The organism is Streptomyces sp. CA-243310 (assembly GCF_050936775.1).
GTDB lineage: Bacteria > Actinomycetota > Actinomycetes > Streptomycetales > Streptomycetaceae > Streptomyces.
The window spans coordinates 2,555,952-2,612,551 of the sequence record NZ_JBNJMF010000002.1 but is presented as its reverse complement, the minus strand read 5'-3'; the positions used below and the strand labels follow the sequence as shown (position 1 = coordinate 2,612,551).

Genomic DNA, 56,600 nt, shown 5'->3' with positions numbered 1-56,600 from the left:
TGTTCGAGGTGGCGAACGGTGGCCGGCTCACCCTGTCGGGGCTGACCCTGAACGGCGGAAGCACCAGCGGCAACGGCGGGGGCATCGCCGTGCGCGCCGGAGGCGAACTGAGGGCCTCTGACGTCACGGTGCGGCAGAACCGCAGCGACAGCAACGGCGGCGGGATCGAAGTCGAGTCGGGCGCCACGGCAACCCTGAAGGACAGTCGGGTGCGCAACAATGTGGCGCGCCTGCAGGCCGGTGGCATCAACGCCAACGGCACCGTCTCGCTCCTGCGCAGCAGCGTCGCCGAGAACGAATCGACCGCGAGCTACGGCGGCGGCATCAACATCGACGCCCCGAACGCCCGACTCACCGTCCGCAAGAGCAGCGTCAGCCACAACCGGGCAGCCCTGGGATCCGGAGGCTTCGACCTGGACAACGGAATCGTGGAGATTCGGGACAGCGAGGTCACCGGCAACGAGGCGGCCACCAGCGCCGGCGGCATCTACCACGAAGCCCAGAGCCTGATCATCGACTCCTCACGGATCACGAGGAACTCCGCGGTGCTGGGATCGGGCGGCATCGAGGCCTTCCAGGGGTTGACCGTCACCAACTCCAAGATCACCCACAACCGGGTCACCGAAGTGCAGCCCGGCGACGGGTTCGGAGGCGGCGGCGTCACCCTCTACGTCGGCAACGCCACCTTCATCAAGACCGAGATCACCGACAACACCGTCACGGCTCGGGACGGCCGGGGCGGCGGCGTCTACATCCTCGGATCGAACACCTTGAACGTGAAGTTCGAACGCTCCTTGATCGCGCGCAACGCCGCCATCGGGGACTCCGCCTTCGCCGGCGGCATCTCCCAGGAGGGTGGCGCCCAGGTCACGCTCAGGAACACCCCGGTCACGGCCAACCGCTCCACCAACACCCCCGGCGGCGTGTGGACCGACACGCAGTTCGTCACCGTCGAGAACTCTCCCATCAGGAACAACGTCCCGGCCAACTGCACGGGCAGCCCCGTCATCGTCACCGGCTGCACCGCGACCGCGCTCACGACCCCCGCGCCGTCGTTCACCTACCCCGGACCCCGGCCGCGCCCGACCAAGCCCTGACCCCGCACGACCGCGTCACACCCCCGTGAACCGCGAGGCCCGCCGCCCCACGCAGCGGGCCTCGCGTGGAGCCGTAGCGCAGCCGGTCATGGAACGACCGGTCGCTGCACAGCGAAAGGAAGCTCAGCATGAGCAGCACCACCCGGCGCCTCCGCGCCGCCGTCGTCCTGGCGGCCGCAGCCGGTCTGGCCGGTCAGATCCTCGCCGTCGCGCCCGTCGCGGAGGCCGCGGCCGAGCCGCGGCCCCACTACCCCGCATCGAATCCGAAGCCGGTCAAGCCGGTCCAGTTCCCCCACGGGCTGGCGGAGTTCACCAAAGACAGCACTTTCACCGTGCCCCGCGGGGTGCGTTCCATCTTCGTCCAGGCATGGGGCGCGGGCGGCGGCGCGGGCGGCGGTGGCGGCGGCGCGTCGAGGGAGCTGACCGCGACCGGTGGCGGCGCGGGCGGCGGTGGCGGCGGCGGCTTCGTCTGGTGCGCGGTGTCCGTGAAGCCCGGGCAGACCTACACCGTCGACCTCGGCACCGGTGGCACCAGTGGCACCGGCGGCGCAGGCGGCATTGGCCGCGAGGGACCGGGTCGCACCGGCGTGTCGGGAACCGCGGGCACCAGGACGACCTTCAGCAACAGCAACGGCAACGTGCGGGTCAACGCTGGTGGTGGTGGCGGCGGCGTGGGCGGCGGTGGCGGCGACGAGGTTGGTGGCGCCGGTGGCGCCGGTGGCGCCGGTGGCAGCGCAGAGTGCGCGGGCGCCAGCGTGATCCGGGTCGGAGACGACGGCGGGGCGGGTACCAAGGGTGCCGATGGCGGCCCCCAGGCCCCCGGCGGAGCCGGGGGCCCGGGCGGAGACACGGCGGACGGCATCGTCGATCCGCCGCTGAACGCGGGTGAGGGCGGGGACGGTGGCGCCGGCGGCGGCGCGGGCCTGGCCGGCGACCCCGGGATCACGGGTGGCGTCGGCGGGTCCGGCTACCTCGTCGTCTGGTGGTAACACCCGTTCGCGCTCAATCGTGCGGCGATGCCCGCGCAACTCCCGCACAGCAGTCCCTCACCCTCGGCCCGGTGATGCTTCACTAGCTCAAGCAGCGGCATCGGGTAGCTGCATGGACGAGGCCACCCGCCCGCGCCGGGGTGGCCTCTTCGTCGCTCGGCTGTCCCGAGTGGGCGCACAGCATCCGCAGAGCCTCGGCCGAGGGACTGCTTTGACCTGCGGTGATGCTCTCCATTGGGGGTGCCCGTTTCTACTGGGGACTCCACCACCCAGTAGCCGTCCAGGTGCGGGGTGTCGTGTTCGTCGGGCACTTGCCTGGGTGCCGCCAGGGGGGGCGGCCTTCCCGCCCCTGTCTTGTCGCTTGCCTTGTCGCTTGTCGCCTCAAGGCCCAGAAGGCTGTATTTCCCCTACTGCGGAGACGTGAATCGGGGCGGAGCACCTGGAGGGCCGTGCTCTTCCTGCCTGTCTGCCGGCTCGTCGCCGGGGCCGGGCCGGGCAGTCTGTGGGCCTTGAGAGGGGCCCCAATCCCCACCAACGACGATCAACGTTGGCCAGGGTGTGAGACGAGGCTCCCGCCCTCGCCCCGGCGCAGGGGGGCCTGACCTACCCATTCGCCCGTAGCTATGGACGACTGGCAAGATGGGGTGTTTCTGGCGAACTTGGGGCCGTGGAGGGTCTCTGACCTGCGTAGGAACCACCGATCGGGGGCCGCCCCGGGGCTGTGGGCCGTCTGCGGGCCGTCAGGCTGCCTCGGGGGCGCTCTGGGGGCCGCCGAAGACCGACGAAACGGCTGCGCGCGTTCGTTGCTCGCTGCTCGGCATCAGGTGCGTATAGATCCGCAGAGTGAAGCCGGGGTCGGAGTGGCCGAGGTACACACTCAGCGCCTTGATGCTCTCGCCGCTGTCCAGGAGCATTGACGCGTAGAAGTGCCTCAGGGCGTGCATGCCATCGTCCGGGGCGGCAGCGTACCGCTTGCCCCGCTCTCGGGGCGGGATGACGCCAGCGGACGCCAACGCGGGCTTCCACACGTGGTCATCAAAATAGCTACGCCAGATGGCATGGCCCACGACACTCGTGAAGACCAGCCGTCGGGCCACCAAGGGCCCGTCGGGGGTCTTCCAAGGCAACCTCACCTCGACCGGCGGGAAACGCTCCATGTGGGCACTCAGAGCTGCGGCGGTCACCGGGCTCAACGGTACGTCCCGGAGCTTGCCTCGCTTCGGTGGTGCGAACACGAGCTTTCCGCCAACGCGCTTGACCTGCTGCCGGACGTAGAGCCACCCAGACGAAGCGTCGATGTTCTCTCGGTCCAGGCCGAGAATCTCACCCTGACGCAGGCCACAGCCACCCCCGACATCCACCGTCGCGGCGAATCGGTCAGGCAGTCCGGCCCGGACTGCCAACACGCGCTTCTCGGACCACGGCTGAACCAGCCGCGGTTCAGGCTCCGGCGCCTTGACCGACTGGGCGTGGCAGGGGTTCGACCGGATCACGCCGTCGTCCTTGGCCGCATTGAACAAGGAGGACACCGAGTCGTAGATGGCGCGTCGGTACGTTGCGTTGGGCAGGGACGTCGTGAGGTCGCTCAACCACGTGCGCACGTGCGCCGGCTGGAACGACCCCATGGGGCGAGTGCCCAGGTGGGGGACGGCGTGAAGGCGAATCCGCCTCTTCACCGCCTCCTGACTGACGATGTCCGTCGTCAAGCCACCGAGCCACTTCTCGGCGTACTCGCGGAACGTGATCCGTCCGGCCTTCGGGTCGAAGAACTGCCCTGCATCCATGTCGGCCTGGATCCGGGTGAGCCACTTCTCGGCCTTGGTCTTCTGCCGGTCCGCGAAGCTCTGTGACTGCTCGGTGCCGTCAGGGCCGACGTACCGGGCGCGGTAGCGCATGCCGGTGCCGTAGCGGTCGGTCTTGACCCGGCGGGTTTTGCCGTCGGGCCCGACTTCGGTCTTGTACCAGCGGTCTTGGATGTGGCCTGCCACGTCATGTGCCTTTCCGGGCATACGGAGGAGGCGGGCCTGGGTGGGCCCGCCCTCGGTGGTGGTGGGGGGTCAGGCTGCGACGCTGATGTCCGCCTGCATCTGCTCTGCGATCCAGCTATGCACCGAGCCCGGGTCGTAGCGGACATGCTTGCCGACGCGGAATCCGGGCGGGCCGGTGCGCTTCTTGCGCCACTGGTAGACGGTCTCCAGCGGGACGTCGAACAGGGCGGCGATGTCATCGGGGGTGAGGTAGCGGTCGGGGAGTCCGCCGCGCAGGGTGGCGCGGGGGTCGCTGTGGGCGGGCATGGCTCCTCCAGCGGATTCGGTTGTCGGGGTAGTGCGAATCTGTCCGAGGTCCGGATTTCTGCGTCACCGGCGTCAGGTGCGTCACTTGGTCTTCTGACCTGCGGTTTTGGGTGACATAGGACGTGGTCTTGTGTCACCGCTCTCCGTCACCCGTGTCACCGGGTGACGGAGAGCGGTGACGTGGGTGACGCGTGATGACGCGGCGTTGGCTGTCTGCGTCACCGGTGTTTGTGCAGGTGGCGGGCCACTTGGGGCCGGTGGTGTCGCGGGTGACGCAGCGTCTCTTCTCTTAGGAAAAAGAGAGGGGTTTCTGTTTGTGGCGGGGTGCGTTTTAGAACGCGAAGAAGGAGCCGCTGCGCGGCACGTCCCTCGGGCGGCGGCAAGGCCGCCGGAACAGCAAGAGGAGCACGTCCCGCCTGGTGCGGGGTGCTCCTCTTGCTTGTGCCAGGACCAATCGTGCTGGTTCGTTAGAAGGTGGCCTGCTGCGCGTTGGGCGACGGCGGGGCGGGGCGGGTCATCTCGATGTAGCGGGCGGTTTTGGTGCGGCCCCAGTCGACGAGGACGCCGCGGGCGGCGAGGGTGGGTTGGAGCCGCTTGAGGCGGTCGGAGAAGACCTTGCCCGTCGTGGGCCAGCCCTTGGGGAGCGGGCGGAAGTCGTCGCCGGTGTAGAGCTGGGTGAGGGCGTGCAGCCACTCCGTGGATGTCATCTGCACTTCCGTGCCCGGGTCGAGGGTGGCGGCGTGCTTGAGGACGGTTTGGGCGAGGAGGTCGCCCTCGATGACGTCGTCGTTGAGGTCGTCGAGGCTGGCCCGGTAGGCGGTCAGCGAGCTGAGGCCGGTCGCCGCGTCGAGCTGTGCGCACAAGTGGGCGAAGTCGGCCATGCGCAGGTCGGAGGGGATGTCGGCCTTGGTGGACCGCACCTTGACGGTGAGGTCGAGGAGGGAGCCGAGGATGACGGGCAGTGCTGGTGCGTACTCCGCCCACAGCTCCGCTTCCGTGCGGCGCACCTGGGGGCGTACCAGGCGAAGCGGGAGGAGACGTTCGGCAAGGTCGGGACGGATCACGCCGACGTCAATGCCGGTCAGCAACAGGGGGCGCCGGTAGCGGGAGCGCACGACGTCCCCGTCGGTGAACAACGCGCGCTTGATGCTCTCGGCGCCGGTCACGATGCAGCACATCAGGTCGGACAGGTCCGGGGGCAGGTGGGAGAGGTTGTCCAGGGCGGTGACCCATCCGGCGGCCACGGCCGTGATCAGGTTTTCTTCGTCTTTCGGGGCCCTGCGCAGGTCACCGGTCATGCCTTCGATGATCCGCACCAGCATCCGTCCGGCGGTGGACTTGCCGGCGCCCTGGGGGCCGGTGAGGAACGGGGCGGGGACGGGCACGACCGGTTCCAGGCAGCCGATCAGCCAGGCGATGGCCAGGCACTCGCTTTCGGCGTTGGCGAAGTTGCACAGCCGCAGTAGGGCGTCGATGCCCTTCCCGTCGGTTTCCTTGGCGGGCAAGGGGAGTTCGCCGGTGAGCTGGGTACGGCGCCAGCACACCTCTCGCGGGTCGGGGATGCGGATGTCCCAGCCGGTGGGGTGGATGCGGACGGACTGGCCGTCGTCGCGGCCCAGGTCGAGCCATGTTGCGCCGTCGAATCCCGGGGCGACCCGGATGTGGGTCGGCTGGACGTCCTGGCTGAGGGCGAGTGCTTCGATCAAGTCGAGTGCCTCCTTGAGAGCGGTGCCGTTGAACACGCCGTGGCCGTCGTGGAAGAGACCGACCATGAGTTCTTGGCGGTGGCTTCCGGTCGTGCCCTGGGAGCGGATGGGGCGGGCGACGGGGTGGCCGTTCTTCTGCGCGTAGACGGTGCCTTCGGTGGTGCGGAAGTACCGGAAGTGGTCTCGTGCGTAGTCGGTGATGATCTGGCGTGCCGGGTTCTTGTCGTCGTCGGCCACGGTCACAGCCCCAATGCAGTGCGGGCGTTGCCCCAGGCGTCCTCACAGTGCCGCGGGGATTCGCCCTTGGCCTGCGCGGCGGTGAACAGGCGCCCGGTGTGGGTCTCGGTCAGGCATCCGCACCGTCCATGGGCGGACAGCACGGCGAGGAACGTGCGGTACACGGTCTTGTGGATCGCCTCACGGGCCGCGGTGATGCGCTGCTCCGCCATCGCGATCCCCCGCTCCAGGTAGGCGGGCGAGCGGTGCGGGCACTCCCCGCCCCCGGCCGGCGCGGGCAGGCTGACGGGACGGGCCCGCCTGGCGGTGGGTTCCTTCACCGCGAGGGCGCGCACGACGTCCGGGAGCACGGCCATGGTTCCGGTGCCGGGGCCGCGCCACCGGGCATAGGACATCGTGGACTTCAGGTCGACCCCGGGGCGTACACCGTTCGCCGACTGCATGGCGCCCCGGTAGATCCAGTGCTGCCCGCGGGTCGTTTCCACCACCGTGGTGGGCGGCAGGTTCTGGCGGGCCCAGGCCACGGCGTCCGGGTTGTCGAGGTCCACGACCGTGAGACTCGCGCCGCCCGGGTGGTACGCGACCGCTTCCGCCTGGCGCCAGGCGGTCGCCCACGCCCGGGAGGTGAGGACGTCCGGGTCGGTGGTTGCGGCGGCCCATCCGTGGCAGGGGCGGGGGCAGTGGCAGGGGCCGGCGGCCTTCATGTGGGGCCGGTCCCCGCACGCCGAGCGGGTACAGGTGGGGCAGTTCCCGAACGGGAGCTTGCCTTGGCGCAGGGGTAGTGCGGGCAGGCCGAGGTCGGCGAGCCAGAGGGCGGTTTGCAGGTTGGGGGGTAAGGCCAGTCGGCCGGGGCCTCGCGGGAAGTCGGTGGTGTGGGTCATGCTGGTCTCTCCAGTTCTTGAGCGTGCTGGATGAGAGCGGCCCCAGTTCATTGGCGTGAGAGGGGCCGCTTTCGGCATGTCGGGCGGTCAGAAGCCGTTGTGCGCGGCGGGGCCGGGGCACTCGTAGCCGGGGCAGTCGCACCCGTGGCATTCGGCGCATTCCTCGGTGTCGCAGTCGTCGCACGAGTGGTGGCCGGGGCAGTTGTACTGGCAGCACTCGTCGCAGTAGGTGTCGTCCATCGGTGCTCCTGGTTCGGTGGATGGGAGCGGGATGCGGAATCCCTGCCGGTGTCCGGGCAGGGAGGCTTGGGCACCCCCTGGCGGGGGGCGTGTGGAGGGGTTTCGGGGGTCTGACCTGCGGTGCCTCCCTGTCTCCCTGACAGATCATTTCTGCAGGTCAAGCCGAGGGAGGGGGGTCAGGGAGGCGGTCAGGGACTTCTCCCTGCCTCCCTGACCGTTCGAGGTGCGACTCCCTCTACTCGGCGACGGAAGCGGAACCGGTGTCGGGGCGGCCGGCAAGGACGCGGGCCACGCGGTCGCGGCCGATGACCATGCGCCCGTCGGACTTGTAGGGTTCGGCGCCGGTGCCGTCGAGAACGCGCTTGAGGTCGAGGAAGGACCAGCCGCCGTACGCGTCCTCGTTCAGCGCGGCCAACCGCTTCAGCACGTCCTGCGTCAGGACGCGGGGGCCGTCGCCGAGCACGGTGAGGATGTCCGCGAGCGGGTCGATCGCCGGGCCGCGGGCGACCGTGTGGGCGGTGGTGACTCCGTCGCGCAGGGCCTTGGCACGGTCGGCGACCGCGGTGGCCTGGTCGGTGTCGATGTAGTGGGTGCGGACGGTGATGGAGGCTTGGCCGGCGGGGATGGTGATGCCGTCCGATGCGACGACCACGGTGCCCTTGTCGAGGCCCTGCCGGAGCAGGTGCGGCGCGGCGCCGCCGTCGACGGCCTTGTCACCCAACGCCATGCGGGCCTGTGACTCGGTGCCGAGCACGAGGGACACGCGGGTGTGGGCGCCTTCCCGGACCAGCTTGGGAAGGTTCTGGTCGGTGGGGTCCTGCGTGCCCTCCCACAGCACGACGTCCACGGCCCGCCCCTGGTTGTGGATCTTCCGGACCGCCATGAAGTAGCGGGACGTTGCTTTGGAGCCGCCGTAGGGGCGCTTGTCGTCGCCGACGGCCGGGCACATGAACGCGACCTGCGCCTCATCCACGATGCCGACCAGCGGCGGGAACACGGTGCCGGGCGGGGCCTGGATCCGGCGTTCCATCTCGGCGACCAGGCCTTCGACCATCTCGGTCGCCTCGATCACGTGCTCATCGGTCGGACCTTGGATCAAGGTGGTGGCCAGGCCGTCGAACATGCCCCAGTCGCCGACGCCCTTGAGGTCGGCGATCCGGAACTCCACCGTGCGATCGAGGGCGAGCCACAAAGCGAGTGCGCGCAGGGCGGCGGTCTTGCCCTGGTTGGAGAGGCCGGTGATGAGGACCATGCGCTGGTACAGGCTCATCCTCGCCGCGTCGCCGCGCAGGTCCTGACCCCAGGGGGCCTTGCCGGTCTTGTAGTTCGCGGTGGCAGTCTGGTCGGTGACCAGCGGGGACGGCCCGATCGGCTCGTCCAACGCCCCGGAATCGGCGATCCACAGCCGGACGGTGCGGGCCGCGGTCGGGAGGGTGATGAACACCTCGTGTTCGTGGCGGGCGAGGTTCTCGGCGAGCTTGCGCCGGCGCCCTTGGACTTCGGCGGTCGAGACGCCGGAGGGGAGAGTGACGTCGACTTCCACGCCGCATCCCGCGATCCGGATCGGCCCGAGCATCCCGGCGCCCGCGTCCCCCATCTCCTTGATCGCACCCCGAAGCGGTCCGATGCCCAGATCCCGCAGGGCGGTGACGACGATCGACGGAGTGATCGGGGCGCCGGCGTCGTCGCGCTGCTGGGCGGGGAGCGCCCACTGGGGCGCGGTCTGCCGTTGACGCCCGACGCCCCACAGGGCCAGTAAGGCCAGCCAAGGCCCGATGGTGACGGCCGGCCCCCACACGACGGTGCCGATGTGGACGATCCAGCGAATCGCCTCGATCACCGCCGAGATCGGGGCGACCACGTCGGCGATGTTCTTGTTGGCGATGGCCAGCACGATCCCCAACGCCAGCAGACCACCCACGGTGAGGCCGGTCCCGAACAGCGCGCTCCGCGCAGCGTCCTGGGGTGCCTTGAGAAGGTCCATGCGGCGGTGGTGGCGGGCGGCGCGGAAGCGGGTGAGGCGGTCTTCCCACTCCTTTGCCTCCTCCCAGTTCCCCGCCGCCTCAGCCGCCCGAATCATGCGCTCGTACCGGGATCCGGTGCGGCCGTCCCAGGTCCGCTTGGCCGTGATCCGGGTCCCGCCGATCACGTACATGCCGTGCCGAGCCACCAAACGGGCCGCGGTACGGGTCCGCTCATGCGTGACGATCGTGCGCAGGCCTCGGGCGGTGCGCTTCCACACCCGAACCGGCCGCACCGTCCCGACGGCGACCGGGGTCGGGATCGCGTCGGTGGAGGTGGTGGGCTCTTTGAACAGGGGGACGACGTTGTCGGTCATGCTGTGAACTCCTGCTCTCGCCGAAAGGCGGGTGGGTAGGGACCGGGGCGGCCGACATTCTTTGGCGAGAGGGACGGCCGCCCCGGGGCACTACTTGTTGATGCGGGCCTTGCGCGCGGCCTTCTCGGCCGCCTTCGCGTCCAGCGCCTGGCGCTCTTCACGCTCGCGGGCGCCGTCGATGATCCGATCGACCTTCTTCTCCAGGTCGCCCTGGTAGACGGTCTGGCTCGCGATGCCGCGCTTGGCCATGCGGGCCGCGTACCAGGCGATCTGTGCGGTTTCCTTCGCGGTGAACTTCGGGTCCTTCGCCATCACGGAACTCCTTCCGGGTACCGGGCTGTCCGGCTCCCCTCACCACCCGCCGTCTGGCGGGTGGGTCGGGCAGCCGTCAGTGACGGCGCGGGAGCAGGATCCGGATCACGAGGGCGGCTTCCACGGCGAGGAAGGCCGTCCATCCGATCTCACGGCCCCAGCTGCGGGACATCCACAGCAGGGCCATACCGAGGGCGAGGCCGACGAGGACGATGAGCACGTAGCGGCTTGCGGTCGTGAGCATGCGAGCACTCCTCAGGGGGAGACGTCGGGGCGGGGTTCAGCCGCGCTTGCGGCGGGCTTTGCGCATGTTCTTGGCGGCCTGTGTTCCGGCCTCGCCACCGACCGCCTTGACGACGGTGTGGACGCCCCAGCCGAGGACCAGGGCGAGGAAGGCCAGGAACGCGATGTTCGCGGCCATGGCGGTCAGCGCGGCGACCAGCAGCGGGCCGAAGTACACGCCGGCCGCGACCGTTCCGGCGCCGACGCCGGACCCGAGCGCCAGGCGCTGAACGGTCCGGTCGGGGGCGGCCTGGTGGATGTGCTGGTGCACGACCTGCGGGCCGGCCTGGAAGGTGGCGGGCATCTGGTCGGCGTAGACGTGGCGGCCGTCGGGGAGTTGGACGACACGGGCGGGTTCGGGCAGGTGATTCACGAGCGTCTCCCTTCGAGAAGGCTCATGCGGCCACGGCCGCAATGTCGGGGCGGACGAGGGCGTGCAGTGCGGCGGTGGCCTGCTGGGGGACGACCCCGTTCCCCAGGGCCTTGAGCTGGGCGGTGCGCGTCAGCCCGGGGACGTCGGTGACGTGGCCTTCAGGCAGGCCCATCAACCACTCGACCAGCAGGGGACTCAGGCGTCCCACAGGGTCAGTTGGCCGGGGAGCGGGACGATCGAGGACGCCTTCCCACCTGCGGATCGCGGGACCGTAACCGCCCCAGTCAGGGTCGGGTTCCCCCGCCCGTACGTCGCCGATCGCCGTTCGCTGTCCGCGGCTGTCGGTGTCGGTGTCGGGAGCAGGTTGACGATCACTTCGTTGAGCGGTCGGGCGTTGCGGTCCATCAGGTTGGACTTGCCCGAGCGTCCGTCCCGCGCCGCCGGCGTCGGCAGCAGCCGCACCGTGGTCCGCAGGTCCAAGCCGCCCGTGCCGTGCGTCCCCGCCCCGTTGGTGTCCGACGTTCGCGGGGTCGGCAGCAGTGGCCACGACGAACAGCCGGTTGCGTTGGTGGGGTGCGCCGACGTCGGATGCGCGAACACACGTCCACCGTGCATCGAACCCGAGGGCGGCAAGGTCGGCGAGGACATCGGCGAATCCGAGGGAAAGGTGCCCTGCGACGTTCTCAAAGACCGCGTGGCGGGGTCGAAGAACGCCAAGGGCACGGGCGATTTGGGGCCAGATGTGCCGGTCATCGGCGACTCCCTTGCGCTTCCCGGCGGAACTGAACGGCTGACACGGATAGCCCCCGCACACGACGTCGACCGGCTCGACCTGCCGCCAGTCGACCGCGGTCAGGTCTCCCAGGTTCGGGACCTGCGGGTGGTGGTGGGCGAGGATGCGGGAGGCGCCGGGGTCGTTGTCCGACACCCACGCGGGAGACCCGCCGAACACGTTGTGGACGGCCATGTCGAGACCGCCGTAACCGGTACACAGCGAGCCGATCCGCAGGTTCATCCGGCCACCGCCGCGGCGGCATCCCGCTCACGTTCGGCCTTCAGCGTCTCCCGCACGATGCGGGCCTTCGCCGGCGACGTGCGCAGGGCCTTGCGGATCCCTTCGCCGGTCAGCTTCTCGACCGGCCACGACTCCGTCAGACTCCGCGCCTCAGCCAGCAACTCGACTTCGCTGCGGACCGGTCGGGTCGATCGGGCGACCGCGGGAACTCGACCGGTCGCCCGACGCGGACGCGTCGACTCGACCGCCACCGCCACCAGCGGACGCACCTCGATCGACTCCTCCGGGACGTTGGGGGAAGAGTCCACCTCCCCCGCTGGCTCGGGCTGGACGGCGGGAGATTCGGCCTGTTCAGAGGTAGACCGATATACGGTGATCTGGGTGGATTCTTGCTTGTCCACCTCGATCGCCGGGCGGTGGTGGAGGACCTTGGCGACGAGGTCGGAGCCGAAGTAGATCGACCCGACCGGAAGCGACGTCGCCAGCAGCACGAGAGCCCAGTTCGTCAGGTTCCCCTCGGCCAGTCGACTCCAGCCGATCGACTCGGCATGCAGCTCCGGCAGGAGCCCGTGAACGTAGTTCAGGACCAGTGACGCCAGGGTGTATCCGGCAAGGACCCGCAAGGCGAACTTGCGAGCCTCATTGGTCAGCACGAGGGCGGCCACGAGGGCGAGGGCCATCAGGCCGTCGACCACGAACGGGTACAGGGTCGCCGCCATGTTGTCGGCGCCGATGGCCTTCGCGATGTCACGCAAGGCGTTCCAGGAAACCCGGAACGCCATGGCGACCACGACGACCAGCGCGAGAACAAGGGCGATCTTCGCTTTGCGGTTCATGCCGCGTCACCGGAGGACGGGAGGTGAGCGGCCCGGTTCTCCAGCGCGGCCCACTCGGCCAGCACGCGCCGGCGGGCCCTGCGCAGTCGCTGACGGTCGACCTCGGTGGGCGTGCGGTCCAGCGTCACGATCTGCGCGTCCAAGAGGTCGCGTTCCGCCAAGATCAGCGGCAACTCCTGCTCGATCGCGTTCAGCTCCGCGTCCGAGGGCTCTAGGTCGGCCGGTAGGACCGTAACGTGCTTCTGACGTGCAACGATGTGATTCATGAGTCGTGTTCTCCCTAGCAGGTGGACGGCTCGAAGCGGCTCCGGTGTTCCAGCACCGGAGCCGCACTACGTTGAGGGGGAAGGTCAGGCGGGGCGCGGGTAGTGGCTGACGCTCGGCTGGGTGTGGGCCGGGTCGGTGTCGCAGTCGGCGGCCCAGCCCTGGTGCGTCCAGCAGGTCTTGCGGTCGTCGCCGTGCATGCCAGCGTCCTCCAGCTCGTTATCACGCTGGATCGCCGCGGCGAGCTTCTTGTTCATCACGCAAACCCCTTACGGGGCCGGACACTCCGGCTCCCCTCAGCCCTGCCCGTACGACGCCAGAGGCGCCGGACGGGCAGGGGAGGCAACCGGCCGCAGCGCGACGCTGCGGGTTGAACTCTTGAGATGTCTCCTTCGGGAGCGCGCTCCCGTGTAGGCGTACGGAGACGTGGCCTTTCGGCCTCAAGCCCTCCGGTTGACCAGGGATCCGGGACCCTCGCCCCGCTTTCGCGGGCCTCGATGCCTTGAGCAGCGCCTTTTCGGGCGGAGCTCTCCCGTTCGAGCCTGACTTACTTGGCTAGCCCGGTCGGCATGGGATTAACGTAGCCAGCATGGCTAGCCATGTCAACATCTGGCTATCCAAGCTGCTCAAATAGTCAGGTTGGCCGTAGCATCGGGGCATGACCTTTGCGCTTGAACCCCTGGACCCGGACGACGACCGGCCGCCGTACGAACAGGTGGCGCGCAGCCTGGGGGCCGCGATCAGAACGAGGAAGCTCGCCCCTGGGGAGAAGCTGCCGTCGCACAAGATGCTGACGGATCACTTCGGCTTTGCCCGGGCCACGATTCAGCGGGCGCTGCGGGACCTGGAAGACGAAGGGCTGGTCGTGTCCCGCAAGGGGAGCGGCGTGTTCGTGCGCAGCCGCACCGAACGACCAGCCGGCCTGCGGCCCTATGTCGAGCAAGCTTTCGCGAGCAAGAACGTCACGATCGATTTCGCGGGATTCTCCAGCGAGACCCTGCACGGCGCGCTTCAAGAGCCGCTGGACAAGATCCGCGTCGGGCGGCTCACGCCGACCAGCATCCGTATCCGGATCCTGGTGCCTGACATGGACGTGCCGCAGGCGGCCCCGGTCCGGCGCGAGGACTGCGCCGACGATGCCCGGCTGCGCAGCCGGATGCACGACATCATGGTCGGTTACACCCGCAGCATCTCCGACGCCATAGGCGAGCTGAGTCACCTTGGCCTGGTCCAGGAGAGCAACGTCAGCGTCCGCGTGCACAGCGGTACGCAGTTCTTCAAGCTCTATGTGATCAACAATGAGGACGCGTTCTTCGGGTACTACCCGATCCGGCCGAACAAGGTCGTTGCGCAAGGTGAGGTCATCGAAATCTTCGATCTTGTAGGCAAGGACACGATCTTGTTCCACCACTCTATGAACGATGGTGACTCGTCGAGCGGCGCGCAGCAGGTGGAGCAGGCCCGTATGTGGTTCGACAGCATCTGGGAAACGATCGCGAGGGACGCTGATGCAGCCATCCTCTGAGGCTCTGTTTGACGTGCTCAGCGCTTCCCGTGCGGTCCTCTTCGACTTTGATGGCCCCATCTGCGACGTGTTCCGTGGACTGTCAGCGCCCAGCGTTGCGGAGGAGTTGGCGGAACTTGTCGCCCAGCAGGCCCCTCACCTCGGGGAGCGGGCACGCGCAACGGATGACCCCATGGAAGTGCACCGGATCTCCGAGGAGGGCGGCACCGCGCTACTCGGGGCAGTGGAGGAGGCTCTCGCTGCCGCGGAGCTCAGGGCGGTCAAGGCTGCCGGGGCGCCGGTGGAGGGAGCTGTGCAGGCGCTTCACGCAGCAGGCGATGCGAAACGCCGCGTCGCCGTGGTCAGCAACAATTCTGCTGCCTGCGTGATCGAATTTCTGACAATCAACGGCCTCGCGGATGTCGTGGCCGAGGTCGTCGGGCGGCCCAGCCTTCGGCCGCGCCTCATGAAGCCGGCACCGTATCCGCTTCTCGCCGCCGCGAACGCCCTGGGTGTCGATCCCACTGAGGCTGTCCTCGTGGGGGATGCGGTGACCGATGTTGAGGCGGCCAAGGCTGCTGGTGCACGAAGTATCGGTTTTGCCAACAAACCACTGAAGTGGTCGGCACTCGCGGATGCCGGGGCCGACGCCATCGTCTCGGACATGCAAGCTGTGGCGGATGTCCTGATTAACCTGGGATTTTCGGATCGCCGGGCCTAGGTGCGCCTCATGCAAGATTGGATGCTGGGCCCCAATCTAACCGGCGGCGAATATATTCCTGGGGTGCGCGCTCATGCACTCGGATTATCTTGGGCTTCATTTGGGGTGAGAGGGGGTCCTGTAATCATAGCTTGCACGAGAGATTCCGTGATTCGTGCACGCTGTTCTGACGTAAGGCCTGAATCCGCCATCAATCGCTCAGCTGCCAGGTAGCGAGAGAATTCGAGCGGCTGGTCAAAGTAGGCTCGGAGGTGGCCAGCTGAGGTCTCTTGAGACTTGACGAAGGTCTGACTCACGTATCCTGCAAGGGCTGCTGAAACCGTGCCAAGCGCGCCAGCGACAACGGCACCTGCGGTACTGTCAGCCATTACTCCGGCGACCGCGAACCCAACCAATAGAATGAAGCCAGTAGTCATGGCTATCTGGGCGTTTCGAAAAGATTTCGCCGCTTGCCCAAGTGCAATTCCGTGGTAGTGGTCAAGTCGTCTGTGGGTCACGGACCAGAGATCTGAAAGTGCCAGGCGGGCCTGTTCGGTGCTAGCTTCGCCTGCGGTGCTTGCGTCCAGCGTTCGGAGACCTTCTTCGAGGGTCTCTTCTGCTTGCCGGACGCGATCACGAGTCCCATCGGCGCCGCTCGGTTCGTTTCGAGGGCGGGCGATTTGAGCTACCGCCCAAGCGAATAGGCAGCCGACGCCAACGATTAGCGATCCTGGAATTACGTCGACTGGTTCCTTTCCTCGCAGTGTGCTCACCATGAATAGTGTTTCTGTGATCAAGGCGGCCGCGATGGTGGCAGGCCATATGCCGCGCCGGGCGTACCAGGCTGACTTCGCCCCTCGTCGATGTGGCTCTACATGCCGTGAGGCAACTTCGTTTGTGCCCTCTTCGGTTCTCACTATCAACTGATCCTCGTGAAGGATCGGGACTTGTTCGGTGGCCGTGACCCGGATTACTCCAAGGTACTTTCCGTGAATCGGCACGCAATCGGCGCTGATTTCTGGGTGCGGCTTCAGGTGCAGCAAGGAGTAATTCACTAGGCGCTGAAATAGTCCCGGTTCCACTCCGATCATCTCAGGGATGCTCTCGCCAGTTCGTGGGGCGCCAACCCCCACGATGATCACACCCCCGCGGGTGTTCGCGAAGGCGGATATGATTCGACCCAATTTCGAGGGCGGGACCCTGGCGGATTTAAATTCGAGTTCTATCCCCTCTGGCTGGGTGAGTAGATCCTCGATCTCTTCGGGTGTCAGCATGAACGCAGAGCGTAGTGGTGTTCTCGTGCAAGGGCAGGGAGAACTGTCACATCCGTGCAGCGGAGATGCCCTCGCGTTTTGGAAACGGTCAACTCGGGCGAGTTGTCCGGGCCGATCAGCGACTCGTCCCTCGCGATGCAACACGCTTACCGCCGGTTGGCCGGCCGCTCCGGGTCGTTTGGGGAAGAGTGACTGCGATCAGGCGTGTCCGAAGGGGTCCCACCTGAGTGAACCCGGACATTCTCGGACGCTCCTGGGCCGTCCCTGGGCCGTCGGGGGTGGCCCAGGGACGGCCACTGGCGACCAGTGACGACCACGACCCTGCGTGTCGCGTGGCGTGGGAGCGCAGCTCAGGGGCCCCGACCATACGCGTTTCCCCCGACGTGTGGACGCCTGGCAAGATGGGGTGTATCTGCCCACCCATCGATCTGCCGGACGGTTTCTCTTGGCTGAGTTCATCTACACCATGCGCAAGACGCGCAAGGCGCACGGCGACAAGGTGATTCTTGATGACGTCACCCTGAACTTCCTGCCCGGCGCGAAGATCGGTGTGGTCGGCCCGAACGGCGCCGGTAAGTCCACCGTTCTGAAGATCATGGCGGGCCTGGAGCAGCCGTCCAACGGCGAGGCGTACCTCTCGCCCGGCTTCACCGTCGGCATCCTGATGCAGGAGCCCAAGCTCGACGAGTCGAAGACCGTCCTGGAGAACGTCCAGGACGGCGCAGCCGACACCATGAAGAAGCTGCACCGCTTCAACGAGGTCGCCGAGCTGATGGCGACCGACTACACGGACGCGCTCCTCGACGAGATGGGCAAGCTCCAGGAAGACCTGGACCACTCCAACGCCTGGGACCTCGACGCCCAGCTGGAGCAGGCCATGGACGCCCTGGGCTGCCCGCCCGGCGACTGGCCCGTCACCAACCTCTCCGGTGGCGAGAAGCGCCGCGTGGCGCTGTGCAAGCTGCTGATCGAGGCCCCGGACCTGCTCCTTCTCGACGAGCCCACCAACCACCTCGACGCCGAGTCGGTGAACTGGCTGGAGCAGCACCTTTCGCAGTACAAGGGTTGCGTCATCGCCGTGACCCACGACCGGTACTTCCTGAACAACGTCGCCGAGTGGATCCTCGAACTCGACCGCGGCCGCGCCATCGCCTACGAGGGCAACTACTCCACCTACCTGGAGAAGAAGGCCACCCGCCTCAAGGTCGAGGGCCGCAAGGACGAGAAGCGCCAGAAGCGCCTCAAGGAAGAGCTGGAGTGGGTCCGCTCCAACGCCAAGGGCCGTCAGACCAAGTCCAAGGCCCGTCTCGCCCGCTACGAGGAGATGGCGGCCGAAGCGGACAAGATGCGCAAGCTGGACTTCGAGGAGATCCAGATCCCGCCGGGCCCGCGTCTGGGTTCGATCGTGGTCGAGGTCAACAACCTCTCCAAGGCCTTCGGTGACAAGGTCCTCATCGACGACCTGTCGTTCACGCTGCCCCGCAACGGCATCGTCGGCATCATCGGCCCCAACGGCGCCGGCAAGACCACGCTGTTCAAGATGATCCAGGGCCTGGAGACGCCGGACTCCGGCGCCATCAAGGTCGGCGACACCGTCAAGATCAGCTACGTCGACCAGAGCCGCGCCAACATCGACCCGAAGAAGACCCTCTGGGCCGTCGTGTCGGACGAGCTGGACTACATCAACGTGGGCCAGGTCGAGATGCCGTCCCGCGCGTACGTCAGCGCCTTCGGCTTCAAGGGCCCGGACCAGCAGAAGCCCGCGGGCGTCCTGTCCGGTGGTGAGCGCAACCGTCTCAACCTGGCGCTGACGCTCAAGGAGGGCGGCAACCTGCTGCTCCTCGACGAGCCCACCAACGACCTCGACGTCGAGACCCTGTCCTCGCTGGAGAACGCGCTCCTCGAATTCCCGGGCGCGGCCGTGGTCATCTCCCACGACCGCTGGTTCCTGGACCGGGTCGCGACCCACATCCTCGCCTACGAGGGTGACTCCAAGTGGTACTGGTTCGAGGGCAACTTCGAGTCGTACGAGAAGAACAAGGTCGAGCGTCTCGGTGCGGACGCGACCCGTCCGCACCGCGCCACCTACAAGAAGCTGACCCGAGGCTGAGGTCGAGGACCATGGCCAGACACCACTACAGGTGCCCCCTCCGCTGGGCGGACATGGACGCCTTCGGGCACGTCAACAACGTCGTCTTCCTCCGCTACCTGGAGGAGGCGCGCATCGACTTCATGTTCCGCCTGGCGCCCGGGGAGGGCAGTGAGTCCTTCACGGGCGGGTCCGTCGTGGCCCGTCACGAGATCGACTACAAGCTGCCCCTCGTGCACCGGCACGAGCCGGTGCTGATCGAGTCCTGGGTGACCCGGATAGGCGCCGCGTCCCTGACCATCCGCTACGAGGTCAAGGACGAGGCGACCGACTCCACGCCCGAGACGGTCTACGTGCGCGCCGAGACCGTGGTCGTCCCGTACGACCTCGCCGCGGCCCGTCCCCGCCGCATCACGGCCGAGGAGCGGAGCTTCCTGGAGGAGTACCTGGACGAGCCCCGCGACGGCAAGCGCGCCAAGGGCTCGGAAGGGCGCATCGCGGCATGAACGACCGGTTGCACTGCGCCGACTCCGGGGAGGCGGCGGACCTCGCCGCCTTCCTGGGCCGGCTGGTGCACTACGACCGCGCCGCCGCGGTCCGCCTGCAGGCGCGGGCGGGCGGCGGCGCGCTCGCCGTTTTCGGGCGTCCGCCGTCCTTCGAGGTACTGGCCGTCCGCACGGTGCGCCTCGCCGGGCCCGTCGGGACGCCCCTGGACCTGACGGTGTCCGCCGGTGAGCTGCTGGAATCGGTGGACGAGGACGCCGCGAGCATCGTCGTGCCCGACCCGGTCACCGGGCCGCCCTGGGCGGGCGTACTGCCTCCGCGCGGCGGCTGGGAGTCGGTGGCGGGCCTGCCGGGCCCCGAGGCGATGCGGGCCGTCGTGGCGGGCGCCGTCGCCGAGTTCCGGGCCCGGGACGAGGCCCTGCCCCCGCAGCACCGCACCCGGTCCGAGCGCGACCGCATCGGCCGCGAGATCTGGTCCCGCACGCTGGGGGACACCGAACTTCCGCTGCGCGCCGTGCACGCCGCGCAGTCCCTGGGCTTCCTGCGGCCGGTACGGGCCTCCGTGCCCGCCGGTCCCGCCGGGCCGCCCGCGGCCCCCGCACCGGTGGCGCTGCTGGCATCGGGGGGATGGCTGCGGCTGCGCACCCCCTACGGGTCCGTCGCCATGCGCCGTCCCGGCGGGACCGGGGGCCTCGGCGCCCTGCTGGTCCGGCCCGTCTGACGCCGCCGCACAGGTTCCGGTCGGCCTTCCGCTTTCCGCCTCACACGGTCGCGGTCGGCCTCGCGTCAGGCCTCCGCCGCAGGCTCGCGGTCGGCCGCCTCAGCCCGCCGTGTTGATCATCGATGCGGCCGCGTACGTCAGGTACCGCCACAGCTGCGCCTCGTGCTCCGGCGCCAGGCCCAGCTCGTCCACCGCCACCCGCATGTGAGCCAGCCACGCGTCGTGCGCGGCCGCGTCCACCTGGAACGGCGCGTGCCGCATCCGCAGGCGCGGGTGGCCGCGGTTCTCGCTGTAGGTGTTCGGACCGCCCCAGTACTGAATGAGGAACAGCGCGAACCGTTCCTCGGCCGGGCCCAGGTCCTCCTCCGGGTACATCGGGCGCAGCAGCGGGTCTTCCGCGACACCCTGGTAGAACCGGTGGACCAGGCGCCGGAAGGTGGCCTCGCCGCCCACCAGCTCGTAGAAGGTCTGCTCCTGGACCGTGCCCTGCGGATCGTCATTCACCAGACCATCGTCTCAGACGACCGGACCGAGGACCGGGGACCTAGGACCCTCCCCGCCGAGCCCGGCACCCCGCTCGCCACGCCGCGACGCGCGGGGACGCGCCCGACCACCGTTCGCCTTCGTCCCCGCCGGGCAGCACAGTGGAGACATGGGCGCAGACACCGAAGCACGCGACCTGCGCGAGACCGCGCACGCGGCCCAGGTCAAGGAGCTGATCGCGGCCGGGGCCTTGGACGACCCCGACTGGCGGGAGGCCTTCGCGGCGGTGCCCCGGCACGTCTTCGTCCCGTACTTCTGGACCGGTCGTGGAGCCGGACACGAGCGGCTCTGGGCCGAGGACCCGGACCCGGGGCGGCGCGCCCGCTGGCTGCGCGGCGTGTACACGGACACCCCGCTCGCCACCCGGCTGCGCGACGGCGAGCTGGTGTCCTCCAGCAGCCAGCCCTCCCTGATGGCGAGGATGCTGGAGGCGCTGGAGGTCCGGGACGGGAACAACGTGCTGGAGATCGGCGCGGGCACCGGCTACAACGCGGCCCTGCTCTGCCACCGGCTCGGCGAGGACCTGGTCACCACGGTGGACCTGGACGAGGAGATCACCGAGTCGGCGCGCGCGCACCTGGCGCGGCTCGGCCTGCACCCCACCGTCGTCACCGGCGACGGGGCACGCGGCTGCCCCTCCCGCGCCCCCTTCGACCGGATCCTGGTCACCTGCACGCTGCCGCTGATCCCGCACACCTGGCCGGCCCAGTGCCGGCCCGGGGCGCGCATCCTGGCCCCGCTGTCGACCGGGCTGATCGCGCTCACCGTCCGGGACGCGGACTTCGCGGAGGGCCGGTTCCTGCACACCTCCGCGTACTTCGTGCCGCTGCGCGGGGCGGGCGCGGCCCCGCACGCCCCCTCCCTGCCCCGGCACGGCCTCCCGTACGAGCTGGTGGACAACGAGCGGTTCCAGTTCCTGCTGATCCTGACCGAGGGCGCCCTGCACCCCCGGGAGGCCCTTGACCTGTGGCGTCGCGAGGGCCGCCCGGCGCGCGAGCGGTTCGGCGTCACGCTCACCCCGGAAGGGCAGTGGTCGTGGCTCGACGACCCCCAGGGCCCGTACGTGTGGCCGCTGGGGGAGGTCGGGACGACCGCCTAACCCCGACGGACGGTGATCGTGGTCCAGGCGCCCACGTGGACCTGGTCGCCGTCGCCGAGGGGGATCGGGACGTACGGCTGGATCGGTTCCTCACCGCCGTTGATGGTGGTGCCGTTGGTGGAGTTCTGGTCCACCACCGCCCAATTCCCGTCCGGCTGTTGGACGAGCACCGCGTGCTGGTGGGAGACGCCCGGGTCCTCGGGGGGCACCGAGAGGTCGATGTTCGGGGACTCGCCCGAGGAGGCGCGCCGCCGGCCGATGGTGATCTGACCGCCGGAGAGCGCGAGATGCTGCTCGGGCGAGTACGCGGGCATGTTCAACCCGGCCGCCTCGGGGCCGCTGCGCTGCATCATCGCCATGAAGTACGAGCGGTCGGGGCCGATCGTCGCGCTCCAGGCGCCGCCCAGGGACGGGGCTTGGTTCTGGGATCCGTAGTGCTGCTGCTGGTGATGCTGCTGCGCCTGATGCTGCGGGACCTGCTGTTGCTGATGCTGTGCGTGCTGCTGGTACTCCTGCTGCGCATGCTGCCCCTGCGACTGCTGTGCCTGCGGAGACTGCTGGTACTCCTGCTGCGGCGGAGGCTGCTGCTGATAGTGCGGCTGCTGGTACTCCTGCTGGAGGGGTTGCTGCACGGGCTGCTGCTGGTGCGACTGCTGCTGGTGCGAGGGCTGTTGGTGTCCCTGCTGCCCGTGTCCCTGCCGGCCGTGTCCCTGCTGCTCGTGCGAGGGGGGCGGCAGCAGCCAGTCGTCCTCGCGCTGGAGCGGCTCGGCCGGCCGGTTGACCCGGGACGGCCGCGAGCCCTGGTAGTCGAAGTGGTCCTGCGAGAAGGTCGGCGGGGCCTGCGGCGGCGGGGGCGGCGGGGTGCCCACGCTCCCGGTGCCCGCGGCCGGGCCCGACTCCTGGGCGAGCGGCGTGTACGAAGTCGCCGAACGCGTCAGGAAGTTGTACCGGCACTCCTCGCAGAACGGGGCCATGGCCTCGCGCGGCGTCCGGCACTGCGGGCACAGCTCCGCCTGCGCGGTCGGCTCACCGGCCGTGGGAGGGTAGCCGTAGCCGTAGGAAGGCGCCGCGGGGGCGCTCGTGGCGGCAGCCATGCGGTGGCCGCAGACCTCGCACCAGTCCTCGGAGGCGGACTGGTGCCCGTTCGGGCAGGTCGGCATGGCTACGCTTCCCCCTTCTCCCTGCGTCATCGCTGCAGGTCTCTTCTCAGGTCTTCTTCACTCGGACGGTCTGCGTCGAACGCGTTTCAAGGGTCATCTCGTCGGCATCGGCGACCTTCGCTTTCAGCCGCACAGTACCTGCCGCCGCATCCACGACATCCACCACCTTCGCCAGCAGTTTGGCAGTGTCCGCGTTGCCGGACGCGCTCGCCAGTTGTACCGCGCGTCCGAGTTTGGCCGTCGCACCATCGACATCACCCAGTTTGCGGGCTTCCAAACCTTGTTGGATGGCCTGGGCCAGCTCCGCCTGCCCGGTGTAGTGCGCCACCTGCGGACTGATCGCCGTGGAAGCGACGAGGTCGTCGGTCCACACCGCCCGCACCAGACCCTGGGCGAGGACGGTCGGCGCCCCGCCCGCCGTGTCCGGCACGATCAGCGTCGCGCGGGCCGCCAGCATCTCCTGCCCGACGGCCGCGCCCGGGACCCGGACGCACACGTGGTACTCGCGGGACTCGTCGCCCCACGAACCCGTCGGGTAGTCGCCGGCCCGAGGGCCGGCCTCGGTACGGCGGTCGGTCAGGTCCTGGACGGTCGGCGCGACCTGCTTCACGTACTGGATCTCCACGCCGACCGGGGTCCACAGGCGCAGGGCGACGTCCGCGACCTCCTTGCCCATGGCGTTCTCCATCATGCGCGTGAAGTCCTCGGTGAGGTGCGCGGGATCGGCGACGATGTCGGCGCTGCCGAGCAGCGCGCTCGCGATGCCGGTCACCTCCTTCACCTCCCAGTCGGTGCCCACACCGCGCGCGTCGCAGGTGAAGCGACCCGCGCAGGCTTCGAGGGTGGCGCGCAACACGGCCGGTTCCTCGTGCTCGTTGCGCCCGTCGGTGAGCAGGATCCCGTGCCGGATCGTGGCCCGGGACTGCCGCAGCAGCCCGTCGGCCAGCCGCAGCCAGGTCCCGATGGCGGTGCCGCCGCCCGAACCGAGGCCGCGCAGCGACTCCTTGGCCTGCGCGCGGGTCACCGCGTCGGCCGTGGCCAGCCGCCCCTGACCGGGATAGACCTCCTTGGCCACGTGCGTGCCGGCGATCACCGCGAAGCTGGTGCCGTCGCGCAGGGTGTCGATCGCGGCGGCCGTGGCCTCGCGGGCACCGCGCATCTTGTCCGGCGGGTACTCCATGGACCCGGAACAGTCCACCATGATCACGACCGCGGCCCCGCCGGGAGCGGGGACGGCGGCCCGGGTGGCGGTGGCCCCGCCGCTGGAGGTGACCGTGACGATGGCGTGGACGTCGCGGCCGCCCTCCGGAAGGAACTCGTTCTGGTACACCTCCACGCTGAAGCGCGGGGCGCTCGGCTTGGCGAAGTTCGCCATCGATGGGACTCCCTCGGAGGATCGGTCGAAGATCAGGCCTGCGCGCGCGGATCCGCTTCCGCTCGCGGTTCCGGTCGTGCCGCCGGCGGTGCGTCCGGCAGGGCCGAGAACGGCACGACGGCCACGGTGACGTTGTCGTGGCCGCCCCCGTCGAGGGCGTGTCCCACCAGCACCTGTGCGCTGTGCAGCGGCCGGACCGCCGCGTCCCGCGGCAGGATCCGGGCCAGATCCCTGGCGGACTCGGCGTAGTTCCACAGCCCGTCGGTGCAGACCACGACCACACCCGGGTGGTCGGGCTTGAAACTGGCGGTGTGCGGTTCGAGGTCGTACGCGTCCGCGCCGAGCCAGCCGGTGATGGCGTGGGCACGGGCGTCGGCGTACGCCTCGGCCTCGCCCATCAGGCCGGCCGCGACCATCTGGGCCGCCCAGGAGTCGTCCTCGGTGAGCCGCCGGGGGAGCGCGGCCCGGTCGTCGGGAACCCAGTACGCGCGGCTGTCGCCGACCCAGCCGATGGTGAGCAGGCCACCGCTGACGACGGCGCCGACCAGGGTGCAGGCGGGGGCGTTCTGGGCGCCGGGCACCTCCGGGGCCAGTGCGTTCACCGCGGCGGCAGCGGCCAGGATCGCCTCGTGCATGGCCTCCACGGGGTGCGCGCCCCGGGGGAGCGCCTCCAGCAGCGCCTCGTTGGCGGCGCCGGCGGCGGCGGCCGAGGCCTCGTCGGGGCGGCTGGCGGAGGAGACACCGTCACAGACGATCGCCACGGTGGCCGCGGAACCGTCGGGAAGCGCCGTCGCGGCCACCGCGAAGGAGTCCTCGTTGCGGTGGTGGCGCAGCCCGCGGTCGCTGACCGCGGCGACGCTGCCGAGCTCCTCCTCCAGGTGGTCGCGCTCGCGGGGCTGGGCGTGGCCGCAGTGCTCGCAGTACCCGTCGGTGTCCACCCGGCCGGCGCGGCAGGCCACGCAGGTCTTGCCGGCGTCGCCCCCTGAGGGGCCGACGGGAGCGCCCGCGCCCGAGACGGCGGCGGGCGCCGGGACGGGCGGGTCGTACCGCTCGCCCGCGTCGCCGAAGCCGTGCGGGGCGGGACCGGCCGGTGCCTCGTGGCCCGGGTCGGATGCCCCGCCCTGGTGTCCGACGGGGGGCTCGGGGTGCCCGGCGGGCGGTTCGGCGGCCCCCCAGGGAGCGCCCTCGGGGGGCGCGGCGGCGACGCCGTACGACGCGCCGCGACCGTCCGAAGGGCCCTGCGCGGCGGCGTGGCTCGGTTGTTGCTCCGGGGACGAGCCGTACGGAGCCCCACCCGGGGCCCACGGTGCGTCGGGAGTCGACTGGGCCGGTGCGCCGGTCCAGCCGGCCGGGTCCCCGACGAGGGTCGGGGCGGCGCCCGCGACGCTGCCCCAGCCCGGCGCGGGCGCGCCGGCCGGATACCCGGCGGCGCCGCGACCCGCGCCGGCGTTGCCCGGCGGCGGTTCGGGCGCGTTGATCGGGAGGGTCGGGTCGGGATCCGCAGACGCGGTTGGGGAAGAGAGGGCGTATCCGCACACGCCGCAGAAACGGTCCCCCTCTTCCAGGGGCTCAGCGCAGCTGGGGCAGCCCGACGGCCGATGCATCGACATCAATCACACCCACGTCCGGGGACGGAAACGGTTTGCCCGCTCCACCAGTTCGATCCTCTCCTCGCCCCGCTGCGCCAGCCGAGCGAGGACGCGGTACGAGCGCTCCAAGCCGAAGCGCAGCCCCCGCTCGTCCAGTTGACTGCCGAGCAACGAGGTCCGACCGGGGTCTGCACCCCGGCCACCCGACAGTACCCAGTCCAGCGCCGACCCCAGAACCTCGGTCGACAGCCGTTCGTGCCGTTCGGCGTCGAGCCCGAACCGCGCCAACGCCTCGACCTGCGCGGCAGCCGCCGTCAGGTCGGGCAGCAGCGCCTCCTCAGGGGAGCGGTCGCGCAGGCGTGCCCGTACGGCCGCCACCCGGGCGGCGGTGTGGTGGATCGACGTCTCCGGCACGGATTCCAGGGTGCGTACCGCCCCGGCCCGGTCGCCGGCGGCCAACTGGACCCGGGCCAACCCGAAGGCCGCGCTGACGAAACCGGGATCGGTGATCCACACCAGCCGGTAGTACTCGGCGGCGTTGTCCAACTGGCCCAGGACCTCCGCGCACAGACCCAGGGCCAGCTTCGGCGCCGGCTCGCCCGGGGGAAGGCGTCGTAGATCGCGTCGAAGGACAGGGCGGCGGTCTCGTCGTCCCCGATCGCCAGTGAGGCGATGCCGCGCGTCCACACCACCCGCCAGTCGTCCGGATGCCGCACTTCCAGTTCGAGCAGGGCCTGTCCGGCCACGGCCAACTCGCCCAGTTCGAGCCGGGCCCGCAGCTCTCGCAGCCGCAACTCGGCCGAGTCGGCGGGCGCCGCACCCAGCGCGCCGAGCAGGTCGGCGGGAGCGGAGGCGAGCAGACCGGTCAGGAACCCGGCGTTGGGGTCGGCCGGGTCCACCAACGGCACCGGCAGGGCCAGCGCCGCGCTGCGGGTGTCCAGGGTCGCGAGGCCGACGCCGGCGTGCAGCGGCCCGTGGGCCTGCCGGGGCGCCGGCGCGGACAGGAGGGTCGGGCCGGGGGCGGGCGCGACCGGGGCGACCGCCTGCCGGGGCAGGAGCGGCGCCGCGGCCGACACGTGCGTGGCGGTGGTCCCCAGGGCGGCCGCCGGGGCCGCGGGAGCGCCCCCGGCGAACACGGGCGCCACCGGCCCGGACCCCATCGGTACCGACCCCATCGGTACCGGTCCCGTCGGCGCGGCCACCGGCGCGGGCGGTGCGGCGGCGACCGGCACCGGCGCGGTCCGCGCGGATCGCCCGGCGCGGCCCTTCGACGCGGTGGAGCGCGCCCCCAGCCGGGACACCTCCGCCCCCGCCTCGTCCGCGAACAACCGGTTGTCGGGGACGTGCAGTTCCGGCCCGAACAGGGTGGACAACTGAGGCCGGGGCCTGCCCGTCTGCAACGCCACGACCTCGCGCAGCACCCCGGTCAGCTGATCCGCCATCTCCTGCGCGGAGGCGAACCGCCGACCGGGATCGGGGTCGGTGGCCCGTACCAGCAGCCGGTAGAAGGACTCGTACCGCCCGAAGACCTCGATGTGCTCGGGATCGGGCAGGGAGTCCACGAACACGTTCGTGTAGCCCTGGAAGTCGAAGGTCAGCACGGCCAGCGTGCGCGCCACCGTGTACAGGTCGGAGGCCACCGACGGGCCCGTCTCCGCGACCTCCGGGGCCTGGTAGCCCACCGTGCCGTAGATGGCCGACTCGTCGTCGTCCATCCGGCGGACCGCGCCCATGTCGATGAGCTTCAGCTGGTCCTGCTGCTGGATCGCGTTGTCGACCTTGAAGTCGCAGTACAGGAGGTTCCTGCTGTGCAGGTGGCCGAGCGCCTCCAGCGCCTCGATCCCGTACGCGCAGGCCTGTTCCACCGGCAGCGGATCGCGTCTGCCGTCCGGCCGGCGGCGCTCGTTGGCGATCTCCTTCAGCGACTTGCCGCCGACGTACTCCATGACGATGTACCCGTCCAGCGAACCCGTCCGCTGGTCCAGGTGCTCCACGAAGTTGTAGATCCGCACGATGTTGGAGTGCTCGATCTCCGCGAGGAAGCGCCGCTCGGAGATCGCCGCCTCCATCGCGTCCTGGTCGCCGGTGTCCAGCAGGCCCTTCAGGACGACCCAGCGGTCCGACACCGCCCGGTCCACCGCCAGGTACACCCAGCCGAGACCGCCGTGCGCGAGACAGCCCGCGACCTCGTACTGGCCGCGCACCACGTCGCCGGCGCGCAGCTTGGGCACGAAGGAGTACGGGTGACCGCACTTGGTGCAGAACCCTTCCGTCCGGCCCGGCCGCTCGCCGCGCGCGCGGCCCACCGGGGCCCCGCAGTCCGAGCGGGAGCAGAACCGCTTGCGCTCCGGGACCTCCGGGTTCTCCAGCACCGCCGCCGAGGGATCCGGACGGGGCACCTCCGGTACGTTCACCAGCCCGGCCCCGAGCCTGCCGCGTCCGGAGACCGAGGGCGCCGAGCCCGAACTGCGCACCGAAACCGAGCGGGTGGAGGCGGCCCCCGACAAGGACCGCGACAGCCGCCCGGACACCGAACGCCGCGAGGAAGAGGACCGGGAGGACCGGGAGGAGCGCGCGGACGCCGAGGAGCCCGAACGCTCCGAGCCCCGAGAGCCCGCGGACCCCCGCGAGTCACCGTGGCGCGCCGCGCTCGTCATCCCCGTCGGCGGCGAGACCAGCTCCTCCGCGCCCGCCGCGACGGAGCCGATCGGCGCCAGCCCGCAGGTGTCGCAGTACAACTCGCCGCCACCCATGTCCTCGTACGCCCCCGGGCAGCCGGGGCGACCGCACGCGGTTCCGCTCGGGCTCATGCGTCATCCTTCCCCGGCCGGTGGGGCCAGTGTTCATCGGGCCGGTCCGCGGGTGGCGGCGGCGGTGCGTACGGCGGCGGCGGTGGGGCGTACGGGGGCGGCGGCGGGGCCGAGGATTCGGCCGCCGCCCACTGGTAGCGCAGCACGGCCTCCTCGGCGGCCCGCAGATCGCAGGGAGCGCTCCACAACATCCGCCGGGCCGTGTCGTACCGCTCGATGAGCAGCGGATCCTCCGCCATCCCGAGCCGGGCCGCCACCTTCGCCTTGTACGCGTCCAGCCGGCCGCGCAGCTCCGCCCGCACCGCGAGCGGGGCCGTCACGGCGGTCAACGACTCACGCGCCCTGCGCAGTTCCTCGTCGGCCCGTTCCTCCAGCGACTCCAGCAGGGGCGACAACCGGTGCCACTGCGACTGCCGCCGGTACTCGGCCGCCGCGGCCAACTGCTCCTGCAGGGCGGTCGGCGGCCCGCTGACCGCGGGCACCTCCGACGCCGCGATCTTCGCCAGCACCTCGCCGCGCGCCGTCCGGGCCTCGGCCAGCGTCCGGTCGGCCCGCGAGAGCACGTCCCGCAGGCTGATCAGCCGCTGCTCGGAGTCCTGCCGCACGTCGAGGACCGCCTCGATCTCCCGGCGTACGTCGTCCAGGGCGCGGGCCGCCCGGTCGTAGCGCCCGGTGTCCGGACGGCCGCCGCCCGGGGCGGAACTCCCCGCGGCGGCCGACCAGAACGCCAGCGGATCCGCGATCACCCGCGCGCGCAGCTCCGTCAGCTCCGCGGTGATCTCCTCCAGGTCGTCCCCCGAAGGGTGCTCGCCCGGCCGGATGCCCACCGAGCGCGCCAGGGAACGCGTCCGGTGCAGCTCGGCGGCGAGCAGGTCGATCCGCGCGGGCAGCGCCGACCAGACCGCGTCGGCGGCGACCACCACGTCCAGGGACGACGCGTACAACCCGTTCATCCGGGCCACCAGCTCCGCCAGCGAGAGCCGCTCGGCGAGCGCGGCGCCCTCCACCCCGGCGCCGGCGATCAGCACGCCCGGCCCGCGCAGCCGCTCCGTCAACTCGACCAGGTCCTCGCGGCTCGGCCGGCGGCGCCGTTCGCGGATCTCCCGGGCGGCGCGCAGTGCCCCGCTGTAGGCGTCGAAGAGCGTCCACAACCGGGTGATCGCCGCGTCGGCGGCGGTCCACCGCTCCTTCGTGACCCCGGTGAGCGCGGCGCCCTCCAGCAGTCGCCGCCCGGAGTGGTCCTGGAGGGCCAGCAGGGAGGTCTCGATTGCCTCGTGTTCCGCGCCGAGACGGCTCAGCGCGCGGTCCACGTCGTCCCCGTCCATGACCGCCGGAGCCTCCTGCGGACGACCCGGTCCGACCACACCGCTCATGTAGGGCTCTGCCTCCGTCACGGGCCTCAGCCGTCCCGGTACTTGGGCGCGGGCGGGGCGGTCACCTTGGGCAGCACGGCCTCAAGGTGCTTGCGGTAGGACTGCATCCAGGGGCTGCCGTCGCCGCCCGCGCGGTAGTCCTCCAGCACCTTGTTGACCCGGCGCACCAGATCGGAGGCGTCCTTGTTCATCGCGATGCCGTAGAACTCCCGGGTGAACGGGGAACCGACCAGCTGCACCGACGGGTCCTGCGCGGCCTGGCCGGCGGCCAGGGCGTTGTCCGTGATGATGCCGTCCACCTCGCCGAGCTGGAGGCGCACCAGGCAGTCCAGCTGGTTCGACACGGACACGGACCGCGACCCGTACGACCGGGACTTGAGCGCGGCCTCGGCGGTGGAACCGGTCGCCGTGCAGATCCGGCGGCCGTTCAGGGAGGTGTCGTACCCGGTGATCGGCGAACCCTTGGGAGCCAGGACCTGCTGACCGGCCTCGAAGTACGCCGTCGAGAAGGCGACGTCCTCCAGCCGCTTGCAGTTGATCGTCATGGTCCGCACGACGACGTCGACGCGGTTCTCCTGGAGGGCCGGCACGCGCTGGCTGGTGGGGATGGCCCGGTAGATCACCGCGTTCTCGTCGCCAAGGATGTCCTTGGCGATGGCCTTCACCAGCGCGATGTCGAAACCGTCGAGGTGGCCGTCGGGATTGCGGTAGCCCCATTTGAAGCTGTTCTGGTCGACGCCCGCGACGAGCTTGCCCGCCTGCCGGATCCGCTCGATGGTCGGGCCGTCGACGCCGGACGGGCGCAGGCTGGCCTCCGGGTCCTGGCAGGTGTCGGTCGGGCCCGCCGGCGCGATGGCCATCGTGGCGGGTGGGCGGGCCGAGCCGGAACCGCCGGTGTCCGGCGTGGCGTGGGCCAGCGGCAGCAGCACGGCGACGGCCGTCACCGCGCAGGCGGCGGCCATGGCGCTGACCCCGCCCCAGCCGCGCAGGCGGCGCGTCACCCGCCGCAGGCCGCCCGCCCCGGGGACGCCGTCGGCGCCGGTCAGGCCGCCCGCCCCGGCCTCGCCGTCCGCGCCGTGCCCCTGGTCGCGCCCCGCTCGTATCCGCATCGATCTCACCTGTACTCCGAAAGCCTGCGACCGATGCCGAGCAGTGCCGCCGCCGCGCCGACGACCGCCAGGGCCGCCGCTCCCGTCGTCAGCCCGCCCAGCGCCCCGAGTCCGCCCCGGGCCGCCCGAGTGAATTCCTGCTGCTCGTGGACCACGGCCTGCTCCAGGGAGGCGTCCACGGTGTCGAAGGAGGCCCCGCTGCTGTCCTTGTGGTCCTTGTCGCCGACCACCTGGACCAGCGCGAGGTCGTAGTCGCCCCGCATGTCGCTCTCCCGGGCCGACGCGTGCCGCTGCTTCCACTGCGTCACACCGGCGACGGCCTTGGAGACCGGTTCCTCGCCGCTGTCGTCGTCGGCCAGCCGCAGCGCCGCCGACAGCCGAACGTCCAGTTCCTTCATGTTCTTCGCGTAGTCCACGTCGTACTTGTCGGACTTCTTGTCCTCGGCCAGCACCGCGCCCCGCGCGACCAGCGTCAGGTTCTCGTTGGCCCGCGCCTGGAGGGAGGCGATCCGCGCGTCGTTGAGGACCCTGAGGGACTCCTGCCCGTCCGACCGGGCCTCGCTCAGCCCCGACCGCGCGACCGTGGTCCCGACGACGAGCCACAGGAGCACCACGACCGAGGCGGCCGTCGCCGCGACGAGGCCGTGGTTGAAGACCCGGTTGGTGCGCCGGTAGTGGCGTCGCTGCGCCCATGCCAGGGCGCCGATGCCGAGCAGACCCGCGCCGATCGAGGCGAGCGGCCAGGAGCGGGCGTCGTCGTAGTCCGTGTAGAGGCGACCCGTCTCCGCCTCGTAGAGCCGTTGGGCCGCCGGCAACAGAACGGTGCTCATGCGCTCGTTGGCGTACCGCAGGTAGGCGCCGCCGAGCGGCAGTCCCTGCCGGTTCGTGGCCCGGGCCTGTTCGATCAGCCCGGTGTAGCGGGGCAACTCCTCGCCGAGGAGCGCCATCTCCTTGCGGGACTCCCCGCCGGCGCCGGTGTTGGCCGCCGCGTTCACCAGCAGTCGGGAGGCGTTGGCGATGTCCTTCTCGTACCTCTGGCGGACCTCGCGGGGTTCCTGGGCGCCGGCGAGGAAGCCGCTGGAGGAGGCCGTGTCCGCGTCCGCGAGCGAGCGGTAGATGTTCGCCGCGTCCGCGCTGAGCGGCTGACTGTGGCCCACCACGTCGTCGGCGGCGGTGGCCCGGTCGGAGATCTCCCACACGGTGACCGCGCCGAACAGCACGACCAGGGCGGCCAGCACGGCCCCGATGATCCGCAGCCGGCCCGGTTCGGTGGTCGCGGCCTCGCGCAGCAGGTCCACGCCCTCGGCCCAGGCCGTTCCCCGCCCGGGCGGTTCCGGCGTTCCCGCGGGCGGCCCGGCGGGCGGTGCGGAGACACCGCCGCCGGGCGCGGGCGCGCGTGATGTGATGGCCACCGTGACCTCCCCCTCGGTCCTGAATTTCCCCCAGCCACCGCTGGAAGGTACCCCCGTCGCAGCAGTATGGACGTAGTGGAGGTCAACCACAGCACCCGGTGTCGGCTCTCGGGTGATACGTCCCGAGCCCGCCCCCGGAGTCGTCGCCGGGCCCCCCGCCGCGCCGCTCCCGCCACCCCTTCACCGTGTATACGTCCACACGACCGCCACGGTTCCAGACGGGACGCCCCCCGGGGCCGGTTCACCCGAAATGGGCACGGAGTTTTTCACGGGCCCCGGCAGGCGCGCCCAGCGCGTCCAGCCCCAGCAGCCCCGCCCCCAGCACCGGCGGAGCCACGATCACCGACATCCGGGCCAGCGGGGCCCGTTCGGCGAGCCCCGCCTCGATCCGCCCGTTGAGCCGCGGATGCCCGGCCGCGAGCACACTGCCGCCCAGTACGACGGGAGCCTCCTCGCCCAGCAGGTCGAGGCGCGCCAACGCCACCGAGGCCATCGCCACCACCTCGTCCGCCTGCCGGTCCACGATCGCCGCCGCGACCGGATCGCCCGCGGCGGCCACCGCGAACAGCACCGGAACCAGTTCGTGCGTCCGCGTCCGGGGCGCCCCGCCCAGGTGCAGGGCCTCGATCAGCTCGTACATGGAGCCCAGCCCGAAGTGCCCGGGCAGGGCCCGCGCCAGCTCCGTCGGACCGCCCCGGCCGTCCTCGGCCCGGGCCGCCCACCACAGGGCCTCCTCGGCGAGGCCGCCCCCGCCGCCCCAGTCGCCGGAGATCCGGCCGACCGCCGGGAACCGCGCGGTCCGCCCGTCGGGCAGCATCCCCACGCAGTTGATGCCGGCCCCGCACACCACCGCGACCCCGCGCGGCGGCCCGCCGTCCGGGAGTCCCGCCCGCAGGATGGCGAAGGTGTCGTTGCGCACCTCGGTCGCCGCGCCCCAGCCGCGCGCGGCGAGCGCGTCCGCCAGTCGGCGTTCCTCGACCGGCAGGTCGGCGTTGGCCAGGCAGGCCGAGACCTGTGCGGCGTACGGGGCGCCCGGCCGCAGCCGGGGCAGCCCGGCGGCCTCGGCGGCCTCCGCGACGGCCCGACCGAGCACGTCCACGGCCGGTTCGACCCCCACCCGGGGTGGTTGGAAGCCCCCCGACCGTCCGGTGCCGAGGACCGTGCCGTCCACGCCGATCAGCGCCACGTCTGTCTTGCTGTTGCCCGCGTCGACGGCCAGGACCGCCGCCGGGCCGGGCCGGCTCACGCCCATGCCAGGTGCTCCTTGTTGTGCGCGAGCAGCCGGTCGGTCAGCCCCTCGGCGAGGTCGAACTGTCCTACCAGGGGGTGTGCGAGCAGCGCACGGAAGACCCGTTCGCGTCCTCCGTGCAGGGCCGCGTCCAGCGCGAGGTCCTCGTACGCCGTGACGTGCGAGATCAGCCCGGCGTACAGCGGGTCCGGGCGCGACACGGCCAGCGGCACCGGCCCCGAGCCGTCGACGCGGGCCTGTACCTCGATGACCGCGTCGTCCGCGAGGAACGGCAGGGTCCCGTTGTTGCGGGTGTTGACCACCTGCACGGACGGGCCGCCGCCGCCCAGCAGCGCCGCCGCCAGGTCCACGGCCGCCTCCGAGTAGAAGGCCCCGCCCCGCTTGGCCAGCAGCGCCGGCTTCTCGTCCAGCGCCGGGTCCGCGTACAGCGCCAGCAGTTCCTTCTCCATCGCGGCGACCTCGGCGGCCCGCGAGGGCTTCTCGCCCAGCTCCCGGACCACCTCGTCGTGGGCGTAGAAGTAGCGCAGGTAGTACGAGGGGACCACGCCGAGCCGGTCCAGCACCGCGCGCGGCAGGCGCAGGTCGGCGGCGACGGCGTCCCCGTGCTCGGCGAGCAGCCCCGGCAGCACGTCCGTGCCCTCGGGACCGCCGAGGCGTACGGCGGTCTCCCAGGTCAGGTGGTTGAGCCCGACGTGGTCGAGGTGGATCTCGGCGGGGGCCACGTCCAGCAGCGCCGCGAACTTCCGCTGGAAGCCGATGGCGACGTTGCACAGCCCGACCGCCTTGTGCCCGGACTTCAACAGGGCGCGCGTGACGATGCCGACCGGGTTGGTGAAGTCGATGATCCAGGCGTCCGGGTTGGCGCGCCGCACCCGCTCGGCGATGTCGAGGACCACCGGGACCGTGCGCAGCGCCTTGGCGAGCCCGCCCGCGCCGGTCGTCTCCTGGCCGACGCAGCCGCACTCCAGCGGCCAGGTCTCGTCCCGGAGACGGGCGGCCTGGCCGCCGATCCGCAGTTGGATCAGCACCGCGTCGGCGTCGGCCACGCCCGCGTCGAGGTCGGAGGTGGTGGTGATCAGCCCCGGGTGGTCCTGGCGGGCGAAGATGCGCCGGGCGAGAGCGCCGATCAGCTCCAGCCGTTCGGCGGCCGGGTCGATCAGGACCAGTTCGCGGACGGGGAGGGTGTCGCGCAGCCGCGCGAAGCCGTCGATCAGCTCGGGGGTGTAGGTGGAACCGCCGCCCACCACTGCGAGTTTCATCGTGTCTAGCCCTTCACTCCGGTCAGGGTGACTCCCTCGACGAACGCCTTCTGGGCGAGGAAGAAGAGGACGATCACCGGGGCCATGACCAGTACGGTCGCGGCCATGGTCAGGTTCCAGTTGGTGTGGTGCGCGCCCTTGAAGGACTCCAGGCCGTAACTGAGCGTCCAGGCGGCCGGATTGTCGGAGGCGTAGATCTGGGGGCCGAAGTAGTCGTTCCATGCGTAGAAGAACTGGAACAGGGCGACGGCCGCGATCCCCGGTCTGGCCATCGGCAGGACCACGCGCAGCAGTGTCCGCACCTCGCCGCAGCCGTCGACGCGGGCCGCGTCCAGGTACTCGTCGGGGATGGTCAACAGGAACTGGCGGAGCAGGAAGATCGAGAAGGCGTCGCCGAACGCCATCGGGACGATCAGCGGCCACAGGGTCCCGGACAGGTCCAACTGCTTGGCCCAGAAGAGGTACATGGGGATGACCACCACCTGCGGCGGCAGCATCATCATGGCGATCACGAGCAGCAGCGACAGTCGCCGGCCGCGGAAGCGGAACTTGGCGAGCGCGTAGGCGACGGGCACCGAGGACACCACGGTCAGCAGTGTGCCGAGTCCGGCGTACAACAGCGTGTTGCGCCACCAGGTCAGGAATCCCGGGGTGTTCCAGACCTGGACGTAGTTGTCCCACTCCCAGGTGCGCGGCCACAGGTCGCGGGTCAGCGCCTGCTGGTCGCTCATCAGCGAGGTGAGGAAGAGGAAGACGAAGGGGAGGACGAAGAACAGGGCGGCGGCCACGCCCAGGGAGTGCACCGCGACCCAGTGCAGCAGCGGCTTGCGGCCCCGGGGGAGCACGGTCGAGTCGGCCATGTCAGTCACCGGATCCGATCAGTCCGCCACGGCGGCGCATGAGGAGCGCGGTGAAGGCCATGGAGAGGGCGAAGAGGACCAGCGCGACCACGGACGCGCTCCCGTAGTCGAAGCGCTGGAAGCCGACGTTGTAGACGACCTGCGGCAGCGTCAGCGTGGACCGGTCGGGGTAGCCCGGTTCGAACTGCTGCCCCGAGCCGCCGATGACGCCCGCCGCGACCTTCCCGGCCACCAGCGGCTGGGTGTAGTACTGCATGGCCTGGATGACCCCGGTGACCACCGCGAACAGGATGATCGGCGAGATGTTCGGCAGGGTGATGTGTCGGAACCGGGCCCAGGCACCGGCCCCGTCCAGTTCGGCGGCCTCGTACTGCTCCCTCGGTACGTCGAGCAGTGCGGCCATGAAGATCACCATCAGGTCGCCCACGCCCCACACGGCGAGCACGGTCAGCGCGGGCTTGGACCAGTCGGCGTCGGTGAACCAGCCGGGCGTGGGCAGCCCCACCGAGTCCAGCAGCACGTTGGCCGGCCCGGTCCCCGGGTTGAGCAGGAAGACGAAGGCCAGGGTCGCGGCCACCGGCGGGGCCAGGTAGGGCAGGTAGAACAGGGTCCGGAAGATCCCTGCGCCCGTCTTGATCCGCGTGATGAGCAGGCCGACGCCGAGGCCGAAGACGACCCGGCAGCTCACCATCACCACGACCAGCCAGAGCGTGTTGCGCATCGCGGGCCAGAACAGCGGATAGTCCGAGAACACGTACGCCCAGTTGTCGAGGCCGTTGAAGACGGGCGGACGGAAGCCGTCGTACCGGGTGAAGGAGAAGTACACGGTGGACAGCAACGGGTAGGCGAAGAACACCGCGAACCCGATCAGCCAGGGCGACATGAAGGCGGCGGTGCGCAGTCGCGCCCCGCGGCGCTTCGCCCGCAAGGTGTGCGTGGCCATCGGGGCTACTTGGCCTTCGCGATGTCGGTGTCGATCTGCCGGTCGGTCGCGGCGAGACCGGCCGCGATGTCGGGCACGTCGCCCTTCTCGACCCGGTACGCGAACTCCTGGAAGGTCAGTTGGTAGGTGCCGCCGTCGGCCTGGGCCGGCGTGGTGCCCGACCGGGGGTGCCGGGCGATGTCGATGAAGGTCCGGAACTCGGGGGTCACCCGGAGCCGCGGGGACTCCAGCGCGGCCAGCGTGGAGGGCACGTTGTGGATGGCGTTGGCGAAGTCCACCACCGCGTCGGTGTCGGTGGTCATGTACTTCACCAGTTCCCAGGCGGCGTTCTGCTTCCTGCTCGCCGCGGAGATGCCCATCACGGTGCCGGAGACGTAGCCCTTGCCGTACTCCGCGAGGCGGTCGTCCGGGACGGGCAGCGGCGCCGTCCCGATCTCGAACGTCACCCCGGCCTCCTTGGCCATCGCGGGGCGCCACTCGCCGTCGACCTGCATGGCGACCTGGCCCCGGTGGAAGGGGTGTTCGGCGCTCCACTCGTCACCGAAGGTGCTGCGGAAGCGCTCCAGCCTCTCGTACCCGCCCAGCTTGGCGACCAGGTCCTTCTGTGCGGTCAGCATCTGCGCGAAGCCCGGGTCCTGGGCCAGGTTCGACTTGCCCCGCGCGTCGAACCAGCTCGGGCTCCACTGCGCGGCCAGCCGCATGGGGGTGGTCTCGTAGCCGTGGAAGGTCGGCATGACGCCGACCCGGTCGTAGGTGTCCCCGCGGGCCACCGTCAGCTTCCGCGCGACCTCGACGAACTCGCTCCACGTCTTGGGGGGTGCGGTGATCCCGGCGGCGGCGAAGGCGGTCTTGTTGTAGACGAGGCCGTACGCGTCGTTCAGCAGCGGCAGGGTGCACTGGTTGTCGTTGAAGCGGGTGTACTCCAGCAGGGTCTTGGGGAAGACCTTCGTCTTGTCGATGCCCGACGTGGCGAGGAAGGGGTTCAGGTCCGCGAAGGCGCCGGAGTTGCAGAACTTGCCGACGCTGTCGGTGGTGAAGGAGGAGACCACGTCGGGGGCCTTCTCCCCGCCCGCGCGCAACGCCTGGTTGATCTTGTCGTCGGTCATGTTGCCCGTGATCCGGACCTTGATGTTGGGGTGCGCCCGCCGGAAGCGGCCGACGTTGTCCTCGATGGCCTTCACCTCGCCGGGCGCGGACCAGCCGTGCCAGAAGTTGAGCGTGACCTCGGCCTTCGGGTCGTCCGCGGCGGCGGATCCGCCCTGGCCCGTACAGGCGGCCGCGAGTACGGATATCGCCGCGAGGAGGGCGGCTGAGAGGGTCGGTCGTCCGGTTCTGGGCATGGCGGGGCTCGCTCTCTGCGTGAGGGAACTTCCGTGAGGGGTGCCGTGGTGGTGCGGGAGGGGGTGTCAGCTCAGGGGCTGCTGAAGGGGCCGACGGGAGGTGTCGAAGACCTCGCCGCGGGTCGCGGCCAAGGCGCTCTCCAACGCGCCCCGCAGAACGGGCCGCTCGCGCACCTCGCCGGCGACCAGGCGGGGGCGGGAGGGGGCCAGTTCGGCGAGTTCGGTCTCCAGCAGGGCGTGCAGCGGTGCGCCGCCCGCGCCGATCAGGGCCCCCGACAGGACCACGATCTCCGGGTCGAGCACGGAGACCAGCGAGGCCAGGCCCGTCGCGAGGACGGTGGCGTACGAGCGGAGGAAGCCCAGGTGCACGCCCTCGGGCTCGGCGGCGGCGCGCTCCAACAGCGCGACGCCGACGGCGACCTCCGGGCCGGTCGGGACCTCGATGCCCAGCTCGGCGGCGAGCCGGGGCAGCACCTGTACGCCCGCCAGTTCCTGGTAGCCGCCGGTGTTGGCGCGGGCGACCTGCCGGACCAGGGGGTGTCCGGGCACGGGGAGGAAGCCGACCTCGCCGGCGCCGCCCGTCCAACCGCGGTGCAGACGGCCGCCGAGCACCAGGGCGGCGCCCAGGCCCTCCTCGTTCCACAGCAGGACGAAGTCCTCGTGGCCGCGGGCGGCGCCGAGCCGCTGTTCGGCGACGGCGGCCAGGTTCACGTCGTTCTCGTACTCGACGGGCATGGGCAGCGCCGCCGCCAGCTCGTCGAGGAGGGTGGGGGAGTGCCAGCCGGGGAGGTGGCTGGCGTACCGCAGCCGGCCGGTCTGCGGGTCGAACGCGCCCGGGGTGGCGATGACGAGGCGGTGCAGGTCGCAGCGCTGGAGCCCGGCGGCCTTGACGGCCTCGCCGAGCGCCTCGGTGACCTGGTCGACGGCGCCGGTGCCCTCGGAGTGGGGGAGCTCGAAGCTGCCGACCACCGCGCCGGTCAGATCGGCCACGGCCGCGACGATCCGTCCGGGGGTGACGTCCAGTCCGCCGACGTGGGCGGCCCGGGCGTTGAGCGTGTACAGCTGGGCGCTCGGGCCGGGGCGGCCTCCGTCGGTGCCGGTGGCCACGACCAGCCCGGCCTCCTCCAGTCGGGCCAGCAGTTGGGAGGCGGTCGGCTTGGACAGCCCGGTCAGCCGGCCGATCCGGGTCCGCGACAGGGGGCCGTGCGTCAGCAGCAGCTCCAGGGCGGCGCGGTCGTTCATGGCGCGCAACAGGCTGGGCGTACCGGGGGTGGCGGCGGGCATGGAGCGTCTCTCCCTCACCGAGATGAACTGTTAGGTAAGTTTCCTATCACCGTTCGAGCCCTGTCAATGGCGCCGCCCCGCAGGATGTGACCTGCGGGGCGGCGAAAGCGTTCGATGCGGCGGCTACTTGGTGATCCGGGGATTGCCGGGCGCGCTCGGTCCGGGAATCGGGGTGGTGGCCAGTGCCTGGGGGGACATCGGGTTCGACATCGCCGACGGCGCCGCCACGGAGGCCGACGGGTCGGCGGCGTCCTCGGCGTCCTCCGGGTCCGGCAGCCCGCCGATGATCCGGATGCCCGCCGCGTCGAAGGCCTCCTTGATCCGCCAGCGCAGCTCGCGCTCCACGGCGAACTGCTGACCGGGCATCGTCTTCGCCGACACCTTCACCGTCATCGAGGCCAGCAGGACCTCGTCCAGACCCAGCACCTCCACCGGACCCCACAGGCGCTCGTCCCACGGGGACTCCTTCGCCATGGTGTCCGCGACCTCCTGGACCACCTCGCGCAGGTGGGAGAGTCGCTCGGTCGGCTTGACCTGCACGTCCACGCCCGCCGTGGCCCAGCCCTGGCTGAGGTTGCCGATCCGCTTGATCTCGCCGTTGCGGACGTACCAGATCTCGCCGTTGTCCCCGCGCAGCTTCGTCACGCGCAGCCCGACCTCGATGACCTCGCCGGAGGCCACCCCCGCGTCGATCTTGTCGCCGACGCCGTACTGGTCCTCGAGGATCATGAACACGCCGGACAGGAAGTCCGTCACCAGGTTCCGCGCACCGAAACCGATCGCCACACCGGCCACACCGGCACTCGCCAGCAGCGGCGCGAGATCGATCTTCAGCTCGGCGAGCACCATCAGCACCGCCGTGCCGAGGATCAGGAACGAGGCCACCGACCGCAGCACCGAACCGATCGCCTCGGACCGCTGACGCCGGCGCTCCGCGTTGACCAACAACCCGCCCAGCGTCGTCCCCTCGACGGCTGCCGCACCCCGGTTCATCCGGGATATGAGCTTGGTCAGCGACTTGCGGATCACCGAGCGCAGCGCGAACGCGATCACCATGATGAAGACGATCCGCAGCCCCATGGCCAGCCAATCGGCCCAGTTCTGCTCTATGAAGTCCGCGGCGTTCGTGACGCTCTCCGCGGCGTCGTCGGTGGTCGCTGCCAGCGGTAGCAGGGTGGCGGGCGAGGGCACGGCGGGAACCTCCAGGCATAGCGGTCTGTCCGCGAGAGGTTTGTGCGGGCAGACCAACCACACTAACGGGGCACTCGCCCGACCTTGTTGTCGTCGTGGAGGGAGAGACCAGACTCACCCGGCGAGAGGGCGGGTGTGGTTGAAAACACCCCGGACCCGTTACGGGCGCGTGGTGGCGCTTCGACCTGCCATAAGGGGAGACTGGAGAGCAGATCGTCCCGGCGCGAGCCACGCGCCGCCGGCGTACAAGGAGGCAGTCCGTGCCGCACGTCCTGGTCCTCAATGCGTCGTACGAGCCGCTCGGCGTCGTACCGCTCCGCCGCGCGCTCGTCCTCGTCCTGGAGAACAAGGCAGTCTCCCTCGAGGAATCCGGCGCCTTTCTGCACAGCGCGACGAGAGCCGTCCCCGCTCCCAGCGTGGTCCGGCTCAAGCGCTTCGTGCGGGTCCCCTACCGGGGGCCCGTTCCGCTCACCCGCCGCGCGCTCTTCGCCCGAGACGGCGGACGCTGCATGTACTGCGGGGCCGTCGCCACCAGCGTCGACCACGTCATCCCGCGCAGCCGGGGTGGGCAGCACGCGTGGGACAACGTCGTCGCCGCGTGCCGACGCTGCAACCACGTCAAGGCGGACCGCCACCTGCTGGAGCTCGGCTGGCGGCTGCGGCACCAGCCCGCACCGCCGTCGGGCCTCGCCTGGCGGATCATCGGCACCGGCCACCGGGACCCGCGGTGGATGCCGTACCTCCAGCCGTACGGGGCCGACGACGCCCTCGATCGGATCGGGATCGGGGTGACGGCGACGGCCGCCGCGTCCTAGCCTCCCGGCGGGTCACGGGGACGACCGCGCCGCGCCTCAAACGCCGGCGAGGCTGGTTTGCGCGGCCGGGGTCCCGCCGGTCAGGGGGTTACCGCTCGGGCCGTGGCCGACCAGAGGCTGCAACCGAAGCGCGTCGCGCGCTTGTCGCACGTGACGCGGACGAACCGGGTCCCCGGCGCGTCCAGGTGGACGGTGTCCGTGCCTCCCCGGGAGGTGACGGACGCCGCCGTGCGCCAGGTGACCCCGTCCGCGGAGGTCTGGACCCGGAACGCGGAGGCATGCGCGTCCTGCCAGCGCAGCGTCAGCAGGCCGATCCGGGCGGGGGCGGCCAGCTCGGCCTGCCACCACGCCCCGTCCACCGCCGGGGACGACCACCGGGTGGTGTCGGCCCCGTCCAGGACCGCCGAGGCGGGGAAGGCCGGGGTCTCGTCGCCGGACGAGGAGGCCTTCGCGCCCCGCAGCAGGTCCGGGCCGCCCGTGCGGGGCACCGCCCGGACCGTCAGGGTGTGTGACTGACCGGCGAAGGTCACCGGGACGGAGTAGACCCCCGCCGGGGTGCCGGCCGCGACGGTGACCTCCAGCGGGACGCTGATCCGGGTTCCGCGGGGGGCCTTCACCTCGCCCGGGACGCGGACCGCGATCCCCGGCGGCGGGGCCGCCGACAGCGGGCCCCGGACCTCGCCGGGCCGCAGGGCGGACAGCTCCGCGGACACCCGCAGCGGGGCGCCGCCTATCTCCACGTCCGCCCGCCCGCCGCCGGCCAGCTCGAAGCGCGCCGCGGGCCCGTCCCCGAGCCAGGGCACCACGTGGTGCACGGCGGGGGAGGCCCCGGGCCAGACCAGCCGTACGGCGTCGGCCCGCAGACCTCGCAGGTCGGCCTGGGTCCATCCGGAGGCGCCCGCGTCGGCGACCTTGCGCCAGCCCTCGCCCGGTACGTGTGCCTCCACCGTGGCGAGCGTCCCGGGCGCGAGCGGGTCCGTCATCACGGTGACCGCCGACACGGGGCGTACGCCGTCCAGCCGGACGGTCCACGCGTCGGCGTCCCGCGACAGCGTGCCGACGGTCCGCGACGCTCCCGTCCAGCTGTCCGCCTCGGCGGTCGCCTTCGTGAGGAACGCGTCCAGTACGACCGTGTCCACCCGGGCGTCCCCGGCCTCCGCGAGCCCGGCGCGGGCCTGCGCCAGGGCGCGCGAGGCCTTCCAGGCCGCCGCGCCGTCCCCCCGGGCCTGGGCCCGGAGCATGTCCACGGCCAGTTCGCCGGCCGTTCCGTACTCCGACAGCCGCTCCAGCCACGGCCCGGCCTCGCCGGTGAGGCCGGGCAGCCGGGAGGGGGCCTCCCGCAGCACGGTGAAGGCCGTGCGCAGCCGTTCGCCGGCCGCCCGGTCGCCCGTGGCGCGGGCCCGCCAGAACTCCTCGACGAGCGGCCTCAGGTACGCGGACTCCTCCTGCTTGAGTCCCGACGAGGCGGTGTTCCCGGCGAGGGCGGCCAGCGCCTTGCGGGCCCGGGGGTCCGGGCCCGCGAGATCGCGCACCGCCGCCGCCCACGATTCGCCCGCCCGGTAGCCGCGCGGGTTCCACGCGTAGTCCGCCGCCGTGAACACGGGGATGCGCGACAGGGTGCCCTGCGGCATCGCGTTGAGCATCAGCCCCGCCGAGGCGCCGGCCACCACCGGGTCCCGACCCGCGTACGGGCCGAGGAAGATCCGGCCCGGATCCCAGTCGTTGACCGGGTAGTTGTCCATGGTGACCAGCGCGTGCTGTCCGAAGGCCGCCCGGGCCCCGGCCAGTTCCCTGCCGGTGATGGTGCGGGGCACCACCCCGACACCCGTCCAGGCGACCTCCACGCGCGCGTCCAACGCGCCGCCGAGCGCGCTCCGGTAGCCGGTGGAACCGTCCTGGAAGTACTCGGTCGGCAGCAGCGACAGCGCGGGCGCCCCCGGGTAGCGGGCGGCGAGGTGCGCGGACAGCTCGTTGGCGACCTCGGCGTGCGCCTTCGCGGCGGCGGCCGGGCCCCTTCCGTACCGTTCGCGGTCCTCCAGGCAGCCCCACTCCGTGTAGCTGACGTCCTGGAACTGGAGCTGGAACGCCCGGAAACCGAGGTCCCACATGGCGTCCACCTTGCGGGTGAGCGCCGCCCGCTCGGCCGCGGAGGACAGGCACATCGACTGGCCGGGGGTCACCGCCCAGGCGAGGACCACCCGGTTGGCGCGGGCCCGCTCGGCGAGGGCCCGGAACTCGGCCTGCCGCTCGCGCGGGTAGTCCTCGCGCCACCGCGTGGTGCGGTACGTGTCGTCGCCGGGCGCCAGCAACAGCCGGTTCTGCTTGGTGCGTCCCATGAAGTCGAGCTGGGCGAGCCGTTGCTCCCGGGTCCAGGGGTCCCCGTAGAAGCCCTCGGTGACACCGCGCACGGGAGCCGTCGGCCAGTCCCGTACGCGCACCCCGGGGGCCTTCGTGGTGCCCGTCGGGAGGAGTTGACGCAGCGTCTGCGCCGCGTTGAAGAGCCCGTCGTCGCCCACGCCGGCGAGCGCGACGGTGTTCCGGTCGCCGACCCTGCCCACCGCGATGCGGTAGCCGCCGGTCGGCAGGTCCCCGGCCTCGGCCGCACCCAGCGCCCGGAGTGCGGCGAGGGCGTCGGGGCCCTGGAGGCGTACGACGAGGCCGTGTTCGGGCAGCGCGTCCCCGGGGGCCCGTTCGTGCAGGGTCCGCACGCCGGCCCCGCGCAGGGTGGTCCGGACGATCTCGGCGGCGTACGGGTCGGCGTCGGGCGCCGCCACCAGCACGGCCTCGGTGCCCACCGGCACCGCGTGCGCCGGATCGGCCCTCATCGACTGCGGGCGCGGCCACACGGCCGGCCCGTCGGCGGCGGTCCGCGGCGCGTCGGAGCCCGGATCGAGGACCGGGCCGGGCGACCCACCGGACGAGGCGGCAGCGGCGCCGTTCGCCGCGGCGGTGCCCGCCCCCGGCTTCGACGCGGGAGTGTCGGGCGTGTCGGGCGCGGAGGGTGAGGCGGACATCACCAAAGGCCCGGAAGCGGTGGCTCCGCCCAAGAGCGTCCCCATGACGGCGATCACCGCCGCCGTGGCCCGCTTCTTGCCCCTGAGCTGCACGGAGCCTCCCCGTCCCGAGTCGTCCCCTGCTCGTACGAACGAGCCAGAGCCCACCATTCGCACGGTGCGAGTGTCAATGTGGAGGGGGGATCTGGAGCGGATTCGCCAGGAATGCGCGGCCGTCGACTGGGTAGGGCTGCGTTGGTCCGCTCTGTTCCGACACGCGTGCCACGAGGGTGTCCCCCCGGGCACGTTCCACCGAACCCGCACGAAGGAGTGCTCAGATGAACGTCCGGACCAACCGCACCATCCACACCGCCCGCAAAACCTCCGCCCTTCCCGTCGCCCCGCTCGCCCACCTGCCGACCCAGGCCGGACTGCCGGACGCGCCGCTGACCAGCGAGCCCCCGCTCGCCGACTCCGCGCACGCGCCGCTGACCAGCGAGCCGCCCCTCACCGCCGAGGCCCCGCTGACCAGCGAGCCGACCACACCCGCCGCGGCCGCGGCCGCGGGCAACTAGACAGGGACTTGACCATGGACGATCTCGCCCGGCTCGCGGAACTGCACGGCATCGCCACCAGCTACCAGCCCGCCGCCGAGGTAACCGTCCAGGTCCCGCACGCCACCATCACGACGGTGCTGGCGCGCCTCGGGGTGCCCGCCGACACGCCCGAGGAGATCAGGGCCGCCGTCGCGGAAGCCGCCCTGGAGGCCGCCGTGCGGCCCCTGCCCCGCACGGTGGTGCACTGGCGGGGGGAGCCCCTGCCGGCCGTGCCGCCGGGGAGCCGGGTGTTGCTGGAGGACGGCGGGGAGGCCCCGTGGGGCCCCGACCTGCCGCTCGGCGTGCACCGGGTCACGGCCGAGGCGCCCGAGGGCCGCACCGCCGAGGCCACGCTGATCGTGGCCCCCGACCGGGCCCCGGCCGCGCCCGACCGGACGACCCACGGGCTGCTCGTCCAGCTCTACTCGCTGCTGTCCGAGCGCTCCTGGGGCATGGGAGACCTCGGCGACCTGGCCGACCTCGCCCGCTGGGCGGGCCGTACCCACGGCGTCGGTTTCATCCAGGTCAACCCGCTGCACGCGGCCGTTCCCGGGACGCCGACCGACCCGTCCCCGTACCGGCCCTCCACCCGCCGCTTCCCGGACCCGGTCCACCTGCGGATCGAGGACGTCCCCGAGTACGCCGACTGCCCCGACCGGGAGGCCCTGGACGACCTCGCCGCACGCGGCGCCGAGCTGCGCCGCGCGGTCCTGGAGAAGGGCGAGCTCATCGACCGGGACGCGGTGTGGGACCTCAAGCGACGGGCCCTGGAGCTGCTGTACGCCGTCCCGCGCACGGCCGGTCGCGCCGCTGCCTACGCCGCGTTCCGCACCGGGCAGGGGGACCCGCTGGACCGGCACGCGGCCTGGTGCGCCGGGCACGCCGGGGAGGAACCGCGGGAGCGGGCCGACTTCCACCGCTGGCTGGTCTGGCTGACGGTCGAGCAGCTCGCCGCCGCCCAGAGCGCCGCCCGGGAGGCGGGCATGGCGGTCGGCATCGTGCACGACCTGGCGGTCGGTGTGCACCCGCAGGGCTCGGACGTCGCCGGACCGCGCCACTACGCCGAGGACATCTCCGTGGGCGCCCCGCCGGACGCCTTCAACGCGCGGGGCCAGGACTGGGGGCTGCCGCCCTGGCGGCCAGACGCGCTGGCCGCCGCCGGGTACGCGCCCTTCCGGGACCTGCTGCGCGGGGTGTTCCGGTACGCGGGCGCGCTGCGCATCGACCACGTCATGGGCCTTTTCCGGCTCTGGTGGATCCCCCGGGGCACCCCGCCGGCGGAGGGCACCTACGTCTCCCACGACGGGGAGGCGATGCTGGCGATCCTGGTCCTGGAGGCCCACCGGGCCGGGGCGCTGGTCGTCGGCGAGGACCTCGGGACGGTGGAGCCGCGGGTTCGCGACGCCCTGGCCCGGCGCGGGGTGCTCGGCACCTCGGTGTCGTGGTTCGAGCGCGACTGGGCGGGCGGCGGAGCTCCGCTGGAGCCCGGGGAGTGGCGGGCGGACTGCCTGGCGACGGCCACGACGCACGATCTGCCGCCCACCGCCGCGAAGCTGGCCGGCGCCCACGTCGAACTGCGCGACCGGCTCGGTCTGCTCGCCCGCCCGCTGGAGGTGGAACGGGCCGAGGACGAGGCCGACACCGCCGAGTGGCTGGCCGTACTGGACCGGCTCGGGCTGGAGACGAAGGACGAGGAGTCCGCCGTGCGGGCCCTGTACGGCTTCCTGCTGCGCACGCCCGCCCGGCTGGTCGGCGTGTGGCTGCCGGACGCGGTGGGGGACCGGCGGCCACAGAACGTGCCGGGGACCTGGGACCAGTACCCCAACTGGCGGCTGCCGATCGCCGACGGGTCGGGGCGGCCGTTGACGCTGGAGGCACTGACGGCCTCATCACGGGCGAACGCCCTGTTGAGCGCGGTGCGCGAGGGCGTGCGGACCCGTACGGCACCCCCGGGCGCGCGCTCCGTTTAGGTGTTCGCTACTTTTGCACCGTGGACAAGAAGAACGCACTGCGCGCCGGCGCCGTCACGGCCGGAACGACGCTGATGATGCTGCTGATGACGTCTCCCGCCCTCGCGCTGACCCGCGACGACGGCGACGACCCGGCTCCGCCCCTGAGCATCGCCGAGACGCTCGGCCTGTTCGTGGCCACGCCGATCGTGCTGTTCCTGGTCATCGCGGGCCTCGTCATGGTGGGCGACAAGTCGCGCAAGCAGCAGCCCACGGACTGACGTCCGTTCACGTGACCGCCCCCGCGCGGGGTGGTCACCCCTCATGACTTCCGGGGCGCCGGGGGTCCGTACGCCGACGCGTGTCGGCCGTGTCACGGACCCCCGGCGCCCCGTCGTGTTCCCGGGGGCCCCGGCCGGTGACGTGCGCGGGGGCCCGGGGGCAGGCCCTCACGGGGTCCCGGCGAGCAACTTCCTGAGCAGGCCGGTGAGGACCTCGGCCTCCTGCGGGTCGAGCCCGGTGAGCGCGGCGCGCTGTACCTCCAGGCCCGCGGTGACGGCCTCGTCGATGAGCGTCAGACCCCGGTCGGTGATGGTCACGTGGAGCCCGCGCCGGTCGTGCGGATCGGGGCTGCGGGTCAGCAGTCCGGCCTTCTCCAGCTTGTCCAGACGCCCGGTCATGCCGCCCGTGGTGAGCATCAGCGTCGAGGACAACTGCCGGGGCGAGAGGGTGTACGGGATTCCGGATCGCCTCAGGGTGGCGACGACGTCGAACTCCCCGCGGGAGATCCCGTAGCGGTTGTAGGTCCGCTCCATCTCGTCGCCCATGGCCTTGGCGATCCGGTAGATCCGGCCGAAGACGGCCATGGGTGCGGTGTCGAGATCCGGTCGTACGGCGTACCACTGGGCGGTGATCGCGTCGACGGCGTCCTTGTTCTCCTCGGTCATGGGCGCAGTATCCGGCTTCCGTTTGATTGAACGCAAGAAAGTTGCTTGACGGAAAGTAGCTTAGCGCTAAGCTACTGCCAAGCGATCTAATGGGGGAGTGGTTCACATGGGCGAGGGCAGCGCGGGGCGGCGGGCGGGGGAACGGGTGGAGGGCGAGCGGTCCCTGCTCCTCGGAGTGGGGGTCAGCGCGATCGGGATCGGCATGTACGTCCCCTTCTCGCTCGTCTTCTTCCACCACGTCACGGGCCTGTCCTTCGCCGTCGTCGGCGTCGTGCTCACCGTGACCGGCCTGGCCGGACTCGCCGTCATGCCCCTGGCCGGCACCGCCGTCGACCGGTTCGGGGCGCGGAGGGTCAACCTGCTCCTCTACGCGGTCCGGGCCCTCGGCTTCGCGCTCTACCCGCTCGCCGACACCCTCCCCGCCTTCGCCGCCGTCGCCCTGGTCACCGCCCTCGCGGACCGGTCGTTCCCCGTCGTCCAGCAGTCCCTGATCGGTGAGGTGGCCCGCGGCTCCTCCCGCGACCGGCTCCAGGCATCCATCCGGGCCCTGCAGAACGCCGGCATGGGAGCCGGCGCGCTGATCGTCTCGGGCGTGCTGGCGGTGTGGGGCACCGCCGGATTCACCCACACCGCCTGGGGAAACGCGGTCGCCTTCGCGCTCGCCGGCCTGCTCGTGGCCCGCGTGAAGCCGGTGCGAGACGCCGCGACCGGTGCCGTGACCGGTGCCACGACCCCTGCCGCGGCCGGATCGGCAGGGCTGCCGTCCGCCGGCTACCGCATGGTGCTGGCCGACCGCCCCTTCCTCGGTCTGACCGCCGTCAACTTCCTGACCGCGCTCGGCTATTCGGCGCTGTCCGTGCTCTTCCCGCTCTACATCGCCACCTGGCTGAACGGTCCCGACTCCCTCACCGGGGCCGCCTTCACCGTCAACACCGCCCTGTGCGCCGGCGCCGGCGTCCTGATCGCGGGCCTGGTCCGCCGCTCCGGAGCCCGCCGGACCCGCTCCGCGGCGCTCGGCGCCCTGCTCTTCGCCGCCGCGTTCGTGGGCCAGATCGTGCTCGGCACCGTACGGCCCGGACGGACCGCGACCCTGATCGCCCTGCTGGTCATCGTGGTCGTCTACACGGTCGGGGAGCTGGTCCACAGCCCGTCGGGCGGCGCCCTGTCGGTGTCGGCCGCGCCCGAGTCCGTGCGGGGCCGCTACCTCGCCACCTACCAGCTGTCCTACTCCCTGGCCTCGGCCCTGGCCCCGTCCCTGTTCACCGCCCTGCTCTCGGTCGACGGCCGGCTCCCCTGGGCCGTCCTGACCGTGGCCGCCCTCGGCGCCGCACTGGCCCTGACCCGGCTGGAGCGCCGACTCCCGGCGGAGGCCGTGTACGCGACGCCCCCGGCCGCGACCGCGACGGTGACCCCGACGCCCGCGCCCGCGACGGTGACCCCGACGCCCGCGACGGCCGGCGCCCCGAACCCGCGCGAGAGCGTCGCCGGCGCCGCCTGAGCCGCGCCCCAGTACCGCTCCCTTGTCTTCTCCCATCCGTCCGAGGAGCTTTCGTGAACCGCTTCGCCACCGTCGCCCTGACCGCCCTGGCCCCCGTCTCCTGGGGTTCCACCTACGCCGTCGCCACCGAACTGCTGCCGCCGGACCGGCCCCTGTTCACCGGGGTCATGCGGGCCCTGCCCGCCGGACTGCTGCTCGTCGCCCTGTCCCGGACCCTCCCCAAGGGCGAGTGGTGGTGGAAGTCGGCGGTCCTGGGCACCCTCAACATCGGCGCCTTCTTCCCGCTGCTCTTCCTCTCCGCCTACCGGCTGCCGGGCGGCGTCGCCGCCGTACTCGGCGCCGCCGGACCGCTGTTCGTCGTCGGGCTCGCCGCGCTGGTCCTGGGGGAGCGGGCGCGGCTGAGGACCGTGCTCGCCGCCGTCGTCGCCGCGTTCGGGGTGGGCATGGTCGTCCTGACGGCGCAGGCCCGGCTGGACCTCGTCGGGATCATCGCCGGAGTGGTCTCCTCCGCCTCGATGGCCGCCGGCACCGTGATGACCAAGCGCTGGGGGCGCCCCGAGGGCGTCGGCCCGCTGGCCGTGACCGGCTGGCAGCTCACCGCCGGCGGCCTGTTCATCATCCCGATCGCCGCCCTCGTGGAGGGGGCGCCGCCCGCCCTCGACGGCGAGGCCCTCCTCGGCTACGGCTACATGATGCTGATCAACACCGGGATCGCGTACTGGCTCTGGTTCCGCGGCATCGGCAAGCTGACCGCCACCTCCGTCACCCTGCTCGGCCCGCTGTCCCCGCTCACCGCCGCCGTCATCGGCTGGGCCGCCCTCGGTCAGGCGCTGACCCCGGTACAGGTGCTGGGCATGGCCATCGCCTTCGGCGCGACCGTGGCGGGACAGCTCGCGCAGCGGACGCCCAAGGCGCCCGCACCGGCGGACGAGGCCGAGGTGGTCCCCGTGGAACCGTTCAGCCCTGCTGAAAAGACCGATCGAAATGTTTCGATGGACCTGGGCAATGGCGGGATGCGACGGTAGACCACGCACCGCACCCCATGCTCAGGAGGAGACACCCAGTGGCCGTCACGGACCGCGCGCACACCGCTTCGCCGACCGGGCAGCCCGGGCAGCCCGGGCAGCCCGGCCGGCCCGGACAGTCCGGGAAGCACGAGCGGTCCGAGCGGCCCGGAGAAGCCGGTACGAAGGGGGCCGCCGGACTCGGCGTCGCGCTCGCGCTGGTCGCGACGGTCGTCTGGTCCGGCAGCTTCGTCGCCACCCGCGGCATGGCCGACACCGTGCCCCCGGTCCAGGCGGTCTTCTGGCGCTGGGTCATCGCCGCGGTCGCCGTCGCCCCCTTCGCCGCCCGCCAGGCCTGGGCCCAGCGGGCCCTGCTCCGCGCACACCTCGGCTACGTGTGCCTGGCCACCCTCTTCGGCGTCACCCTGTACAACACCCTCGTGCACCAGGCCGGACTGACCACCTCCGCCTCCAACATGGGCATGATCATGGCCGCTTCGCCGGTCATCATGGCCCTGTACGCCCGCCTGGGCGGCGAACGACTCGGAGCCCGCCGCGTCTTCGGCATGCTGCTCGCCGCACTCGGGGTGCTGCTCCTCGTCGGGGACGGCTCGCTCGGCTTCGAGTTCACCGCCGGCGACCTGTGGATGTTCGGCGCCGCCCTGTCCTTCGCCACCTACAGCGCCCTGCTCAAGCGCAGGCCCGCCGAACTGGGCGGACTCGCCTTCCTGCTCGCGACCTTCGTGCTCGGCGCGCTGATGTTGGCGCCGGCGTACGCCGTGTCCCTGTCCGTCCAGGGCGGCTTCGCCCTCACCCCCGCCGCCGCGGGCATGCTGTTCTACGTCGGCGTGATGTCCTCCGCCGTCGCCTTCTTCGCCTGGAACAAGGCCGTCGCGGTCATCGGCGCCGCCCGCGCCGGCGTCGTGTACTACCTCCAGCCCGTCTGCGTCGCCGGCCTCGGACTGCTGCTGCTGGGCGAACGGACCGGACCCGCCCAACTCCTCTGCATGGCGCTGATCCTGGGCGGCGTGGCCCTCGGTGCCCGGCGGTAGGTTCGGGCCCATGATCGAGTGGGACATCAAGAAGCTGCGGATCCTGCGGACCCTGGCCGACCGGGGCACCGTGACCGCGACGGCCGAGGCGCTGCACATGACGCCCTCGGCCGTTTCGCAGCAGCTGACCAACCTCGCCCGGCAGTTGGGCGTTCCCCTGCTGGAGGCCCAGGGGCGCAGGGTGCGGCTCACCGACGCCGCGCACCTGGTCCTGCGGCACGCCGAGGCCGTGTTCGCCCAGCTCGAACGAGCCGACGCCGAACTGGCCGGCTACCTGTCGGGGGACGCGGGCGAGGTCCGGATCGGCGCCTTCTCCACCGCCGTGCCCGTCCTCGTCGTCCCGGCCGTCGCCGCCCTGCGCCGGACCCACCCCGGCGTGGAGGTACGCGTCCGGGAGACCGAGGCCGCCGAATCGTACGAGCTGCTGTCCACCGGCGCCGTCGACCTGGCCCTCTCCCTCGCGGCCCACGCCCCGACGGCCCGCGACCCCCGTTTCACCCGGGTCACGCTGCTGGAGGACCCGCTGGACGTGGCCCTGCCCCCCGACCACCCGCTGGTGGCCGCGCCGGCCGTGCGACTGGCCGACCTGTCCGGGGACCGGTGGATCTACGGGGGCAGCGGGCCCTGGTCGGAGATCACCCGCCACGCGTGCGAGGCCGCCGGGTTCGTCCCCGAACAGGCCCACTCCGCGTCGGGTTGGACGGCCATCCTCGCCATGGTCGAGGCCGGCATGGGCGTGGCGCTCGTCCCGCGCATGGTGACGGGCCGCGCCTCCGGCGTCGCCGTCCGGGTCCTCGCCCACGACCGGCCGACCCGGCACGTGGTCGCGGCCCTGAGACGCGGCTCCGCGTCGGCGCCGGCGCTGGCCCACGTACTGGCCGCGCTCAGAGCCGTCCCGGCGTCCTGAGGCCGCGGCGCCCACGGGCGAGGGGCGCCCCCGGTACGCGTGTCGCGCACCGGGGACGCCCCTCGTCGTCGGGCCCGCGGCGTCAGCCCGCGGCGGCGGCGTCCGCCGCCTGTGCCTTCAGCGCCCGCTCGACACCCGAGCGGGACTCCGACACCAGTCGGCGCAGACCCGCGCCCGGGTCGGCCGAGGCCAGCCAGGCGTCCGTCGCCCTCAGGGTCTCCTCGGAGACCTGGAGCGCCGGGTACAGACCCACCGCGATCTGCTGGGCGATCTCGTGGCTCCGGGTGTCCCAGACCTCCTTGACCACCGCGAAGTACTTCCCGGTGTACGGGGCGAGCAGCTCACGCTGATCGGTCTGCACGAAGCCGCCGATCACCGCCTCCTGCACCGCGTTGGGCAGCGAGTCGCCCTCGACGACCGAGGCCCACGCCTGCGCCTTGGCCTCCGCCGTCGGACGCGCCGCCCGGGCGGTGGCCGCGTGGCGCTCGCCCGCCGCGGTGGCGTCCCGCCCCAGCTCGGCCGCGATGGCCGGCTCGTCGAGCACGCCGGTGGCGACCAGGCGTTCCAGGAACGCCCACCGCAGATCGGTGTCGACGGCCAGGCCCTCGATCTCCGCGGAGCCGTCCAGCAGCGCCGACAGGTACGTCAGCTGTCCCTCGGTCCGGGCCGTCGCCGCGAAGGCACGGGCCCAGGCCAGCTGGTGGTCACTGCCCGGCGCTGCCGCGCGCAGGTGCTCCAGCGCGGCCGCGGTCCAGTCGGCCAGGCCCTGCTCCCGCCACGACGGGTCGGCGTACAGGTCGATGGCCAGCTTCACCTGGCGGTGCAGCGACTGCACCACACCGATGTCCGACTCCTTGCCGATGCCCGACAGCACCAGCGCCAGGTAGTCGCGGGTGGCCAGTTCGCCGTCCCGCGTCATGTCCCACGCCGAGGCCCAGCACAGCGCGCGCGGCAGCGACTCGGTGAAGTCGCCCAGGTGCGCGGTGACGTTGGCCAGCGAGATCTCGTCCAGGCGGACCTTCGCGTAGGACAGGTCGTCGTCGTTGAGCAGCACCACGGTCGGGCGGGCGCGGCCCACCAGCTCGGGCACCGCCGTCAGCTCGCCGTCGATGTCCAGCTCGATCCGGTCCGAGCGGACCAGCAGGCCGTCGCGCAGGTCGTACAGGCCGACCGCGATCCGGTGCGGGCGCAGCACCGGATCGCCCTTGGCGCCGGCGGGCAGCGCGGGCGCCTCCTGGCGCACGGCGAAGGAGGTGATGACGCCCTGCGCGTCGGTCTCGACCTCCGGACGCAGGATGTTGATGCCGGCGGTCTCCAGCCACGCCTTCGACCAGGCCGTCAGGTCACGGCCGGAGGTCTCCTCCAGCGCGCCCAGCAGGTCGGACAGGCGCGTGTTCCCGAACGCGTGCGCCTTGAAGTACGCCTGCACGCCCTTGAAGAAGGCGTCCATGCCGACGTAGGCGACGAGCTGCTTGAGCACCGAGGCGCCCTTGGCGTACGTGATCCCGTCGAAGTTGACGAGCACGTCGTCCAGGTCACGGATGTCCGCCATGATCGGGTGTGTGGAAGGCAGCTGGTCCTGCCGGTACGCCCAGGTCTTCATGGAGTTCGCGAACGTGGTCCACGCGTGCGGCCACTTCGAGCCCTCGGCGTACGCCTGGCAGGCGATCGAGGTGTACGTCGCGAACGACTCGTTCAGCCACAGGTCGTTCCACCACTCCATGGTGACCAGGTCGCCGAACCACATGTGCGCCAGCTCGTGCAGGATGGTCTCGGCGCGCACCTCGTACGCCGCGTCCGTCACCTTAGAGCGGAAGACGTACTGGTCGCGGATGGTGACCGCGCCCGCGTTCTCCATGGCGCCCGCGTTGAACTCCGGCACGAAGAGCTGGTCGTACTTCGCGAAGGGGTAGTCGTACGCGAACTTCTCCTGGAACCAGTCGAAGCCCTGCCGGGTCACGTCGAAGATCGCGTCCGCGTCGAGGAACTCGGCGAGCGAGGGACGGCAGTAGATGCCGAGCGGCACCGACTGCCCGTCCGGCCCCTCGTACGAGCTGTGGACGGCGTGGTACGGCCCGACGATCAGCGCGGTGATGTACGAGGAGATCCGCGGGGTCGGCTCGAAGCGCCAGACGTTGTCCTTGACGTCCGCGGCTTCCGCCCCCTCGGGAACGTCCCGCGGGGAGTTCGAGATGACCGTCCAGCCCTCCGGGGCCGTCACGGTGAACCGGAACGTCGCCTTCAGGTCGGGCTGCTCGAAGCTGGCGAAGACCCGCCGCGCGTCCGGCACCTCGAACTGGGTGTACAGGTAGGCCTGCTGGTCGACCGGGTCGACGAAGCGGTGGAGGCCCTCACCGGTGTTGGTGTAGGCGCAGTCCGCGACGACACGGAGCTCGTTGGCCCCGGCGACGAGGTGGTCCAGCGCGATCCGGGAGTCCCGGAAGACCGCGGCCACGTCCAGTGTCCTGCCGTTCAGCACGACCTCGTGCACGGCCGGCGCGACCAGGTCGATGAAGGTCTCGGCGCCCGCCTCGGCGGAGTCGAACCGCACGGTGGTCACGGAGGGGTAGGTACCGCCCTCCTGCGCACCGCTGAGATCGAGTTCGATCTCGTACGAGTCGACGGTCAGCAGCTTCGCTCGCTGCTGGGCCTCTTCACGGGTCAGGTTCGTGCCAGGCACGCGTTCATCTCCTTCGATGGTCGTTGCCCCGCCATCCTTCCACGCGGGCGGCGCAACCGCCCCGGACTCATCCACGGGCGAACGCCGCACCCCCGTTCCGAGGGTTTCGTCCCGAGACGGCACCGCGCCCCACCGGAGGAATCCGATGGGGCGCGGTGAGAGGGAGCACCGGGGCGTCGCCCGCGATGGGGGGACCCGACCGATCAGAGCAGGTCGGTGAACTGGTTCCAGCCCGAGCCCAGGGCGGTCCGGGGCTCGAAGGCGGCATCCGGGACGGCCGCGGCGAGACCGCTCGCCGTGTACAGCCACAGCTTGCCCTGGGAGTCGCGGGCGACGAGGTCGGAGAGACCGTCGGCGTTCAGGTCGCCGGGGGAGACGATCGCGGTCATGTCCTTCCAACCGCTGCCGACCTGGACCGGCTGCGCGAACGGCACGGCCGTGTCGTGGGTGCCCTGGTACAGCCACAGGCGACCGTCGGTGCCGCGCCCGACCAGGTCGGGGATGCCGTCGCCGGTCATGTCGCCGGCCCCGGTGATCCGGTCCAGGGAGTTCCAGCTGCTGCCGACCTTGAGGCGGTTGTAGAAGCCGGTGCCGGTGCCGCGACCCGGGTACAGGTACAGGTCGCCGCCCTTCTCACGGGCCAGCAGGTCGCCGCGGCCGTCCCCGGTCAGGTCGCCGACGCCGATGACGGTGTTGTAGATGCCCCAGCCGGAACCCAGGTTCACGTCACCGGAGTGGTGCAGGGCCCACAGCTGACCACCAGCGGTGATCTTGAGGACGTTGCCGTCCGGGTTGTTGCCGAGCGCCGAGGCGTGGATCAGGGTGTCGGTGCTGCTCGGCGGCCGGCTGAAGTCGTAGTGGCCGATCGGCCCCTCGAAGCCGTTGAGGCCGCTGGAGCGGTACGCCGACATGGAGCCGCCGGCGTCACGGGCGATCAGGCTCTTCTTGCCGTACGCGCCGTTCGGGGAGTCGTCACCGGCGAAGCCGAGGAAGTGCGGGAACCCCGGGAGGTAGTTGCCCGTCTGGGACAGCTTGCCGTTGCCCAGGCTCGTGTAGACGAGGGCGCCGCCGTCGTTCATGCGGGCCAGGAGCCGGACGTTGCCGTCCTTGTCGCCCTGGGCGAGGACCTGGTCGAACTGCTGCCAGCCGTGGCCGATCGGAACGGCCTCACCGAACGGGGCGTCGGTCTTGCCGGTGGAGGGCTTGAAGTACAGCAGGCCGTCCGAGCCCCGCATGATCAGGTCGGCCAGGCCGTCCTTGTCGAAGTCGTAGCCCGTGACGAGGTTGAAGAGGTTCCAGTGGTCGCCCTTGACCTCGATCGGGTCCGCGTACGGGCTGGTCGTGTCCGCCTTGCCGGTGCCCGGGTACAGGAAGAGCTGCCCCTTGGTCGTACGGGCCAGCAGGTCCGGGTGGCCGTCGCCGTTCAGGTCGCCCGCGCCCGCCACCTTGTTGAACACGTGCCAGCCGCCGGACGCCCAGCCGGTCGGCGTGGAGCCCTGCGTGGTCGCGGTGTGCAGCTGGATGACGCCCTGGGTGTTGATGGTCAGGAGCTCGGGGCTCCCGTTCCCGTCGAGGTCGCCGACCGGCACGACCTCCTTGTGCTCGTCGACGTTCTTGATCTCCCCGGTGATCGGGAACGCGGTGGTGGCGCCGGAGTCGTAGCGCACCGACCAGCCGCCCCACACGTTGCGCAGGAGGAAGTCGTCCTTGCCGTTCCCGTCGATGTCCAGGCGCGGGGAGACGGCCGCGGCGGCCTTGCCGGTGGTCTTGGCGGCGGCCTTGGCCTTCGGGGCCGCGACGGCGCCGCCCGGCTGCGGGACGGCCTGCGCGGCGGCGGTCGGCTTGCCGGGGACGACCGGCGGCTCGGAGGCGAAGGCCTGCCCGGCGGTGATCATGCCGGTGGCCAG

The 56,600-nt window shown here is 71.6% G+C and carries 49 protein-coding genes and 2 pseudogenes (2 of these 51 cut by a window edge); 16 read left to right on the top strand and 35 right to left on the bottom strand.

The window, feature by feature from the left end:
- Nucleotides 1-1,097, top strand: partial view of a right-handed parallel beta-helix repeat-containing protein gene (locus tag ACQEVM_RS29395; RefSeq protein WP_433083959.1) — the 3' portion only. Its footprint begins 328 nt before the window's first position; 1,097 of the gene's 1,425 nt are visible here — the last part of the coding sequence; the start codon falls outside the window, past its left edge; the stop codon is at nucleotides 1,095-1,097.
- A gap of 128 nt (nucleotides 1,098-1,225) precedes the next feature.
- Nucleotides 1,226-2,086, top strand: coding sequence for a hypothetical protein (locus ACQEVM_RS29390; RefSeq protein WP_433083957.1), 861 nt, complete (start codon nucleotides 1,226-1,228; stop codon nucleotides 2,084-2,086).
- 740 nt (nucleotides 2,087-2,826) lie between these two features.
- Here the strand turns inward: ACQEVM_RS29390 and ACQEVM_RS29385 are convergent.
- From ACQEVM_RS29385 to ACQEVM_RS29315, 15 genes and pseudogenes are all read right to left on the bottom strand, one after another.
- Nucleotides 2,827-4,074, bottom strand: coding sequence for a tyrosine-type recombinase/integrase (locus ACQEVM_RS29385; protein WP_433083955.1), 1,248 nt, complete (start codon nucleotides 4,072-4,074; stop codon nucleotides 2,827-2,829).
- Nucleotides 4,075-4,143: 69 nt separating this feature from the next.
- Nucleotides 4,144-4,380 carry a helix-turn-helix transcriptional regulator gene (locus ACQEVM_RS29380; protein ID WP_433083953.1) on the bottom strand — a complete coding sequence of 79 codons (237 nt, stop codon included), beginning with the start codon at nucleotides 4,378-4,380 and terminating at the stop codon, nucleotides 4,144-4,146.
- A gap of 467 nt (nucleotides 4,381-4,847) precedes the next feature.
- The gene (locus tag ACQEVM_RS29375) at nucleotides 4,848-6,323 is read right to left on the bottom strand and encodes an ATP-binding protein (protein WP_433085449.1); all 1,476 of its coding nucleotides are present in this window, start codon (nucleotides 6,321-6,323) and stop codon (nucleotides 4,848-4,850) included.
- A gap of 2 nt (nucleotides 6,324-6,325) precedes the next feature.
- Nucleotides 6,326-7,204 carry a bifunctional DNA primase/polymerase gene (locus ACQEVM_RS29370; RefSeq protein WP_433083951.1) on the bottom strand — a complete coding sequence of 293 codons (879 nt, stop codon included), beginning with the start codon at nucleotides 7,202-7,204 and terminating at the stop codon, nucleotides 6,326-6,328.
- Between the two features lie 87 nt (nucleotides 7,205-7,291).
- A complete protein-coding gene (locus ACQEVM_RS29365) occupies nucleotides 7,292-7,444 on the bottom strand; it encodes a hypothetical protein (RefSeq protein WP_433083949.1) in 153 nt (50 codons plus the stop codon).
- 235 nt (nucleotides 7,445-7,679) lie between these two features.
- Nucleotides 7,680-9,782, bottom strand: coding sequence for an ATP-binding protein (locus ACQEVM_RS29360; protein WP_433083947.1), 2,103 nt, complete (start codon nucleotides 9,780-9,782; stop codon nucleotides 7,680-7,682).
- A 90-nt stretch (nucleotides 9,783-9,872) separates the two neighbouring features.
- Nucleotides 9,873-10,094 (bottom strand): DUF6257 family protein, encoded by a 222-nt coding sequence (locus ACQEVM_RS29355; RefSeq protein ID WP_433083945.1) that lies wholly within the window; start codon nucleotides 10,092-10,094, stop codon nucleotides 9,873-9,875.
- Between the two features lie 76 nt (nucleotides 10,095-10,170).
- Complete coding sequence (locus tag ACQEVM_RS29350; protein ID WP_433083943.1) at nucleotides 10,171-10,338, bottom strand: hypothetical protein; 168 nt, start codon at nucleotides 10,336-10,338, stop codon at nucleotides 10,171-10,173.
- A 36-nt stretch (nucleotides 10,339-10,374) separates the two neighbouring features.
- Nucleotides 10,375-10,749: a DUF6251 family protein gene (locus ACQEVM_RS29345; RefSeq protein WP_433083941.1), complete on the bottom strand. Its 375-nt coding sequence runs from the start codon at nucleotides 10,747-10,749 to the stop codon at nucleotides 10,375-10,377.
- 22 nt (nucleotides 10,750-10,771) lie between these two features.
- A complete protein-coding gene (locus ACQEVM_RS29340; RefSeq protein ID WP_433085539.1) occupies nucleotides 10,772-10,957 on the bottom strand; it encodes a hypothetical protein in 186 nt (61 codons plus the stop codon).
- The gene (locus ACQEVM_RS29335; RefSeq protein WP_433085537.1) at nucleotides 10,945-11,349 is read right to left on the bottom strand and encodes a hypothetical protein; all 405 of its coding nucleotides are present in this window, start codon (nucleotides 11,347-11,349) and stop codon (nucleotides 10,945-10,947) included. Before ACQEVM_RS29335 ends, ACQEVM_RS29340 begins: the two co-directional genes overlap by 13 nt.
- Nucleotides 11,336-11,716 (bottom strand): annotated as a pseudogene (locus ACQEVM_RS29330) (DNA cytosine methyltransferase); the annotation flags it as partial. The gene ACQEVM_RS29335 and the pseudogene ACQEVM_RS29330, both read right to left, overlap by 14 nt.
- A gap of 44 nt (nucleotides 11,717-11,760) precedes the next feature.
- Nucleotides 11,761-12,600 carry a DUF2637 domain-containing protein gene (locus ACQEVM_RS29325; protein ID WP_433083939.1) on the bottom strand — a complete coding sequence of 280 codons (840 nt, stop codon included), beginning with the start codon at nucleotides 12,598-12,600 and terminating at the stop codon, nucleotides 11,761-11,763.
- On the bottom strand, nucleotides 12,597-12,866 hold the full coding sequence (locus ACQEVM_RS29320) for a DUF6284 family protein (protein ID WP_433083937.1): 270 nt from the start codon (nucleotides 12,864-12,866) through the stop codon (nucleotides 12,597-12,599). Before ACQEVM_RS29320 ends, ACQEVM_RS29325 begins: the two co-directional genes overlap by 4 nt.
- An 84-nt stretch (nucleotides 12,867-12,950) precedes the next feature.
- Complete coding sequence (locus ACQEVM_RS29315; RefSeq protein ID WP_433083935.1) at nucleotides 12,951-13,121, bottom strand: hypothetical protein; 171 nt, start codon at nucleotides 13,119-13,121, stop codon at nucleotides 12,951-12,953.
- Between the two features lie 401 nt (nucleotides 13,122-13,522).
- Here ACQEVM_RS29315 and ACQEVM_RS29310 point away from each other — a divergent pair, with 401 nt between their 5' ends.
- The gene (locus ACQEVM_RS29310) at nucleotides 13,523-14,389 is read left to right on the top strand and encodes a GntR family transcriptional regulator (RefSeq protein ID WP_404134505.1); all 867 of its coding nucleotides are present in this window, start codon (nucleotides 13,523-13,525) and stop codon (nucleotides 14,387-14,389) included.
- A 13-nt stretch (nucleotides 14,390-14,402) separates the two neighbouring features.
- On the top strand, nucleotides 14,403-15,089 hold the full coding sequence (locus ACQEVM_RS29305) for an HAD family hydrolase (RefSeq protein ID WP_433083933.1): 687 nt from the start codon (nucleotides 14,403-14,405) through the stop codon (nucleotides 15,087-15,089).
- 71 nt (nucleotides 15,090-15,160) lie between these two features.
- Here the strand turns inward: ACQEVM_RS29305 and ACQEVM_RS29300 are convergent, their stop codons facing one another.
- A complete protein-coding gene (locus tag ACQEVM_RS29300) occupies nucleotides 15,161-16,342 on the bottom strand; it encodes an RNA-binding domain-containing protein (protein ID WP_433083931.1) in 1,182 nt (393 codons plus the stop codon).
- A 445-nt stretch (nucleotides 16,343-16,787) separates the two neighbouring features.
- Between ACQEVM_RS29300 and ettA the strand changes: the two genes are divergently transcribed.
- Genes ettA through ACQEVM_RS29285 form a run of 3 tightly spaced genes read left to right on the top strand, consistent with a single transcriptional unit; the run spans nucleotide 16,788 to nucleotide 19,656 of the window.
- Nucleotides 16,788-18,452: an energy-dependent translational throttle protein EttA gene (gene ettA, locus ACQEVM_RS29295; protein ID WP_361786460.1), complete on the top strand. Its 1,665-nt coding sequence runs from the start codon at nucleotides 16,788-16,790 to the stop codon at nucleotides 18,450-18,452.
- 11 nt (nucleotides 18,453-18,463) lie between these two features.
- Complete coding sequence (locus ACQEVM_RS29290) at nucleotides 18,464-18,937, top strand: acyl-CoA thioesterase (RefSeq protein ID WP_433083928.1); 474 nt, start codon at nucleotides 18,464-18,466, stop codon at nucleotides 18,935-18,937.
- Nucleotides 18,934-19,656 (top strand): hypothetical protein, encoded by a 723-nt coding sequence (locus ACQEVM_RS29285; RefSeq protein WP_433083926.1) that lies wholly within the window; start codon nucleotides 18,934-18,936, stop codon nucleotides 19,654-19,656. The genes ACQEVM_RS29290 and ACQEVM_RS29285 overlap by 4 nt, the downstream gene beginning before the upstream one ends.
- Before the next feature lie 99 nt (nucleotides 19,657-19,755).
- Here the strand turns inward: ACQEVM_RS29285 and ACQEVM_RS29280 are convergent, their stop codons facing one another.
- Nucleotides 19,756-20,160: a globin gene (locus ACQEVM_RS29280; RefSeq protein ID WP_433083924.1), complete on the bottom strand. Its 405-nt coding sequence runs from the start codon at nucleotides 20,158-20,160 to the stop codon at nucleotides 19,756-19,758.
- A 148-nt stretch (nucleotides 20,161-20,308) separates the two neighbouring features.
- Here ACQEVM_RS29280 and ACQEVM_RS29275 point away from each other — a divergent pair, with 148 nt between their 5' ends.
- Complete coding sequence (locus ACQEVM_RS29275) at nucleotides 20,309-21,298, top strand: methyltransferase domain-containing protein (RefSeq protein WP_433083922.1); 990 nt, start codon at nucleotides 20,309-20,311, stop codon at nucleotides 21,296-21,298.
- Here ACQEVM_RS29275 and ACQEVM_RS29270 read toward each other — a convergent pair.
- The 14 genes and pseudogenes from ACQEVM_RS29270 to ACQEVM_RS29205 all read right to left on the bottom strand — a co-directional run bounded on the left by ACQEVM_RS29270 (nucleotide 21,295) and on the right by ACQEVM_RS29205 (nucleotide 40,252).
- Nucleotides 21,295-22,458 (bottom strand): FHA domain-containing protein, encoded by a 1,164-nt coding sequence (locus tag ACQEVM_RS29270; protein ID WP_433083920.1) that lies wholly within the window; start codon nucleotides 22,456-22,458, stop codon nucleotides 21,295-21,297. The two genes, ACQEVM_RS29275 and ACQEVM_RS29270, sit on opposite strands and share 4 nt — an antisense overlap.
- 46 nt (nucleotides 22,459-22,504) lie before the next feature.
- Nucleotides 22,505-23,833: a VWA domain-containing protein gene (locus ACQEVM_RS29265; protein ID WP_433083918.1), complete on the bottom strand. Its 1,329-nt coding sequence runs from the start codon at nucleotides 23,831-23,833 to the stop codon at nucleotides 22,505-22,507.
- A 32-nt stretch (nucleotides 23,834-23,865) separates the two neighbouring features.
- Nucleotides 23,866-25,371, bottom strand: coding sequence for a protein phosphatase 2C domain-containing protein (locus ACQEVM_RS29260; protein WP_433083916.1), 1,506 nt, complete (start codon nucleotides 25,369-25,371; stop codon nucleotides 23,866-23,868).
- 75 nt (nucleotides 25,372-25,446) lie between these two features.
- Nucleotides 25,447-28,232: pseudogene (locus tag ACQEVM_RS29255) on the bottom strand (tetratricopeptide repeat protein).
- The gene (locus ACQEVM_RS29250) at nucleotides 28,229-29,605 is read right to left on the bottom strand and encodes a hypothetical protein (RefSeq protein WP_433085447.1); all 1,377 of its coding nucleotides are present in this window, start codon (nucleotides 29,603-29,605) and stop codon (nucleotides 28,229-28,231) included. The pseudogene ACQEVM_RS29255 and the gene ACQEVM_RS29250 overlap by 4 nt, the downstream one beginning before the upstream one ends.
- Before the next feature lie 26 nt (nucleotides 29,606-29,631).
- The gene (locus ACQEVM_RS29245; protein ID WP_433083914.1) at nucleotides 29,632-30,714 is read right to left on the bottom strand and encodes a glutamate ABC transporter substrate-binding protein; all 1,083 of its coding nucleotides are present in this window, start codon (nucleotides 30,712-30,714) and stop codon (nucleotides 29,632-29,634) included.
- Between the two features lie 5 nt (nucleotides 30,715-30,719).
- Nucleotides 30,720-32,126 (bottom strand): hypothetical protein, encoded by a 1,407-nt coding sequence (locus ACQEVM_RS29240; protein WP_433083912.1) that lies wholly within the window; start codon nucleotides 32,124-32,126, stop codon nucleotides 30,720-30,722.
- 241 nt (nucleotides 32,127-32,367) lie between these two features.
- Nucleotides 32,368-33,378, bottom strand: a complete 1,011-nt coding sequence (locus tag ACQEVM_RS29235; protein ID WP_433083910.1) for an N-acetylglucosamine kinase — start codon at nucleotides 33,376-33,378, stop codon at nucleotides 32,368-32,370.
- Nucleotides 33,369-34,634: a 6-phospho-beta-glucosidase gene (locus tag ACQEVM_RS29230; protein WP_433083908.1), complete on the bottom strand. Its 1,266-nt coding sequence runs from the start codon at nucleotides 34,632-34,634 to the stop codon at nucleotides 33,369-33,371. Before ACQEVM_RS29230 ends, ACQEVM_RS29235 begins: the two co-directional genes overlap by 10 nt.
- 5 nt (nucleotides 34,635-34,639) lie before the next feature.
- Nucleotides 34,640-35,494, bottom strand: coding sequence for a carbohydrate ABC transporter permease (locus ACQEVM_RS29225; protein WP_433083906.1), 855 nt, complete (start codon nucleotides 35,492-35,494; stop codon nucleotides 34,640-34,642).
- 1 nt (nucleotide 35,495) lies between these two features.
- Nucleotides 35,496-36,437 carry a carbohydrate ABC transporter permease gene (locus tag ACQEVM_RS29220; RefSeq protein ID WP_433083904.1) on the bottom strand — a complete coding sequence of 314 codons (942 nt, stop codon included), beginning with the start codon at nucleotides 36,435-36,437 and terminating at the stop codon, nucleotides 35,496-35,498.
- Between the two features lie 5 nt (nucleotides 36,438-36,442).
- On the bottom strand, nucleotides 36,443-37,777 hold the full coding sequence (locus tag ACQEVM_RS29215) for an ABC transporter substrate-binding protein (protein ID WP_433083902.1): 1,335 nt from the start codon (nucleotides 37,775-37,777) through the stop codon (nucleotides 36,443-36,445).
- 66 nt (nucleotides 37,778-37,843) lie between these two features.
- Nucleotides 37,844-39,061 carry an ROK family protein gene (locus tag ACQEVM_RS29210; protein WP_433083900.1) on the bottom strand — a complete coding sequence of 406 codons (1,218 nt, stop codon included), beginning with the start codon at nucleotides 39,059-39,061 and terminating at the stop codon, nucleotides 37,844-37,846.
- A 123-nt stretch (nucleotides 39,062-39,184) separates the two neighbouring features.
- Nucleotides 39,185-40,252, bottom strand: a complete 1,068-nt coding sequence (locus ACQEVM_RS29205; RefSeq protein WP_433083898.1) for a mechanosensitive ion channel family protein — start codon at nucleotides 40,250-40,252, stop codon at nucleotides 39,185-39,187.
- 260 nt (nucleotides 40,253-40,512) lie between these two features.
- Between ACQEVM_RS29205 and ACQEVM_RS29200 the strand changes: the two genes are divergently transcribed.
- Nucleotides 40,513-41,067 (top strand): HNH endonuclease, encoded by a 555-nt coding sequence (locus ACQEVM_RS29200; RefSeq protein ID WP_433083896.1) that lies wholly within the window; start codon nucleotides 40,513-40,515, stop codon nucleotides 41,065-41,067.
- Nucleotides 41,068-41,147: 80 nt separating this feature from the next.
- On the opposite strand, the gene ACQEVM_RS29195 is transcribed toward ACQEVM_RS29200, so the two are convergent.
- A complete protein-coding gene (locus tag ACQEVM_RS29195; RefSeq protein WP_433083894.1) occupies nucleotides 41,148-44,174 on the bottom strand; it encodes a beta-N-acetylglucosaminidase domain-containing protein in 3,027 nt (1,008 codons plus the stop codon).
- 224 nt (nucleotides 44,175-44,398) lie between these two features.
- Between ACQEVM_RS29195 and ACQEVM_RS29190 the strand changes: the two genes are divergently transcribed.
- Genes ACQEVM_RS29190 through ACQEVM_RS29180 form a run of 3 tightly spaced genes read left to right on the top strand, consistent with a single transcriptional unit; the run spans nucleotide 44,399 to nucleotide 46,886 of the window.
- Complete coding sequence (locus ACQEVM_RS29190) at nucleotides 44,399-44,635, top strand: hypothetical protein (protein ID WP_433083892.1); 237 nt, start codon at nucleotides 44,399-44,401, stop codon at nucleotides 44,633-44,635.
- 14 nt (nucleotides 44,636-44,649) lie between these two features.
- Nucleotides 44,650-46,626: a 4-alpha-glucanotransferase gene (locus tag ACQEVM_RS29185; RefSeq protein WP_433083890.1), complete on the top strand. Its 1,977-nt coding sequence runs from the start codon at nucleotides 44,650-44,652 to the stop codon at nucleotides 46,624-46,626.
- A 20-nt stretch (nucleotides 46,627-46,646) separates the two neighbouring features.
- Nucleotides 46,647-46,886, top strand: a complete 240-nt coding sequence (locus ACQEVM_RS29180) for a hypothetical protein (protein ID WP_433083888.1) — start codon at nucleotides 46,647-46,649, stop codon at nucleotides 46,884-46,886.
- Nucleotides 46,887-47,054: 168 nt separating this feature from the next.
- Here the strand turns inward: ACQEVM_RS29180 and ACQEVM_RS29175 are convergent, their stop codons facing one another.
- A complete protein-coding gene (locus ACQEVM_RS29175) occupies nucleotides 47,055-47,552 on the bottom strand; it encodes a MarR family winged helix-turn-helix transcriptional regulator (protein ID WP_433083886.1) in 498 nt (165 codons plus the stop codon).
- A gap of 106 nt (nucleotides 47,553-47,658) precedes the next feature.
- Between ACQEVM_RS29175 and ACQEVM_RS29170 the strand changes: the two genes are divergently transcribed.
- From ACQEVM_RS29170 to ACQEVM_RS29155, 4 genes are read left to right on the top strand one after another with little or no spacing between them, the layout of a single operon-like run.
- Nucleotides 47,659-49,050: an MFS transporter gene (locus ACQEVM_RS29170; protein WP_433083884.1), complete on the top strand. Its 1,392-nt coding sequence runs from the start codon at nucleotides 47,659-47,661 to the stop codon at nucleotides 49,048-49,050.
- A gap of 53 nt (nucleotides 49,051-49,103) precedes the next feature.
- Complete coding sequence (locus ACQEVM_RS29165; protein ID WP_433083882.1) at nucleotides 49,104-50,075, top strand: EamA family transporter; 972 nt, start codon at nucleotides 49,104-49,106, stop codon at nucleotides 50,073-50,075.
- 38 nt (nucleotides 50,076-50,113) lie between these two features.
- Entirely contained in the window at nucleotides 50,114-51,106 is a 993-nt protein-coding gene (locus tag ACQEVM_RS29160; protein WP_433083880.1) for a DMT family transporter, read from the top strand.
- Between the two features lie 10 nt (nucleotides 51,107-51,116).
- Nucleotides 51,117-52,013 (top strand): LysR family transcriptional regulator, encoded by an 897-nt coding sequence (locus ACQEVM_RS29155; protein WP_433083878.1) that lies wholly within the window; start codon nucleotides 51,117-51,119, stop codon nucleotides 52,011-52,013.
- Nucleotides 52,014-52,095: 82 nt separating this feature from the next.
- On the opposite strand, the gene pepN is transcribed toward ACQEVM_RS29155, so the two are convergent.
- Both pepN and ACQEVM_RS29145 read right to left on the bottom strand, forming a co-directional pair.
- Entirely contained in the window at nucleotides 52,096-54,693 is a 2,598-nt protein-coding gene (pepN, locus tag ACQEVM_RS29150) for an aminopeptidase N (RefSeq protein WP_433083876.1), read from the bottom strand.
- 203 nt (nucleotides 54,694-54,896) lie between these two features.
- A protein-coding gene (locus ACQEVM_RS29145; RefSeq protein ID WP_433083874.1) for an FG-GAP repeat domain-containing protein crosses the window boundary here: on the bottom strand, nucleotides 54,897-56,600 show its 3' portion. 57 nt of this gene lie beyond the right edge of the window; 1,704 of the gene's 1,761 nt are visible here — the last part of the coding sequence; its start codon lies beyond the right edge, outside the window; the stop codon is at nucleotides 54,897-54,899.

Excerpts from the sequence above, each read along its gene's own strand:
- ACQEVM_RS29350 (WP_433083943.1), bottom strand. The coding sequence starts at position 10,338 with ATGCTCACGACCGCAAGCCGCTACGTGCTCATCGTCCTCGTCGGCCTC.
- ACQEVM_RS29250 (WP_433085447.1), bottom strand. The coding sequence starts at position 29,605 with ATGAGCGGTGTGGTCGGACCGGGTCGTCCGCAGGAGGCTCCGGCGGTC.
- ACQEVM_RS29325 (WP_433083939.1), bottom strand. The coding sequence starts at position 12,600 with ATGAACCGCAAAGCGAAGATCGCCCTTGTTCTCGCGCTGGTCGTCGTG.
- ACQEVM_RS29235 (WP_433083910.1), bottom strand. The coding sequence starts at position 33,378 with ATGGGCGTGAGCCGGCCCGGCCCGGCGGCGGTCCTGGCCGTCGACGCG.
- ACQEVM_RS29380 (WP_433083953.1), bottom strand. The coding sequence starts at position 4,380 with ATGCCCGCCCACAGCGACCCCCGCGCCACCCTGCGCGGCGGACTCCCC.
- ACQEVM_RS29370 (WP_433083951.1), bottom strand. The coding sequence starts at position 7,204 with ATGACCCACACCACCGACTTCCCGCGAGGCCCCGGCCGACTGGCCTTA.
- ACQEVM_RS29290 (WP_433083928.1), top strand. The coding sequence starts at position 18,464 with ATGGCCAGACACCACTACAGGTGCCCCCTCCGCTGGGCGGACATGGAC.
- ACQEVM_RS29300 (WP_433083931.1), bottom strand. The coding sequence starts at position 16,342 with ATGCTGACACCCGAAGAGATCGAGGATCTACTCACCCAGCCAGAGGGG.
- ACQEVM_RS29220 (WP_433083904.1), bottom strand. The coding sequence starts at position 36,437 with ATGGCCACGCACACCTTGCGGGCGAAGCGCCGCGGGGCGCGACTGCGC.
- ACQEVM_RS29270 (WP_433083920.1), bottom strand. The coding sequence starts at position 22,458 with ATGCCGACCTGCCCGAACGGGCACCAGTCCGCCTCCGAGGACTGGTGC.
- ACQEVM_RS29365 (WP_433083949.1), bottom strand. The coding sequence starts at position 7,444 with ATGGACGACACCTACTGCGACGAGTGCTGCCAGTACAACTGCCCCGGC.
- ACQEVM_RS29360 (WP_433083947.1), bottom strand. The coding sequence starts at position 9,782 with ATGACCGACAACGTCGTCCCCCTGTTCAAAGAGCCCACCACCTCCACC.
- ACQEVM_RS29185 (WP_433083890.1), top strand. The coding sequence starts at position 44,650 with ATGGACGATCTCGCCCGGCTCGCGGAACTGCACGGCATCGCCACCAGC.
- ACQEVM_RS29355 (WP_433083945.1), bottom strand. The coding sequence starts at position 10,094 with ATGGCGAAGGACCCGAAGTTCACCGCGAAGGAAACCGCACAGATCGCC.
- ACQEVM_RS29275 (WP_433083922.1), top strand. The coding sequence starts at position 20,309 with ATGGGCGCAGACACCGAAGCACGCGACCTGCGCGAGACCGCGCACGCG.
- ACQEVM_RS29215 (WP_433083902.1), bottom strand. The coding sequence starts at position 37,777 with ATGCCCAGAACCGGACGACCGACCCTCTCAGCCGCCCTCCTCGCGGCG.
- ACQEVM_RS29155 (WP_433083878.1), top strand. The coding sequence starts at position 51,117 with ATGATCGAGTGGGACATCAAGAAGCTGCGGATCCTGCGGACCCTGGCC.
- ACQEVM_RS29390 (WP_433083957.1), top strand. The coding sequence starts at position 1,226 with ATGAGCAGCACCACCCGGCGCCTCCGCGCCGCCGTCGTCCTGGCGGCC.
- ACQEVM_RS29265 (WP_433083918.1), bottom strand. The coding sequence starts at position 23,833 with ATGGCGAACTTCGCCAAGCCGAGCGCCCCGCGCTTCAGCGTGGAGGTG.
- ACQEVM_RS29310 (WP_404134505.1), top strand. The coding sequence starts at position 13,523 with ATGACCTTTGCGCTTGAACCCCTGGACCCGGACGACGACCGGCCGCCG.
- ACQEVM_RS29245 (WP_433083914.1), bottom strand. The coding sequence starts at position 30,714 with ATGCGGATACGAGCGGGGCGCGACCAGGGGCACGGCGCGGACGGCGAG.
- ACQEVM_RS29320 (WP_433083937.1), bottom strand. The coding sequence starts at position 12,866 with ATGAATCACATCGTTGCACGTCAGAAGCACGTTACGGTCCTACCGGCC.
- ACQEVM_RS29175 (WP_433083886.1), bottom strand. The coding sequence starts at position 47,552 with ATGACCGAGGAGAACAAGGACGCCGTCGACGCGATCACCGCCCAGTGG.
- ACQEVM_RS29225 (WP_433083906.1), bottom strand. The coding sequence starts at position 35,494 with ATGGCCGACTCGACCGTGCTCCCCCGGGGCCGCAAGCCGCTGCTGCAC.
- ACQEVM_RS29210 (WP_433083900.1), bottom strand. The coding sequence starts at position 39,061 with ATGCCCGCCGCCACCCCCGGTACGCCCAGCCTGTTGCGCGCCATGAAC.
- ACQEVM_RS29170 (WP_433083884.1), top strand. The coding sequence starts at position 47,659 with ATGGGCGAGGGCAGCGCGGGGCGGCGGGCGGGGGAACGGGTGGAGGGC.
- ACQEVM_RS29230 (WP_433083908.1), bottom strand. The coding sequence starts at position 34,634 with ATGAAACTCGCAGTGGTGGGCGGCGGTTCCACCTACACCCCCGAGCTG.
- ACQEVM_RS29315 (WP_433083935.1), bottom strand. The coding sequence starts at position 13,121 with ATGAACAAGAAGCTCGCCGCGGCGATCCAGCGTGATAACGAGCTGGAG.
- ACQEVM_RS29285 (WP_433083926.1), top strand. The coding sequence starts at position 18,934 with ATGAACGACCGGTTGCACTGCGCCGACTCCGGGGAGGCGGCGGACCTC.
- ACQEVM_RS29190 (WP_433083892.1), top strand. The coding sequence starts at position 44,399 with ATGAACGTCCGGACCAACCGCACCATCCACACCGCCCGCAAAACCTCC.